The 55,445-nt window shown below is 72.7% G+C and carries 52 protein-coding genes (1 of these 52 running past the window's edge); 26 read left to right on the plus strand and 26 right to left on the minus strand.

Going from position 1 to position 55,445, the window contains the following annotated elements:
• Positions 1-193, plus strand: partial view of an SsgA family sporulation/cell division regulator gene (locus ACIPSE_RS30980; protein WP_401668912.1) — the end only. 221 nt of this gene lie to the left of the window's left edge; 193 of the gene's 414 nt are visible here — the last part of the coding sequence; its start codon lies beyond the left edge, outside the window; it ends in the stop codon at positions 191-193.
• Between the two features lie 25 nt (positions 194-218).
• On the opposite strand, the gene ACIPSE_RS30985 is transcribed toward ACIPSE_RS30980, so the two are convergent.
• Complete coding sequence (locus tag ACIPSE_RS30985) at positions 219-1,319, minus strand: chemotaxis protein (protein WP_401668915.1); 1,101 nt, start codon at positions 1,317-1,319, stop codon at positions 219-221.
• A 169-nt stretch (positions 1,320-1,488) separates the two neighbouring features.
• Here ACIPSE_RS30985 and ACIPSE_RS30990 point away from each other — a divergent pair, with 169 nt between their 5' ends.
• Together ACIPSE_RS30990 and ACIPSE_RS30995 are read left to right on the plus strand one after the other, a co-directional pair.
• Positions 1,489-2,907 (plus strand): basic amino acid/polyamine antiporter, encoded by a 1,419-nt coding sequence (locus ACIPSE_RS30990; RefSeq protein ID WP_401668918.1) that lies wholly within the window; start codon positions 1,489-1,491, stop codon positions 2,905-2,907.
• Positions 2,908-2,925: 18 nt separating this feature from the next.
• The gene (locus tag ACIPSE_RS30995; RefSeq protein WP_401668921.1) at positions 2,926-4,185 is read left to right on the plus strand and encodes an arginine deiminase; all 1,260 of its coding nucleotides are present in this window, start codon (positions 2,926-2,928) and stop codon (positions 4,183-4,185) included.
• Positions 4,186-4,206: 21 nt separating this feature from the next.
• Here ACIPSE_RS30995 and ACIPSE_RS31000 read toward each other — a convergent pair whose 3' ends face one another.
• A complete protein-coding gene (locus tag ACIPSE_RS31000) occupies positions 4,207-4,692 on the minus strand; it encodes a DUF4232 domain-containing protein (RefSeq protein ID WP_401668923.1) in 486 nt (161 codons plus the stop codon).
• Positions 4,689-6,263 carry an alpha/beta hydrolase gene (locus tag ACIPSE_RS31005; RefSeq protein WP_401668925.1) on the minus strand — a complete coding sequence of 525 codons (1,575 nt, stop codon included), beginning with the start codon at positions 6,261-6,263 and terminating at the stop codon, positions 4,689-4,691. The genes ACIPSE_RS31000 and ACIPSE_RS31005 overlap by 4 nt, the downstream gene beginning before the upstream one ends.
• Before the next feature lie 306 nt (positions 6,264-6,569).
• Here ACIPSE_RS31005 and ACIPSE_RS31010 point away from each other — a divergent pair, with 306 nt between their 5' ends.
• Positions 6,570-7,223, plus strand: coding sequence for a chaplin (locus tag ACIPSE_RS31010; protein ID WP_401668927.1), 654 nt, complete (start codon positions 6,570-6,572; stop codon positions 7,221-7,223).
• 884 nt (positions 7,224-8,107) lie between these two features.
• Here the strand turns inward: ACIPSE_RS31010 and ACIPSE_RS31015 are convergent.
• The 3 genes from ACIPSE_RS31015 to ACIPSE_RS31025 form a co-directional block, all read right to left on the minus strand.
• Complete coding sequence (locus ACIPSE_RS31015; protein ID WP_401668929.1) at positions 8,108-8,845, minus strand: class I SAM-dependent methyltransferase; 738 nt, start codon at positions 8,843-8,845, stop codon at positions 8,108-8,110.
• 5 nt (positions 8,846-8,850) lie between these two features.
• Positions 8,851-13,158, minus strand: coding sequence for an aminotransferase class I/II-fold pyridoxal phosphate-dependent enzyme (locus ACIPSE_RS31020; protein WP_401669262.1), 4,308 nt, complete (start codon positions 13,156-13,158; stop codon positions 8,851-8,853).
• Positions 13,159-13,266: 108 nt separating this feature from the next.
• Entirely contained in the window at positions 13,267-13,746 is a 480-nt protein-coding gene (locus ACIPSE_RS31025; RefSeq protein ID WP_401668931.1) for a nucleoside deaminase, read from the minus strand.
• Positions 13,747-13,928: 182 nt separating this feature from the next.
• Here ACIPSE_RS31025 and ACIPSE_RS31030 point away from each other — a divergent pair, with 182 nt between their 5' ends.
• Positions 13,929-14,705 (plus strand): GNAT family N-acetyltransferase, encoded by a 777-nt coding sequence (locus tag ACIPSE_RS31030; RefSeq protein WP_401668934.1) that lies wholly within the window; start codon positions 13,929-13,931, stop codon positions 14,703-14,705.
• 69 nt (positions 14,706-14,774) lie between these two features.
• Here ACIPSE_RS31030 and ACIPSE_RS31035 read toward each other — a convergent pair whose 3' ends face one another.
• Positions 14,775-15,038 carry a GlsB/YeaQ/YmgE family stress response membrane protein gene (locus tag ACIPSE_RS31035; protein WP_401668936.1) on the minus strand — a complete coding sequence of 88 codons (264 nt, stop codon included), beginning with the start codon at positions 15,036-15,038 and terminating at the stop codon, positions 14,775-14,777.
• 282 nt (positions 15,039-15,320) lie between these two features.
• On the opposite strand from ACIPSE_RS31035, the gene ACIPSE_RS31040 reads away from it, so the two are divergent.
• Both ACIPSE_RS31040 and ACIPSE_RS31045 read left to right on the plus strand, forming a co-directional pair.
• The gene (locus tag ACIPSE_RS31040) at positions 15,321-16,760 is read left to right on the plus strand and encodes a hydrolase (RefSeq protein WP_401668939.1); all 1,440 of its coding nucleotides are present in this window, start codon (positions 15,321-15,323) and stop codon (positions 16,758-16,760) included.
• 50 nt (positions 16,761-16,810) lie between these two features.
• Positions 16,811-17,545, plus strand: coding sequence for a phosphotransferase (locus ACIPSE_RS31045; protein ID WP_401668942.1), 735 nt, complete (start codon positions 16,811-16,813; stop codon positions 17,543-17,545).
• A 96-nt stretch (positions 17,546-17,641) separates the two neighbouring features.
• On the opposite strand, the gene ACIPSE_RS31050 is transcribed toward ACIPSE_RS31045, so the two are convergent.
• The 3 genes from ACIPSE_RS31050 to ACIPSE_RS31060 form a co-directional block, all read right to left on the minus strand.
• Positions 17,642-18,082, minus strand: coding sequence for an SPW repeat protein (locus ACIPSE_RS31050; protein WP_401668944.1), 441 nt, complete (start codon positions 18,080-18,082; stop codon positions 17,642-17,644).
• A 90-nt stretch (positions 18,083-18,172) separates the two neighbouring features.
• Positions 18,173-18,607, minus strand: a complete 435-nt coding sequence (locus tag ACIPSE_RS31055) for a hypothetical protein (protein ID WP_401668946.1) — start codon at positions 18,605-18,607, stop codon at positions 18,173-18,175.
• Positions 18,608-18,833: 226 nt separating this feature from the next.
• The gene (locus ACIPSE_RS31060; protein WP_401668948.1) at positions 18,834-19,445 is read right to left on the minus strand and encodes a sigma-70 family RNA polymerase sigma factor; all 612 of its coding nucleotides are present in this window, start codon (positions 19,443-19,445) and stop codon (positions 18,834-18,836) included.
• A 127-nt stretch (positions 19,446-19,572) separates the two neighbouring features.
• Here ACIPSE_RS31060 and ACIPSE_RS31065 point away from each other — a divergent pair, with 127 nt between their 5' ends.
• Positions 19,573-20,544 (plus strand): MerR family transcriptional regulator, encoded by a 972-nt coding sequence (locus ACIPSE_RS31065; protein WP_401668949.1) that lies wholly within the window; start codon positions 19,573-19,575, stop codon positions 20,542-20,544.
• 464 nt (positions 20,545-21,008) lie between these two features.
• On the plus strand, positions 21,009-22,250 hold the full coding sequence (locus tag ACIPSE_RS31070) for an NAD(P)/FAD-dependent oxidoreductase (RefSeq protein ID WP_401668951.1): 1,242 nt from the start codon (positions 21,009-21,011) through the stop codon (positions 22,248-22,250).
• A gap of 69 nt (positions 22,251-22,319) precedes the next feature.
• Here the strand turns inward: ACIPSE_RS31070 and ACIPSE_RS31075 are convergent, their stop codons facing one another.
• Genes ACIPSE_RS31075 through ACIPSE_RS31085 form a run of 3 tightly spaced genes read right to left on the minus strand, consistent with a single transcriptional unit; the run spans position 22,320 to position 26,786 of the window.
• The gene (locus tag ACIPSE_RS31075) at positions 22,320-23,825 is read right to left on the minus strand and encodes a cryptochrome/photolyase family protein (protein WP_401668953.1); all 1,506 of its coding nucleotides are present in this window, start codon (positions 23,823-23,825) and stop codon (positions 22,320-22,322) included.
• 13 nt (positions 23,826-23,838) lie between these two features.
• A complete protein-coding gene (locus ACIPSE_RS31080) occupies positions 23,839-25,212 on the minus strand; it encodes a cryptochrome/photolyase family protein (RefSeq protein ID WP_401668954.1) in 1,374 nt (457 codons plus the stop codon).
• A 44-nt stretch (positions 25,213-25,256) separates the two neighbouring features.
• Positions 25,257-26,786 carry an SDR family oxidoreductase gene (locus ACIPSE_RS31085; RefSeq protein ID WP_401668956.1) on the minus strand — a complete coding sequence of 510 codons (1,530 nt, stop codon included), beginning with the start codon at positions 26,784-26,786 and terminating at the stop codon, positions 25,257-25,259.
• A gap of 122 nt (positions 26,787-26,908) precedes the next feature.
• On the opposite strand from ACIPSE_RS31085, the gene ACIPSE_RS31090 reads away from it, so the two are divergent.
• The 3 genes from ACIPSE_RS31090 (at position 26,909) to ACIPSE_RS31100 (ending at position 29,920) form a co-directional block, all read left to right on the plus strand.
• A complete protein-coding gene (locus ACIPSE_RS31090; RefSeq protein WP_401668958.1) occupies positions 26,909-27,409 on the plus strand; it encodes a MarR family winged helix-turn-helix transcriptional regulator in 501 nt (166 codons plus the stop codon).
• 173 nt (positions 27,410-27,582) lie between these two features.
• Positions 27,583-29,724, plus strand: coding sequence for an MMPL family transporter (locus ACIPSE_RS31095; RefSeq protein WP_401668960.1), 2,142 nt, complete (start codon positions 27,583-27,585; stop codon positions 29,722-29,724).
• Positions 29,725-29,755: 31 nt separating this feature from the next.
• Entirely contained in the window at positions 29,756-29,920 is a 165-nt protein-coding gene (locus ACIPSE_RS31100) for a hypothetical protein (RefSeq protein ID WP_401668963.1), read from the plus strand.
• A 74-nt stretch (positions 29,921-29,994) separates the two neighbouring features.
• Here the strand turns inward: ACIPSE_RS31100 and ACIPSE_RS31105 are convergent, their stop codons facing one another.
• Together ACIPSE_RS31105 and ACIPSE_RS31110 are read right to left on the minus strand one after the other, a co-directional pair.
• Positions 29,995-31,971 (minus strand): hypothetical protein, encoded by a 1,977-nt coding sequence (locus ACIPSE_RS31105; protein WP_401668966.1) that lies wholly within the window; start codon positions 31,969-31,971, stop codon positions 29,995-29,997.
• A 90-nt stretch (positions 31,972-32,061) separates the two neighbouring features.
• Positions 32,062-33,078, minus strand: coding sequence for a LysR family transcriptional regulator (locus ACIPSE_RS31110; RefSeq protein ID WP_401668968.1), 1,017 nt, complete (start codon positions 33,076-33,078; stop codon positions 32,062-32,064).
• 144 nt (positions 33,079-33,222) lie between these two features.
• Here ACIPSE_RS31110 and ACIPSE_RS31115 point away from each other — a divergent pair, with 144 nt between their 5' ends.
• The 6 genes from ACIPSE_RS31115 (at position 33,223) to ACIPSE_RS31140 (ending at position 38,814) form a co-directional block, all read left to right on the plus strand.
• A complete protein-coding gene (locus ACIPSE_RS31115; RefSeq protein ID WP_353962852.1) occupies positions 33,223-33,300 on the plus strand; it encodes a putative leader peptide in 78 nt (25 codons plus the stop codon).
• 155 nt (positions 33,301-33,455) lie between these two features.
• Positions 33,456-34,577 (plus strand): dimethylsulfone monooxygenase SfnG, encoded by a 1,122-nt coding sequence (sfnG, locus tag ACIPSE_RS31120; RefSeq protein ID WP_401668970.1) that lies wholly within the window; start codon positions 33,456-33,458, stop codon positions 34,575-34,577.
• A gap of 13 nt (positions 34,578-34,590) precedes the next feature.
• Complete coding sequence (locus ACIPSE_RS31125) at positions 34,591-35,808, plus strand: acyl-CoA dehydrogenase family protein (protein ID WP_401668973.1); 1,218 nt, start codon at positions 34,591-34,593, stop codon at positions 35,806-35,808.
• Between the two features lie 64 nt (positions 35,809-35,872).
• A complete protein-coding gene (gene ssuE, locus ACIPSE_RS31130) occupies positions 35,873-36,427 on the plus strand; it encodes an NADPH-dependent FMN reductase (protein ID WP_401668976.1) in 555 nt (184 codons plus the stop codon).
• Between the two features lie 5 nt (positions 36,428-36,432).
• Positions 36,433-37,617, plus strand: coding sequence for an SfnB family sulfur acquisition oxidoreductase (locus tag ACIPSE_RS31135; protein ID WP_401668978.1), 1,185 nt, complete (start codon positions 36,433-36,435; stop codon positions 37,615-37,617).
• A 51-nt stretch (positions 37,618-37,668) separates the two neighbouring features.
• On the plus strand, positions 37,669-38,814 hold the full coding sequence (locus tag ACIPSE_RS31140) for an LLM class flavin-dependent oxidoreductase (protein WP_401668981.1): 1,146 nt from the start codon (positions 37,669-37,671) through the stop codon (positions 38,812-38,814).
• A gap of 35 nt (positions 38,815-38,849) precedes the next feature.
• Here ACIPSE_RS31140 and ACIPSE_RS31145 read toward each other — a convergent pair whose 3' ends face one another.
• Positions 38,850-39,896: an acyl-CoA dehydrogenase family protein gene (locus tag ACIPSE_RS31145; RefSeq protein ID WP_401668983.1), complete on the minus strand. Its 1,047-nt coding sequence runs from the start codon at positions 39,894-39,896 to the stop codon at positions 38,850-38,852.
• 116 nt (positions 39,897-40,012) lie between these two features.
• On the opposite strand from ACIPSE_RS31145, the gene ACIPSE_RS31150 reads away from it, so the two are divergent.
• Both ACIPSE_RS31150 and ACIPSE_RS31155 read left to right on the plus strand, forming a co-directional pair.
• The gene (locus ACIPSE_RS31150; protein ID WP_401668986.1) at positions 40,013-40,369 is read left to right on the plus strand and encodes a YciI family protein; all 357 of its coding nucleotides are present in this window, start codon (positions 40,013-40,015) and stop codon (positions 40,367-40,369) included.
• Positions 40,366-41,556 carry an RNA polymerase sigma factor gene (locus ACIPSE_RS31155; protein WP_401668988.1) on the plus strand — a complete coding sequence of 397 codons (1,191 nt, stop codon included), beginning with the start codon at positions 40,366-40,368 and terminating at the stop codon, positions 41,554-41,556. Before ACIPSE_RS31150 ends, ACIPSE_RS31155 begins: the two co-directional genes overlap by 4 nt.
• A 23-nt stretch (positions 41,557-41,579) precedes the next feature.
• Here the strand turns inward: ACIPSE_RS31155 and urtE are convergent, their stop codons facing one another.
• From urtE to ACIPSE_RS31185, 6 genes are all read right to left on the minus strand, one after another.
• The gene (urtE, locus tag ACIPSE_RS31160; protein WP_401668991.1) at positions 41,580-42,272 is read right to left on the minus strand and encodes an urea ABC transporter ATP-binding subunit UrtE; all 693 of its coding nucleotides are present in this window, start codon (positions 42,270-42,272) and stop codon (positions 41,580-41,582) included.
• The gene (urtD, locus tag ACIPSE_RS31165) at positions 42,272-43,027 is read right to left on the minus strand and encodes an urea ABC transporter ATP-binding protein UrtD (protein ID WP_401668994.1); all 756 of its coding nucleotides are present in this window, start codon (positions 43,025-43,027) and stop codon (positions 42,272-42,274) included. The genes urtE and urtD overlap by 1 nt, the downstream gene beginning before the upstream one ends.
• The gene (gene urtC / locus ACIPSE_RS31170) at positions 43,024-44,127 is read right to left on the minus strand and encodes an urea ABC transporter permease subunit UrtC (protein ID WP_401668996.1); all 1,104 of its coding nucleotides are present in this window, start codon (positions 44,125-44,127) and stop codon (positions 43,024-43,026) included. The genes urtD and urtC overlap by 4 nt, the downstream gene beginning before the upstream one ends.
• Positions 44,124-45,020, minus strand: coding sequence for an urea ABC transporter permease subunit UrtB (gene urtB / locus ACIPSE_RS31175; protein ID WP_401668999.1), 897 nt, complete (start codon positions 45,018-45,020; stop codon positions 44,124-44,126). Before urtB ends, urtC begins: the two co-directional genes overlap by 4 nt.
• Before the next feature lie 63 nt (positions 45,021-45,083).
• Positions 45,084-46,352, minus strand: a complete 1,269-nt coding sequence (gene urtA, locus ACIPSE_RS31180; protein WP_401669002.1) for an urea ABC transporter substrate-binding protein — start codon at positions 46,350-46,352, stop codon at positions 45,084-45,086.
• A gap of 205 nt (positions 46,353-46,557) precedes the next feature.
• Positions 46,558-47,670 carry a substrate-binding domain-containing protein gene (locus ACIPSE_RS31185; RefSeq protein WP_401669005.1) on the minus strand — a complete coding sequence of 371 codons (1,113 nt, stop codon included), beginning with the start codon at positions 47,668-47,670 and terminating at the stop codon, positions 46,558-46,560.
• 126 nt (positions 47,671-47,796) lie between these two features.
• Here ACIPSE_RS31185 and ACIPSE_RS31190 point away from each other — a divergent pair, with 126 nt between their 5' ends.
• From ACIPSE_RS31190 to ACIPSE_RS31200, 3 genes are all read left to right on the plus strand, one after another.
• Positions 47,797-48,237 (plus strand): MarR family winged helix-turn-helix transcriptional regulator, encoded by a 441-nt coding sequence (locus ACIPSE_RS31190; protein ID WP_401669007.1) that lies wholly within the window; start codon positions 47,797-47,799, stop codon positions 48,235-48,237.
• A 143-nt stretch (positions 48,238-48,380) separates the two neighbouring features.
• Entirely contained in the window at positions 48,381-49,703 is a 1,323-nt protein-coding gene (locus tag ACIPSE_RS31195) for an aldehyde dehydrogenase family protein (RefSeq protein WP_401669010.1), read from the plus strand.
• Between the two features lie 132 nt (positions 49,704-49,835).
• Positions 49,836-50,276 carry a pyridoxamine 5'-phosphate oxidase family protein gene (locus tag ACIPSE_RS31200; protein ID WP_401669013.1) on the plus strand — a complete coding sequence of 147 codons (441 nt, stop codon included), beginning with the start codon at positions 49,836-49,838 and terminating at the stop codon, positions 50,274-50,276.
• Between the two features lie 60 nt (positions 50,277-50,336).
• On the opposite strand, the gene ACIPSE_RS31205 is transcribed toward ACIPSE_RS31200, so the two are convergent.
• Positions 50,337-50,807 carry a pyridoxamine 5'-phosphate oxidase family protein gene (locus ACIPSE_RS31205; RefSeq protein ID WP_401669015.1) on the minus strand — a complete coding sequence of 157 codons (471 nt, stop codon included), beginning with the start codon at positions 50,805-50,807 and terminating at the stop codon, positions 50,337-50,339.
• Between the two features lie 233 nt (positions 50,808-51,040).
• On the opposite strand from ACIPSE_RS31205, the gene ACIPSE_RS31210 reads away from it, so the two are divergent.
• A complete protein-coding gene (locus ACIPSE_RS31210; protein ID WP_401669017.1) occupies positions 51,041-51,433 on the plus strand; it encodes a VOC family protein in 393 nt (130 codons plus the stop codon).
• A gap of 50 nt (positions 51,434-51,483) precedes the next feature.
• Complete coding sequence (locus ACIPSE_RS31215; protein WP_401669020.1) at positions 51,484-52,554, plus strand: adenosine deaminase; 1,071 nt, start codon at positions 51,484-51,486, stop codon at positions 52,552-52,554.
• Here ACIPSE_RS31215 and ACIPSE_RS31220 read toward each other — a convergent pair.
• Positions 52,536-53,051 carry a DinB family protein gene (locus tag ACIPSE_RS31220; RefSeq protein ID WP_401669022.1) on the minus strand — a complete coding sequence of 172 codons (516 nt, stop codon included), beginning with the start codon at positions 53,049-53,051 and terminating at the stop codon, positions 52,536-52,538. The two genes, ACIPSE_RS31215 and ACIPSE_RS31220, sit on opposite strands and share 19 nt — an antisense overlap.
• A 28-nt stretch (positions 53,052-53,079) precedes the next feature.
• A complete protein-coding gene (locus ACIPSE_RS31225) occupies positions 53,080-53,967 on the minus strand; it encodes a LysR substrate-binding domain-containing protein (RefSeq protein ID WP_401669025.1) in 888 nt (295 codons plus the stop codon).
• Positions 53,968-54,151: 184 nt separating this feature from the next.
• Here ACIPSE_RS31225 and mgrA point away from each other — a divergent pair, with 184 nt between their 5' ends.
• Positions 54,152-55,147, plus strand: coding sequence for an L-glyceraldehyde 3-phosphate reductase (gene mgrA, locus ACIPSE_RS31230; RefSeq protein ID WP_401669028.1), 996 nt, complete (start codon positions 54,152-54,154; stop codon positions 55,145-55,147).
• Here the strand turns inward: mgrA and ACIPSE_RS31235 are convergent.
• Positions 55,137-55,418, minus strand: a complete 282-nt coding sequence (locus tag ACIPSE_RS31235; protein WP_401669030.1) for a DUF1905 domain-containing protein — start codon at positions 55,416-55,418, stop codon at positions 55,137-55,139. The two genes, mgrA and ACIPSE_RS31235, sit on opposite strands and share 11 nt — an antisense overlap.
• Positions 55,419-55,445: the final 27 nt, after the last annotated feature.

The raw sequence follows: 55,445 nt of genomic DNA on the forward strand, positions 1-55,445 counted from the left end.
GCACCTGTGGCCCTGCGGACAGGCCCGCACGGTCGTGGAACTCCACTCGCCGTACGGGCTCGCCCTCCTCCAGTTCGACACCGACGCGCTGGGGCGCTTCCTGCTGCGCAGCTACGCGGTCGTGGCCGCCGGCGAGGAGGACCTCGGCGACGCCGTCGACCAGGGGCTCAGCGCGCTGTTCGGCACCGTCTGACCAGGGCCGCGGGCGGCTCGGGCCGTCAGTACCGCAGCACTCCGGCGATGCCCGCCGCGTCGCCGAGCGCGCCGTCCGGTACGAAACGGACGTCCGCGCCGGTCTCCAGGCACTGTTCGACGATCTCGTCCACGATGTCCTCGCGTGCGTCGAGATCGCCGCTCAGGGCCGGGACCAGATGGTCGCCGCCGTCGTCGCGGACGGTCACCCGGTAGTTCTCCTCGACCGCCAGCAGCCGGACCCGACCGTCGCGAGCGTTCTGCCACAGCTCGTCGACGCCCGCCGCGTAGGCTCGCCGGCCGCGCGCCGCCTCCAGCTCCCGGGCCACGGTCGCGGCGTCCTTGCGGGTCTCCGCCTCCAGCAGGGGCCGCACCGCCTGCCAGACCGCGTCCGGGGTGCCGTGCGCGAGGCCGCCGTGCGGGACGTGGACCGCGTCCCCGGTCACGCCGCCGATCTCCTCCAGCAGGGACAGGGCCGCCTGTTCGCCGGTGACGTACAGCGGCCGGGGCGCCTCGCGCAGCAGCCGGGCCATCGCGGCGTCGGCGTCGCGCAGGAAGTGCCGGGTGCCCTCGTCGCGGAAGGTGCTCGGGACGTCGCCGATGCGCTCCTGGCGCTCCGCGTCGAAGTTCTCGCGGTGGTCCCGGGTGAAGGGGAACCCGGCGAGCCGCTCCTCGGCGACCCGGTCCACGCCGCCGTTCCAGAGCGTGGCGCGGTCGGGGGAGACCGACAGGACCCAGAAGGGCCGCTCGGCGGCCTGCGCGGAGACCAGGTTGCGGGTGAGGAAGGTGTCCGACAGGACGACACGTTCGGGCACCGCGCGGGCCAGCGACCACACCTGGTGCTCGCCGGGGGCGGCGAAGATGACCAGGCCGTCCTCGGCGTGCGCCAGGTCGACCTCGGTGAGTGCCTCGTCGAGCTGTCTGGCGACGTCGGCGCGCCGCTCACGGGGGACGGCCGGATCGGCCTCCAGCTGCTTCTTCGCCTCGGCCACGACATTGCGCAGCCGGACCGGGTCCTGTGCGTTGTCCGGCTCCCGGCGGTGTGTCGGAGTCAGCACGGACACGGCCGGATAGGGGCGCGGGCGGCGCAGCTCGGCAAGGGTCGAGGGACTGAGTGCGTGCTCCATACGAGCACGATAGGACCGTTTCGCCGAGAGGGCATTAGGGGCAATCGGCGCATCTCGACAGGCTCACCAGATCGGGCATTCGGGGCAATTCGCTGTTAGCGTCGCAGCAGTCTCCGGACGACGCTCCCCCTGTCGCGGGACCCCGACGTCCCCTCGCCCTAGGACGCCCATGACCCAGGCCGACCCGCAGACCGCGACGCCCGCCGCCGCGAAACTCACCCTGCCGACGCTCACCACCATGGTTGTCGGCTCGATGGTCGGCGCGGGTGTCTTCTCGCTGCCCCGCAGGTTCGCCCAGGAGACCGGGGTCGCCGGGGCCCTGATCGCGTGGGCCGTGGCGGGCACCGGCATGCTGATGCTGGCGTTCGTCTTCCAGCGCCTCGCCGTGCGCCGCCCCGACCTGGACGCGGGCGTGTACGCGTACGCCAAGGCCGGGTTCGGCGAGTACCTCGGCTTCTTCTCGGCGTTCGGCTACTGGGCCAGCGCCTGCGTCGGCAACGTCACGTACTGGGTGCTGATCATGTCGACGATCGGGGCGATCGCCCCCGCGCTCGGCGACGGCGACACGGTCCTCGCGGTGGTGCTCTCCTCGGTCGGGCTGTGGCTGTTCTTCGCGCTCATCAGCCGGGGCGTCAAGGAGGCGGCGGCGATCAACCGGATCGTCACGGTCGCCAAGGTCGTGCCGATCATCGTCTTCGTGATCCTCGCGCTCTTCTACCTCAAGCCGGCCGTCTTCGCCGACAACTTCGGCGGCGCCGACTACGCGGGCTCACTGTTCAACCAGGTCAGGGGCACCATGCTGGCCACGGTGTTCGTGTTCCTCGGCGTCGAGGGCGCCAGCGTCTACTCCCGGCACGCCAAGCGGCGCGAGGACGTGGGCCGCGCGACCCTCCTCGGCTTCGTGAGCGTCTTCGCGATCTTCGCGTCGGTGACGATCGTGTCGTACGGCCTGATGCCGATGGAGGAGATCGCCGAGCTGCGCCAGCCCTCCATGGCCGGGGTGCTGGAGCACGCGGTCGGCACCTGGGGCCAGGTCTTCGTCAGCGTCGGACTGATCGTCTCCGTCCTCGGCGCCTATCTCGCCTGGACGCTGATGGCGGCCGAGGTGCTCTACGTGGCCGCCAAGGACGACGACATGCCGCGCTTCCTCAAGCGGGCCACGGCAGCCGACGTGCCCGTGCCCGCGCTGGTGATGTCCACGGTGCTCAGCCAGATCGTCCTCGTCGTCACCCTGTTCTCCGACGACGCCTTCAACTTCGCCCTCGACCTGACCAGTTCACTGACCCTGATCCCCTTCCTGCTCGCCGCGGCCTTCGCCGTGAAGTCCGGACGGGGCGGCCCGCGCGGCCAGTTGCTGATCGCCCTGGTCGCCACGCTCTACACGGCGTTCCTCATCTACGCGGCCGGACTGAAGTTCGTCCTCGTCTCCTTCATCATCTACGCCCCCGCCACCGTGCTGTTCGTGATGGCGCGCAGGGAGCAGGGCCGACGGCTCTTCTCGGCGCGCGAACTCGTCATCCTCGCCGTGTCGGTCGCCGGCGCGGTCCTCGGCATCGTGGCCCTGGCCCTCGGCTGGATCAGCCTGTGACGTCCCGGAAGGTGCACCGTGACCAGTAGCCAAGACCCCCGCCCCGCGTACGGCGTCCACTCCGAGGTCGGCAGACTGCGCAAGGTCCTCGTCTGCGCCCCCGGGCTCGCCCACCGCAGGCTCACCCCGACCAACTCCGACGACCTGCTCTTCGACGACGTCATGTGGGTGGAGAACGCCCAGCGCGACCACGCCGACTTCGTCAACAAGCTCCGTGAACGGGACGTCGACGTCGTCGAGTTGCACGACCTGCTCGCGCAGACGATGGCGGTGCCGGGCGCCCGGGACTGGCTCCTCGACCGGAAGATCGTCGCCAACGAGGTCGGGCTCGGCCTCGTCGACTCCACGCGCGCCTACCTGGAGTCCCTGGAGACGGACCGCCTCGCCAAGTACCTGATCGGCGGACTGGCCACCACCGACCTGCCCGAGGACCACCGCACCGGCTACCTCTCGCTCGCCCGCGAGTCGACCGGGGTGCGCGAGTACCTGATGCCGCCGCTGCCCAACACCCTCTACACCCGGGACACCACCTGCTGGCTGTACGGCGGCGTCACCCTCAACCCGCTGTACTGGCCCGCCCGGCACGACGAGACCCTGCTGATGAAGGCCGTCTACCGCTTCCACCCCGACTTCGCGGGCTCCACGGTGTGGTGGGGCGACCCCGAACTCGACTGGGGCCAGGCCACGTTCGAGGGCGGCGACATCATGCCCGTCGGCAACGGCGTCGTCCTCATGGGCATGAGCGAACGCACCTCACGGCAGGCGATCACCCAGGTGGCCGAGGCGCTGTTCCGCAACGGGGCCGCCGAGCACGTCGTCGTCGCCGGCATGCCCAGGCTGCGCTCCGCGATGCACCTCGACACGGTGTTCACCTTCGCCGACCGCGACCTCGTCACCCTCTACCCGACCATCATGGACGGCGTCCACACCTTCTCCCTGCGCCCCAGCGACAAGGCGCCCGGCGTCGAACTCACCGACGAGGGCTCGACCCCCTTCGTGGACGTCGTCGCCAAGGCGCTGGGGCTGCCGGAGCTGCGGGTCGTGGAGACCGGCGGCGACGTCTACGCCTCCGAACGCCAGCAGTGGGACAGCGGGAACAACGCGGTCGCCCTGGAACCGGGCGTGGTGTTCACCTACGACCGCAACACCCAGACCAACACACTGCTCCGCAAGGCGGGCGTCGAGGTCGTCACCATCGTCGGCGCGGAACTGGGCCGCGGGCGGGGCGGCGGCCACTGCATGACGTGCCCGATCGTCCGGGACCCGGTCGACTTCTGAACGCCCCCGGACCGGCCGGGCTCACCGCTCGACGTCCTGCGAGGGCCGCCACCGGCTCGTCACCGGCTCCCAGACCCGGATCGTGTCCCCGCCGCCCAACCGCGCCGCCGTGAAGGCCCGCCCCCGGTGGGCGGGGTCGGCGGCGACCGCCAGGGCGCCCGTCCGGCGGGCCTCGGGATCGGCCGGGTCGGCGATCGTCCGCACCGTCGCGCGGGCGGTGGCGCCCGGGGCCAGCCGGTAGCGCCCGGCGGGTTGCGCGGGCACCGGCTGGGCGGAACCGTCGAGATCCTGGAAGGTGACCGTGGGGAAGGGCGCCACCGAGCAGGCGCGCCCGCCCCGGTTGGTCACCTCGACCCGTACCACGGAGGGCGACGAGGGGACGCGGGAGGCGTGGAGGACCAGGGCGTGTTCCGGGCAGGGAGCCGTCTCCGCCGGGTCGGGGGCCGTCACGGGGAGCAGCGTCGCCGTCAGCGCGGCGAAGGCCGGGAGGAGGGCACCCGGGCTCACCGGTCGTCCTCCTCCGAGCCGCAGGAACTCCCGCTCGGTGGCAGAGAGCCGTACAGCAGGAACGAGTCCACCTTGCGCTGCACGCACGTCGAGGACAGATATCCGGTGTGCCCTTCGCCCCGGTTGTCGAGGACGACGGCCGCGTCACCGAGCCGCTTCGCGGTCTCCACGGTCCAGCGGTACGGCGTCGCCGGGTCGCCCCGGGTGCCGACGAGGAGCATCCTCGGTCCGTCGACGTCGCGGACCTCCTCGCGGATGTAGTCGGTGCCCTTGGGGCGGCCGTAGCACATCAGTACCTCGGTGAGGCGGTAGCGGCCGAACACGGGGGAGGCCTTCTCGTACTCGGCGCGCAGCCGGCCGAGGTCGTGGGTGATCCGGTCGGCGGTGGGGCGGTCCGGGTCGTCCGCGCAGTTGATCGCCATCAGCGCCGCGGGCAGGTTGTCCGGCGGGACGTCCTCCTCGTCGGTGAGCCCGCCGCCGCTCGCGCGCAGGGGGAGCGTGGCGCCGCCGGTGAAGCCCATCAGGCCCTGGGTGTCGCCGCTCTCGACGAGCTGCGCGATGGCCCGTTCCAGGGTGGGCCACAGCTCCCGGCTGTAGAGGGCCTGCGCGACGGCGCCCACGAGATCCTGGCCGGAGAAGCTGTCGCCCCAGACCGTCGGCACCGGGTCCTCGTCGAGGGACTCGACGAGCTGGACGACCTGTTCCCGTCCCGACCGGGGGTCCTGGCCGAACGGGCAGCCGATGTCCTCGGCGCACCAGTCGATGAAGTCGTCCAGCGCGGTCTGCTGTCCCTGGGCGCCCACGAGCGCCTGCTCGGTCATGGGTTCGGTGAGCGTGTCGACGCCGTCGAGTGCCAGCCGGCCGACCTTCTTCGGGAACTGGGCGGCGTACACCGCGCCGAGGCGCGTCCCGTAGGAGAAGCCCAGGTAGTTGAGCTTCTTGTCGCCGAGGGCCTCGCGCATGACGTCGAGGTCGCGCGAGGCGTCGACCGTGCCGATGTGGGGGAGGACGGGTCCGGAGTGCTCGGCGCAGGACGCGGCGGCCTCCTTCAACTGCCGCAGCACCGCCCGGGGATCGTCGCTCGCGTCCGAGTCGTCGGACGTCGCCTCCAGTGCCTCGTCGGTGCCGTCGCCGCAACTGACCGGTGAGGAGCGGCCGACGCCGCGGGGATCGAAGGTCACTACGTCGTAGCCCTTGGCCAGACCCATGAACGCGTCGCCCGCGAGCGCGAGTTGGCTCACACCGGGGCCACCGGGGCCGCCGAAGTTCAGCAGCACCGAGCCACGGGAGGTGCCGGTGGCGCGGTAGCGGGCCAGGGCCAGTTCGAGGGAGCCCTCGGCGGGGTGGGCGTAGTCGACCGGGACGGTGACCTTCCCGCACTGGAGCTCCCGGGGCATGTCCATGCCCTCGCAGCGGGACCAGGTGATCTTCTGGTCGTAGAAGCGGGACAGGTCGGGCCCGTCGTCCCGCGCCGCCGCCACGGGAAGCCCCGCTCCCAGCAGGGTGAGCCCGAGCGCTCCGGTGATCGCGCAGCGCCGCACTCCGGGCCGCGTGGACGGTCTAGCCGGCATGGATGCCTCCCGGGGCGCCCACCGCGGACCGGGGAGAACGGCGCCCACGCCCACGATAGGCGGCCCCCGGAACCCCCGCCTCCGGACGGACGGGGCCCCGGGTCCCGTCCGTGCCTGCCCGCACCCGCCCGTGGCCGGCCCGTGCCCGGCCCGTGCCTGTCCATGCCTATTCGACGGTTTTACAGCTAGTTCGACGACAGTGTCGCTCGATGGCGTGAAAGGCCGATAAGCCATAACTCGCACGCTTCACCGGCGTTTTATCCGGTGCGGGTGAGTGCCCGCGACCATGTCTGGAAGGCGGAACCTATGAGAAGGGTTACCCGAAACGGTGTGATCGTTGTCGCCGCGGTGTCCGGCGCGATGGCTGTGACGGCTCCCGTGTATGCCGATTCCGTCGCGGACGGCGGCTCGGCCGGCTCGCCGGGGCTGATCTCCGGCAACACGATCCAGCTCCCGGTGCACGTCCCCGTGAACGCGTGCGGGAACACCGTGAACGTGGTGGGGCTCCTCAACCCCGCCATGGGCAACACCTGCGTGAACGAGGGCGGCGGGGCGGGTCCCGCGGCGGGCGGCGCGAACGCCGAGGGTGGAGGAAAGGATTCACCCGGAGTGCTCTCCGGCAACGGCGTCGAGCTCCCGGTGCACCTCCCTGTGAACGTCAGCGGGAACAGTGTCAATGTCGTCGGGATCGGCAACCCGGCGGTCGGCAACGAGTCCGTGAACACGTCCGGCGACGAGCCCCCGGCCCCGGCGACCCCGCCCGAGACGGTGCCGAAGCCCGTACCGCCCGTGCAGGTCGACCCCGGACCGAGGTCGACCGTGCCGGAGCCCGGCCCGCCCGGGACCGCCCTCGCCCACACCGGCACGGACCTGACACTCCCCGCCGCCGCGGGCAGCGCCGCCCTGATCCTGGCCGGAGCGGTCCTCTACCGCCGCTCCCGCTCCCGCCCGACGGGCTGACAGGGCGAAGGCCCCACCGGCACGGAGAGGGCTGGTGGGGCCTCGGGGCCGCCGAGCAGGCTCTCAGGCATTCCCCGACAGGGGTGAGACCTGATCGCCATGAGGGCTCGGCGCATGGCCACGCCCGGGTGACGAGCATCGCCGGTCGGCGGCCTCCAGAGCCGGGCGCGTACAGCCCCGGACAGCCTCCGGCCGCGCCCCTTCTCCGGGCCCCGCTGACGGGCGGCCCCGCTCGGCTGTCAGGCCAGGGTCACGCTCGGGCCCGGACAGAGGCCGAAGCCCGACCGTGCTCGGGCGTGGACTTCGCTGAGCCGCGGACCGGTGGTGGGGTTGCACGGGGGCAGGGGAGGTCCGGCGGCCTCCAGAGCCGGGCGGGTGCAGGACCGGGTGGCGTCCAGCGCTGTTCCGTCGTCGGGCGTCGGTGGCGGGCGGCGGTCCCGCTCGGTCGGCGGGGCTGGATCGGGCTCGGGCCCGACAGGGGCCGACGTCTGATCGTGCTCGGGCGCGGATCTCGCTGAGCCGCGGACCGGCGGTGAGGCTTGCGCCGGGGGCATGGGGGGAGGGCTGGCGGCCTCCAGAGCCGGGCGCGCGTAGGTATGGACTGCATCCAGAGCCGCCCCTTCGCCGGGTCCCGGTAACGGGCGGTCCCGCTCGGTCGGCAGGGCTGGATCGCGCTCGGGCCCGACAGGGGCCGGACTCTGGCCCCGCTCGGCCCCGGGCCGGCGGCGCACGCCTGGGTAGGGCTGGGGCAGAGGTCAGGGGCGGCGGCTGGATCCGCCTGTGGTGAGGTTTGCGCCGTGTCTGCCGTCTGCCCGGGTCCGTCTCAGGCCGTGTCCGGCTCGGGTCGTGCCCCCGCTCGGGCCGTGTCCCCGGTCCGGCCGTGTTCAGGAGCGGACCGCCGTCAGCAGGACCATCCCTGAGTCGCCGTAGTCCGGGAGTGTCGGGTCCGAGTCGATTCTGCTGAGGGTCAGTTCCCTGGTCAGAGGGGCGAACACGTTCTCGACCATCGCCGGGTCCACCGGGCATCCCGGCCACCGCGACACCGGGCCGATCCGGTACGTCGGCATGTTCTCCATGAACGCCGCCACCAGATGCCCGCCCGGCGCCACGCACCGGGCGAAGGCCCTGCAGAACGCGCCGAACTCCTCCCGGTCCTCGGTGGCGCCCTCCGCGACGAAGTGCATGGACGCGAGGTCGTACCCGCCCGGCTCCAGCTCCCGCACATCACCGTGCACGACCCGCACCCGCGCCAGCGAGGCGGCGAGCGTCGCGGGAACCCCGGGGTTCAGCCGCCGGCACAGCGCGTGGAAGGGGAGCCAGCTCGCGTCGGGCCCGCACACGATCTGCCGTTCGAGGTAGGCGACGTTCCCGGCGCCCGCCTCGACGGCCTCGATGCGGCGGCTCGCCGCGGACGCCAGGATCAGCGGGTACAGGTTGGGTCCCGCGCCGAACTCCACCGAGCGGCCGATCCCGCCCGGCCCCAGCCGTCGGTAGAACGCCGAGTGGTGGGCGATGACCGCCGCGTCCGAGGGGTGCAGATCGCGGTAGTTCTCCGCGAGGTAGTCGGCGATCGGCCAGCGGTCCCAGTCCACGTCGTCATTGCGCGTCGGCAGGTCCGGCATGGGTCTCAGCTCCTCGTCCGCAGCGGGAACCGCGCGGCGAGCCGGCTCAGGGTCGCGGTCAGCCGCTCGATGTCCTCGTCCGAGTTGAGCGCGGTGATCTGCACCCGGAACCCGACCCGGTCGCGCGGGACCAGGGGGTAGGCGGCGAGCGTCACGTAGATGCCCTCCTCCCACAGGAACGCGGCCACCCCGTCGAGGTCGGCCGGGTCCGCCAGCGGGATCTCCAGGATGGGCAGCTCGTCCGTGTTCAGGGTGTGCACGTCCAAGTCGTGCAGATGATCCAGCACTTGGCGCGTCTTGCGGTGCAGGTCCGCCCGGATGCCGTCCCCGCGCCGGTCGTTGACCTCCAGCCCGGCCAGCGCGGTGGCCAGGGACGCGGTCGGGGAGGGGCCCGAGTACAGATAGGGCGCGGCGGCCGTCTTGAGCCGGTTCTTCAGCTCCGTCGGCAGCGCCAGGAACGCCAGCAGCGACGAGTACGCCTTGGAGAAACCGGCCGCCAGCACGATCCCGTCGTACGACTCGCCCGCGTACCGCACCACACCGTTGCCGCGCGCGCCGTACAGGCAGGACTCGTCGGCGCGGCGCTCCCCGATGACCCCGAAGCCGTGCGCGTCGTCCACGTACAGCGTCGCGCCCCGGGCGCGGCACACGGCGGCCAGCGCGGCGATGTCGGTGATGTTGCCGCTCATGCTGTTCACGCCGTCGACGCACACCAGCCGGGGCCCGGTGCCGGGCGCCGCGGCGAGCAACGCGTCGAGTTCCTCGGGGCGTTCGGCGTGGAAGCGGCGCAGGGTGGCGCCCTGGCCGCGGGCGACGGCGCACCCGTCGTACACGGTCCGGTGCGCGGTCGCCTCGACGAAGACATGGCCCGACTCGGCGAGGACGGGGATCACCGAGGAGTGGATGAGCGTCAGCGTCGGCAGCAGCAACGTGTCCGGGGCGTCGAGGAGTTCGGTGAGCCGCTCCTCGATCTGCGGATAGATACGGGGACTTCCGATCAGCCGCGACCAACTGGGGTGCGTGCCCCAGCGCCGCACGGCGGGCTCGATACCGGCCGCTATCTCCGGATCCCAGTCGAAACCGAGGTAGTTGCAGGAGGCGAAGTCGATCAGCCAGTGGCCCCGGCTGCGGATGTGCCGGCCCCGCACCTCGTCCAGGACCGCGTCGCTCATGAGGGTGGTGCGCCGCAGATGCTCCAGATCGGCCCAGCGCACGGCCCGTTCGCGGCGTGTCGAGGGGGCCGGCCCGGTCGGTTCGGGCTCGCCGTCCGTCGCCGTAGAGAACCTCACCCCGGCCCGCTTCCGTAGCACCCGCTCGCTCTGCCGCACCGTCATCGGCCGCGCGAACAGGAAGCCCTGCCCGAACCGGCAGCCCATCCCAGCCAGCAGGTCCCGCTGCGCCGGTTCCTCGATGCCCTCGGCGATGACCTGCATCCCGAGGGTGTCGGCGATGCGCACGATACCTTCGACGAGCGCCACCTGCCGAGGGTCCTGCGTGATGTCGTCGATGAACGACTTGTCGATCTTCAGCACGTCGATGGGGAAGTCCCGCAGATAGCGCAGGGACGAGAAACCGGTCCCGAAGTCGTCCACCGCGATGTGCACCCCCAGGTCCTTGAGCGCCTGGAGCACCCCGTGGATCTGCACGTCGTGGCGGAGCAGCAGCGTCTCCGTGAGCTCCAGTTGCAGCGACCCCGGCGCCAGCCCCGGCGTGCGCAGCGCCTCGCCGACCTGGTCCACGAACCCCGCGTCCCGGAACTGCCGGGCCGAGACGTTCACGCTGATGTACGGCGGCTCGCCCGTCCCGGACAGCTGCTGGAGCCCCGCGATGTCCTGGACCGCGTTCTCCAGCACCCACGAGCCCAGCACCGCGATGTGCCCGGTCTCCTCGGCCAGCGAGATGAACTGCTCCGGGGAGACGGGCCGGCGCGGGGACGGCCAGCGCACCAGCGCCTCGAACCCCACGACCTCGCCCACCGAGATGTCCACGACGGGCTGGTACCGCAGCGCGAACTCCTTGCCGGCGACCGCCCGCGCGAGCCTGCTCTGGAGGTCGTGCCGCTCCACCATCCGCGTGTGCAGGAGCGGCTGGAAGCGCCGCCACTGCCGTTTGCCCGCAGCCTTCGCCGCGTACAGCGCGAGATCGGCGTGCCCCAGCAGCTCCTCCGCGTCGGTGCTGTCGCGGGCCGTGGCCACGCCCACGCTGGCGGAGACGGTCACCGACTCCTCGCCCAGCGTGAAGGGCCGGGTCAGCGTCTGGATGACCTGCGCGGCCAGCAGCTCGGCGTCCAGCGGCTCGCGCGCGTCCTCCATCAGCACGGCGAACTCGTCGCCGCCGAGCCGGGCCGCGGTGTCCGTGCGGCGCAGCGCCTTGGACAGCCGGTTGCCGACGGCGACCAGCAGATGGTCCCCGGCGGAGTGCCCGAGCGTGTCGTTGACCTGCTTGAAGTCGTCCAGGTCGATGAAGAGCAGACAGGTCAGCGAGGCCTCCCGGCGCCCGCGCAGCAGCGCCCGCTCGATCCGCTCCAGCAGCAGCGTGCGGTTGGGCAGCCCGGTCAGCGAGTCGTGGAAGGCGCGCTGGGTCAGCTCGTGCTCCAGGCGCCGCTGCTCGGTCACGTCCCGCAGGGTGACCACCAGACCGGCCACGGTCCGCTCGTCCCGGAAGTCGCTGCACCGCACCTCGACCTCGACCCGGCCCGCCCGGTGCCGCACCCACCAGTGGTCGTGCGCCGCCCGCGGGCCGTTGTCCCGCACCGCCGTCAGCTCCCGCGCCGCCCGGTTCCGGTCCCGCGCGTCCAGGAGCTCCGGCAGCGCCGCCCCGACCAGGTCCGCGGTGCCGAACACGGACGCGGCGGACGGGCTGGCGTACCGGATGGTGTCGTCGTCCTCCAGGATCAGGATCACGTCGGAGGTGTTGCGCACCAGGGTGCGGAAGTACGCCTCGCTCTCCCGGCGGATGATCTCCTGGCGCAGCGCGACCCGCTCGACGGCGAGACCGGCGTGCGAGGCGAGGATCTCCAGCGAGGCGCGGGTCTCGGTGAGCTGCTCGCGGGGCCCGGCGACCAGCAGCAGGCCCGGGACCGCCGCGGTGGGACGGTCCGGCGGGGTCATCGGACAGGCCAGCACGGCGCTCGGCCCGTCCAGCTCCGCCGCCAGGCCGGGGTCCAGCTCCGCGCCCGGCACCATCCGGGTGCCGTCCGGGGCCAGCTCCGCCGCCCGCTCGGCCGACAGCAGCAGCGTGCGATGGGGCACGGCCGGGCCCAGGAGCGTGTCGACGGCCGTCTCGCACGAGCGGGCGACCTCCTCCTGGCGGACCGCCGAGACCAGCGAGGCCGCCGCCCGCCGCAGCGCCAGCTCCCGGGCGACCGCCCTGCGGTGCGCCACGACCATGCCCGCCAGCCGCAGGATCACCAGCAGGAACAGCACGCCGGAGAACGCGGCGATCACCGAGGCGTGGTGCGCGGTGCCCGCGAGCCCTTCGTAGAGCAGGATGCCCGGCGCGATGAGCGTCGCGACGGCCAGCACGACCAGCCGTCTGGGCCGGGGCAGCAGCGACTCCTTCTGCGACACGGTCGTCGTCAGCTCGACCATCGAGGGGTGCAGGGCGGCCAGCGCCCAGGCCGTGTAGAAGACGATCCAGCCCGTGTCCAGGAGCGTGCCCGTCTCCCACATGTCGTTGAGCTGGAGGATGCCGTAGGCGATGTCGAAGCCGAGCAGGGTCGTCGTGCCGACCACCAGCAGCTGGACCGAGCGGTTGTGTCCGTCCACGGGGCTCGGGGTCACCAGCCGTGCCAGCAGGGCCAGCACCAGGACGTCGCCCAGCGGGTAGGCGATGCTGATCGCCCGCTGCTGCCAGGTCAGTCCGTCGACCTCGGCCAGCGGCTGCACCAGGTACACCCACACCGGCAGCGCCAGACCGCACGTGATGATCAGCGCGTCGAGCAGACTGGGCAGGTCGGGGCCGGCGTACCGGTAGCGGATCAGCCCGGACAGGCCGATCGCCAGCAGCGGATAGGTGGCGAGGTAACAGGCGTCGGCGGGGGAGGGGAACGGGTTGGAGGCGTGGAAGTAGCCCTCCATCACGTTGTAGTACGTGTCGCCCGCGATGAACGTCAGCAGCCCCGCCGCCAGCACCCACCACGGCCAGTGGTGCGCGGGCCGGTGCAGTCGAGTGCCGACGAGTACGGCGACGACGCCGGAGAGACCGATGGCGGCCCACAGCGGGGTGCGGGTCACGGGGACCGTCAGATAGACGACGGTGGCGACCGCGACGGAGGTGACGTACGCGGTCATCAGCCGATGTGCCGGCAGCATGGGCATGCGCCTCCCCCCGCTGCGGGAGACCGGGCCGTACCTGGTCCGGAAAGCTTCTCGATCCTAGGCACCGGGTACGGCCACCTGCATCCCGAGCCGCCCGGTGCGTCACCGCGCGTGGAGACGCCGGTGCAGCGCGTGCACCTCCTCGGTCAGTTCCGGCACCGGGCCCTCGACGGTCACTCCGGGCGCCACCTCACGCACCGGCAGGGACCGCACCGGCGCCTCGGGCACCCCCAACTCCTTGAGCCATCCGCCCAGTTGCTCCGAGGACGCCACGTACACGATCCGGCCGAGCCCCACCCAGGCGTGCGCCGCCGCGCACATCGGGCAGTGCTCGCCGGAGGTGTACACCGTCGCGGCCTCCCGTGCCGCGGGCGTCATGTGCCCGGCGGCCCAGCGTGCCAGCTCGAACTCGGGGTGGCGGGTGCTGTCCCCGCCGGCGATCCGGTTGCGGTCCTCGGCGAGGACCGTGCCGTCCCCGCCCACCAGCACCGAACCGAACGGTTCGTCGCCCGCCTCCAGGGCTTCGGCGGCCAGCTCCACACAGCGGCGCAGATACGGCAGCTCGGTGTCCTTCACGGCCATGACGTACGGTCCTCCTCGCGTAGTGATCTTCGGTTGTCGCTCCATGGTCGCCCGGGACGACCCGGAGTCCCTCCGGGAAGACCCTGGAACGTGTCCGGGAAGACCCGGAATTCGTCCGAGAAGGCCCCGGAACGACCCGTAAAAGTGTTGCCCGGCGTGCGTCTTGGTGCTGGAGTGAGCCCATGGATCATGCCGCGGTGCTCGCCCTGTACGACCGGGACATGCGCGAGGGCGCACAGCCGGACAGCCCCGAGTCCCGGATCGAGCGGGTCGGCGGCGTCGTCCGCCAGGTCTCCGCCGAGCACGGCTGGAACGGCGTGGTGTGGTCGGATCTGGACGACCAGAGCGCGGACGCGGCGATCGCGGCGCAGGTCGCGTACTACGCGGATCTCGGCCGCGAGTTCGAGTGGAAGCTCTACGGGCACGACCTGCCGGTCGATCTCGGCAAGCGGCTCAGGGCCGCCGGGTTCGTGCCGCAGCCCGAGGAGACGCTGATGATCGGTGAGGTCGCCGACCTCACCCTGGACGCCGAGCCGCCCGAGGGCATCCGCGTCCTGCCGGTCACCGACCGCGCGGGCGTCGGTCTCGTCGCGGACGTCCACGAGGCCGCCTTCGGCACCGACGGCACCCGGCTGCGCCGCCAGCTCCTCGCCCAGCTGGAGGCCGATCCCGACAGCGTGGTCGCGGTCGTCGCCCTGGACGGCGACACACCGGTCAGCGCCGCTCGGATGGAACTGGTGCCCGGCACCCGCTTCGCGGGCCTGTGGGGCGGGGGTACGGTCGCGGCCTGGCGGGGCCGGGGCATCTACCGCGCCCTGGTCGCCGTACGCGCCCGGGAGGCCCAGGAGCGCGGCTACCGCTATCTCCAGGTCGACGCGATGAGCACCAGCCGCCCCATCCTGGAGCGCCTCGGTTTCGAGCCGCTCACCACGACCACGCCGTATCTGCGCACCCCGTGACCTGACCGGCGCGTGCGAAGGGCCCGGCCGCCGCAGGCCGGGCCCTTCGCGGATGCTGTAGGCGGGCCGTCAGCGACGGGCCCGTGTCCGGTCCAGGGCGGCCACGCCGAACGCCGCCAGAACGATCTGGATCAGCCACTCGACCCAGTCCACGCCCTTGGTGTCGGCCACGCCGAAGCCGGCCGCGATCGCCGAACCGAGCAGCGCGGCCACGATCCCGACGACGATGGTCAGCAGGATTCCGATGCGCTGCCTGCCCGGCACCACGAGCCGGCCCAGCACGCCGATGACGATACCGATCACGATCGCGCTGATGATCCCCGAGATCTCCATCTCAGCCCCTCTCCTCAAGACCCCCGCAGTAGTCCGGATGCCCGCTGCGGGCGGGGACAGTCCGCTCGTGCGTCAAGCGGCGGTCAACGTCGGTCCAAGCGTTGGCCGGGTGTCCGAAGTGACGCCTGTTCAGACCCTGATTGGGCATGTACCTTTCAAGTCGACCGGTCGTGAGCACGCGTGCGACCGGTTGTCTACGCGCGCAGATCCGCCCTGCTTCTACGCGCGTAGGCGAGGGCCCCGCACCCGCTTCTGCCCCAACCCCACACGGAGGTAAGCCGGATGCCCCGACTGCCCAGATCCCGCCACAGACTCGTCACGGCCCTCGCGGTGTTCGGCCTGCTCAGCGCCGGCGCCGTCCTGGAGGCCCCCGAGGCCGCCGCGGCCACCCCCTACCGGGTCCTGTTCGACAACGCGCACGCCGAGACGGCCGGCAACGCCGACTGGATCATCTCCACCAGCCAGCCCGACCCGCTGGGCGAGGACTCCTCGCCGTCGTCCGAGAGCGACTGGACCGGCGCGATCTCGTCCTGGGGCGTCGCGCTCCAGAAGACCGGCGACTACAGCCTGAAGACCCTCCCGTCCGGGTCGAGTCTCACCTACGGCGGCTCCGCGGCCACCGACCTGGCGAACTTCGACACGCTGGTCCTGCCGGAGCCCAACACGCTGTTCACGACGGCCGAGAAGACGGCCATCATGACCTTCGTGAAGAACGGCGGCGGTCTGTTCATGGTCTCCGACCACACCGGCGCCGACCGCAACAACGACGGTGAGGACGCCGTCGAGATCCTCAACGACCTGATGAGCAACAACTCGGTCGACTCCACCGACCCGTTCGGCTTCTCGGTCGACTCCCTCAGCATCGGGTCGGACTACCCGTCGGCGATCAGCGACAGCTCCGACCCGGTGCTCCACGGCTCGTTCGGCACCGTCACCAAGAGCCTCATCGCCAGCGGTACGACGGCCACGCTCAAGCCCGCCGACAACTCCGCGGTCAAGGGCCTCCTCTACCGCACCGGTTACTCCGGCACCACCGGAGCCTTCTTCGCCACCAGCGCCTTCGGCAGCGGCCGGGTCGCGTTCTGGGGCGACAGCTCACCGATCGACGACGACACCGGTCAGTCCGGCAACACCCTCTACGACGGCTGGAACGACTCCGGCGCCACCAACGCCGCCCTCGCCCTCAACGCCACCGAATGGCTCTCCGGCGGCAGCGGTGACGACGGCGGAGGCGGCGGGGGCGACACGTCCTGCACCGACACCCAGCTCCTGGCCAACCAGGGCTTCGAGTCCGGCAGTTCGTCCTGGACCGCGACCAGCGGCGTCATCACCAACTCCTCCGGCCAGTCGGCCCGCACCGGCTCCTACTACGCCTGGCTCGACGGCTACGGCAGCAGCCACACCGACACCCTGTCCCAGTCGGTGACCATCGGCTCCGGCTGCTCGGCGACCTTCAGCTTCTACCTGCACATCGACACGGCCGAGACGACGACCAGCACGGCCTACGACACCCTGTCCGTGCAGGTCCTGAACAGCTCCGGCACCGTTCTCGGCACCCTCGCCACCTACTCCAACCTCAACGCGGCCTCCGGCTACACCCAGCGCAGCTTCGATCTGAGCGGGTACGCGGGCCAGACCGTGACCCTCAAGTTCACCGGCACGGAGGGCTCCGTGCTCCAGACGTCGTTCGTCGTCGACGACACCGCCCTCAGCATCACCTGACGAGAACCCGGCCCCGCCCTCCGCCCGGCGGGGCCGCATACTCGTCTCCCGTGAAGGAGACACCACTGGGCGGCGGTGCCGTCAGCGGGGCCGTGCGCGTCGGACCGACCGTGCGGCGTGCCCCCTCGCGGCGGTCCGCGTACGTACGGGAGCTGCTCGACCTGTTCGAGCGGCGCGGCTGGCCGGGCGCGCCGAGGTACCTGGGCCGGGACGAACGGGGCCGCGAGAGCCTCGGCTTCCTGCCCGGCCGCGCCGCCCTCACGCCCGGGGAGCGCGCCGCCGCCCGCACCGACGAGACCCTCGCCCAGGTGGCGCGCCTGGTGCGGGAGTTCCACGACCTGACCGAGGGCACCGGGCCGGCCCGCGGGCACGAGGTGGTCTGCCACAACGACCTCGCCCCCAAGAACACCGTGTACGCCGTCGACGGTGCCGCCTGGCGGCCCGTGGCCTTCATCGACTGGGACCTCGCGGCCCCCGGCGAACGGGTGTGGGACCTCGCCCACGTGTGCTGGCAGTACCTGGACCTGGGGCCGGGCGTGACGGACGTCGAGGAGGCCGCGCACCGCGTCCGGGTCCTGCGGGACGCGTACGGGGCGATCGACGGGGACCGGCTGCTGGACGCCGTGCCGGAGTGGCAGGACCGCTGCCGGCGCGGCATCGAGGCCGGGGCGGAACGCGGGGAACCGGCCATGGTCGGGCTGCGGGAGCGCGGGGTCGTGGAGGAGCTCCGGGCGGCGCGCGCCTGGGTCGCCGCCCACCGGGAGGCCCTGGGCCGGTTCCTGTGACGTCGGGCGGCGAGCGGGTCGGGTGACGGCGGCGGCCGGTCTGCGGGGTGCGGGCCGGCCGCCGGGCCGTCCTTCCAGGCGACGAGAGGGGGCGGGTCACGCCCGGGGAGCGCTCCTGGCCGCCGTCGCGGTGCACATCAGCCCGAGGACCACGGCGAGGCCGCCGATGATGACGTTGTTCAGCACGACTCCGGCGTCGGGGCTCTCGCCCACGATCCAGGGCGCGACGATCATCCAGACGCCGACCGCGCAGAACGCCCAGCTCAGGCCGTACATCCGCTCCGGGCTCTGGGTGAATCCGAGGGCCAGCAGAGCGATCGCGACGCCGATGACGAGGTTGTGGGTGACGAGCGCGGGCTGGCTCGTCGTGTAGTGGAGGATCCACGGGGACACGGCGCAGTACAGACCGAGCAGGAACACCGGTCCGTCCACGAGCGCCACATCGCGACCGCCGAGCATGCGGGCGTACCGGGCCCGCATCTCGGAGACATCCGGGTGGGTGGTCATGTCACCCCTGGTGGGCGAGACGTTGGCCATGACTCGTCTCCTTCTGGATCACGGGCCCGACCGCGTCCGGGGCGGAACGCGGAGTGCGCCACGTATGCCCAGTTTGCTCTTATTTCCGCCTTATGTGTAGAGGTGGGAGGTGTCCGAAGCGGTCCTCGGGCCCGGGATCGCGGGCTGCGCTCTGCGGCGCCGGTGCCACAGCGCCAGGAGGGAGAGCGCCGCCAGCGTCCAGAGCAGCGGTTTCGCCGTCCCCGGGGGCAGGGCGGTGGGGCGCGGGGCGGGTAAGGGGCGGGGGGAGTCCCCCTGCCGTGCCTCGCGCACGATCGCCGCCCAGACCCGCTCGGAGGGGGAGACCGGGAAGTCGTACGGGTCAGGGGTGCGGCCCGCCGTCACGGCGCGGCCGAGCGCGGCGAGCGCCTCGCGGCACCGGGGACACAGGGCCATGTGCCGCCAGATCCGGTCCAGTTCGTCCGGAGGCCCCGCCCGCTCGCCGTCGAGCGCGATGGCCACGAGGACGTCCGGAGGTACGTGATCGTTGTCGTGCGTCGCGGTCATCCGCCACCTCCGCCTGCCACGCCGGTGCGAGTTGCGCCCGCCCGGGACGACCGGCGCCGCTCCCGGACGGGGGTGATCGCAATCGACTTCGGGTGGAGAGGCCCCTACGGATGCGCCTGTGCGCAGGGGTTTTTCCTACGCCGGGCGAAGCGTCGACGGTTTCGTTCGTGATCGAGATTGCAACGTTCCTGCGTCGAATGAACACTTAGTGATCATTCCGTGGCGCTCAGGCGGTCGCCTGCTCCTCCAGGCAGCGGCGCAGCTGGTGCAGTCCGCGCCGGGCGTGACTCTTCACGGTGCCCAGCGGCCAGCCGGTGTGCTCCGCGATCTGCGTCTGGGTGAGATCGGCGTAGAAGGCGAGCCGCAGCACCCGCTGCTGGGCGACCGGCAGCCGTGTCAGCTCGTGCTGGACGAGCACCCGGTCCACGGCGGCCTCCGGACACTCGCCCGAGGGATCGGCGATCGCCAGCGAGGCGCCCGCGGCGGCCACGAGATCCGTGCGGCGCGTGCGCGCGGAGAGCGCGTCGGCGATCCTGCGCCGGGTGATGCCCACGATCCAGCTGCTCAGCGTGCCCCGCTCCGGACGGAAGCCCCCGCGCCCCCGCCACACCGCGAGGAACACCTGCTGGGTCACGTCCTCCGCCTCCCTGAGATCTCCCAGGGAACGCCAGGCGAGCGTGTGCACCAGCGTGGACCAGCGCCGGTAGGCCTCCGCCAGGCACCGCTCCTCGCCCGCCACCAGCCGCCGGGCCAGCTCCTCGTCCTCGTACGACACCTCCGCCGGCGCCCACAGGGGCTCCGCGGGGGACGGCACCGTGACGTCCTGCTGCTGGTTCATGGCGACGGCTCCTCACCTGTCGGGCGCCGGCCGGGATGCGCCCGATCCGGGCGTCCCGGTGTGTCCATCCTTGGAGCCGTGGAGCCTGCCCTCAACTTGCGTCGTTTCTGCGTCGTATAGTCGACGCATGACCGAGTCGCCCGCCGACGTCCCGCTCACCACCGGGGGCCTCGCCCGCCGGCTGGGCGTGTCTCCCACCACGCTGCGCTCCTGGGACCGCCGCTACGGCATCGGACCGGCCGTGCGCGCCGACGGACGCCACCGGCGCTGGTCCGTCCAGGACGTCGCCGTGCTGGAGACGATGTGCCGGCTGACCTCCTCCGGGGTGCCGCCCGCCGAGGCGGCCCGCGTCGCCAAGGAGGGCGGGCAGACGCCCGGTCCGCCGGCCGAGGCCGCGCTGCCGTCCAACGCGGCCGGCACCCTGCCCCTCGGGGATGTGCGCCAGGAGTGCCGCGGCCTCGCACGGGCCGCCGTCCGGCTCGACGCGCCCGCCGTCGACGACCTGCTCGCGAGCGCGGTGAGCCAGTACGGCGTCATCACGGCCTGGCACGACGTGATGATGCCGACGCTGCACGCGGTGGGCCGCAAATGGGCGTCCTCCGGGGACCGGTACGTCGAGGTCGAGCACCTGCTGTCCTGGCACGTCTCCACCGCCCTGCGCCGCCGCACCCCCGTGTCGGGCCCGCGCGAGACCCCCACGGCGAACGGGCCCGTCGTCCTGGCGTGCGTGCCCGGGGAGCAGCACACCCTGCCCGTCGAGGCGCTCAACGCCGCGCTGGGCGAACTCGGCGTGCCCACGCGGATGTTCGGCGCCGCGGTGCCCGGCGAGGCGCTCGCCGCGGCGGTGCAGCGGCTCGGCCCCTCGGCCGTGTTCCTGTGGGCGCAGTCGCGGTCCATCGCGAGCCTGCCGCTGGCCCGCTACGTCGCCGCGACCCGCTGGGGCGTCAAGGGCGCCCGGCGGCAGCCCCGGGTGATCCTCGGCGGCCCCGGCTGGTCGGGTCCCGCGGCGCGCGAGATGCCCCGGCCCGGGGCCCTGAAGGACGCCGTCGCGCTCTTGGCGGACGCCTACACCGGCGCGGCGGCCACCGCCGCACACTGACCGGCGGACCCGGCCGTGCGCTGACAGGCGACCGCAGCCGCACGCTGGCCGGTGGCCACGGCCGTGGGATGACGGGTGGACGCCGGCGCGCGCTGACCGGTGGCCACACTCGTGCGCTGGCTGGCAGACGCCACGGCGCATTGGCTTGCGGCCATAGCTGTGCGTTGCCCGGTGGACGCGATCGTGCGCCGGCTGGTGGCCACGGTCGTGCGTGGACCGGTGGTCACAGCCGCCCACCGGCCGGCGGACGCCACCGCGTGCTCACCGGCGGACGCCGCCGTGCGCTCACCAGTGGACGCCACCGCGTGTTCACCGGTCGTCCGGATCGCCTGGGCCGACCCGGTCACCGCATCCGATCGGGCCCCGCGACCGGAACACCTCCATGCACCCGTGCAACTCGCGGACGCCGACCGCCGGCTCCGGGCGGCCGACGCAGGGCCGCCGGGTGCGCGAAGGAGGATCACGTGCCCGCGTTCCCCGACACCCCCGACGTCCTCGTGGTCGGAGCGGGCCTCGCCGGGCTCGCCTGCGCCGCGGACCTGCTCGCCGCCGGGCTCACCGTACGCGTCCTCGAAGCCTCCGACGGCGTGGGCGGCCGGATGCGCAGCGACCTCGTCGACGGCCATGTCGTCGACCGGGGCTTCCAGGTCCTCAACACTTCCTACCCCCAGATTCGCCGCCGCCTCGTACTGCGCGAGCTGGGCCTTCGGCCGTTCACGCCGGGCGTCCTCGTGCACACCGGCCACGGAAGGCTGCGGTTCAGCGACCCCAGCCGCCGCCCGCACTCCCTGGGGGAGCTCCGGCCGGGACGCCTCGCGGGACCGCGCGACCTCGCGGCGCTCGGCGTGCTGTCGGCCCGTGACGCGCTCGCCCCGGTGAGCCTGGTGAAACGCTCCAGGGACCGCACCACCGGGACCGCGCTCGCCGCCGCCGGTTTCAGCGAGGAGTTCGTCGAGCGCTTCTTCCGGCCGTTCCTGTCCGGGGTGTTCCTGGAGGACGGACTGGAGACCTCCAGCCGCTTCTTCCACCTGGTCTGGCGCAGCATGCTCCGCGGCACCCTGTGCCTGCCCCGCACCGGGATCTGCGCCGTGCCCGAGGCGCTCGCCGCCGCGCTGCCCGCCGGGACGGTACGGCTGGAGACACCGGTGAGCGGGCTCACCGACGACGGGGTCCGCACCGAGGACGGCTCCGAACGGGCCGCGCCCATCGTGGTGGTGGCCACCGGACCCGGGCCCGCGAGCACGCTGCTTCCCGGTCTGCCGGTCCCCGGGTACCGGGTGGTCACCACGTACTTCCACGTCGCCCCGCGTTCCCCGCTCGGCGAGCCGACCCTCCTGGTCGACGAGCGGCGCCGGTTCCTCAACACCTGCGTCCTCAGCGACGTGGTGCCCGAGTACGCCCCCGGCGGCGGCGCCCTCGTCGCCACCTCCGTCCTGGGCGCGGAGGACGAGGGGCGCGAGACCGCCCTGCGGACGGCGCTGGCGGAGGCGTACGGCACGGACACCGCGGGCTGGGACCTGCTGACGGTCCGGACGATCCCCGACGCGCTGCCCGTGATGACGCCGCCGCAGCCGCTCAGCTCCACCACCCGGTTCGCCCCGGGGCGGTACGTGTGCGGCGACCACCGCGCGACCGGCTCGGTGCAGGGCGCGCTGGCGTCCGGGGCGCGCGCCGCCCGTGAGGTGCTGCGGGACCTCGGCCGCTGAGGACCGGGTGTCGCCGCCGAGGACCGGGTGTCAGGGCCCGGTGGCAGAGCCTGGTGCCAAGGCCCGGTGTCAGGGCGGTCCGTCGCCGCGGTCCGCCTCCTGCCGGAGCAGCTCGTCGAGATCGGCGAGCCGGTCCAGGCCCCGGACGGCCCGGGTCATGCGCTGATTGCCCTCCAGCCGGGCCCGGTGGCGGTGCAGGAACGCCCAGTACCCGGCGGTGAACGGACAGGCCCGCTCGCCGACCCGTTCGGTGGGCCGGTAGGGGCACGGACCGCACAGATCGCTCATCCGGTTCACGTAGGCCCCGCCGGAGGTGTACGGCTTGGTCGTCATCCGGCCCCCGTCGGCGTACTGGGACATGCCGACCACGTTCGGCAGCATCACCCAGTCGTATCCGTCGACGAAGCAGCGGTGGAACCAGTCCGTCACCGCCGCCGGGTCCCAGCCGCGCTGGAGGGCGTGACTGCCGAGCAGCATCAGCCGGGGGATGTGGTGGGTCCAGCCGGTGTCGCGGACCTGCGCCAGCACCGTGGACAGACAGCGCGCGCCGACCGCGTCGGCGTCCAGCTCCAGGAACCACTCCGGCAGCGGCGCGTGATGGCGCAGCGCGTTGCGATGGCGGTAGTCCTCGCCGAAGTACCAGTACAGCTGCCACACGTACTCGCGCCAGCCGGCGATCTGCCGGACGAACCCCTCCGCGCTGTTGACGGGCACCTCCCCCGACCGCCAGGCCCGCTCGGCGCGTTCGACGCACTCCAGCGGGTCCAGCAGGCCGAGGTTGAGCGACGAGGACAGCAGGCTGTGGCTGAGCACCGGGTCACCGGCGAGCATCGCGTCCTCGTGCGGCCCGAACCCGGCCAGCCGGCGCTCCACGAAACGGTCGAGCGCGGCGAGCGCCTCCCGGCGGGTGGCGGGGAAGAGCCGGGGCCCGTCGCGGCCGACGAAGCGGATCCCGTCCTCGCGCTCCCAGCGGTCCAGGTCCTCGCGCACCTCGTCGTCCACGGCGTCCTCGCGCGGCCGGTAGGGGGCGGGCGCGCCGAGGGTGCCGGCCCCCTTGGGCGGGGGCTCCCGGTTGTCGTGGTCGTGGTTCCAGCGCCCGCCCGCCGGGGCGTCCGCGTCCATCAGGAGCCCGTGGCCGCGGCGTACCCAGCGGTAGAAGTCCTCCTGGAGCAGCCGCTGCCCGCCGTGCCCGTCGGCCCAGGCACGGAAGTCCTCCTGCGGGACGAGGAACCCGCGCGGCGGCAGCACGGTCACCCCGGACAGCGACCGCACCAGCCCCAGCGCGGCCCGTGACGTGGGGTGACGCACTGTCAGGGGCGGTCGGCCGACGGCCTCGCGCAGCCCCTCGCGGTAGGTCTCCGCCCGCACGTAGCGCACCCGGTCGCCGAGTTCGGCGGCGCGGTGCCGCATCGCGGACAGCACGAGATGCGCCTTGGCGCGGTGGAAGCGGCGCCGCCGGAAGACCGAGCGGGCCTCGATCATCACTACGGGCGCGTCACGGGCCGGGCCGCCCTCGCCCGGGGAGAGGAAGGCGGGGCCGAGCTGGTCGCCGAAGAGCCAGTGGGGGACGGTCATCGGGCCGCGCTCCTCAGTCCAGTCCGCGGGCCTGCTTGAAGCGGGCCAGCCCCTCGGAGAGTTCGACGACCGGGTCCGGGTAGTCGTCGATCGCGGCCCGGTCCAGGCCGCGCAGCTTCCACGGCTCGTGCACCTGGGGCGCCTGGAGAGAGGCCAGTTCGGGCACCCAGCGCCGCACGTACGCGCCGTCGGGGTCGTAGCGCTTGGCCTGGGTGACCGGGTTCAGGACGCGGTTGGGCCGGGAGTCGGTGCCGGTGCCCGCCATCCACTGCCAGTTGAGCTGGTTGTTGGCCACGTCCCCGTCGACCAGGAGATCCAGGAAATAGCGGGCGCCCACGCGCCAGTCGACGTAGAGCGTCTTGGTCAGGAAGCTCGCCGTCAGGAGCCGGCCGCGGTTGTGCATCCAGCCCTCGTGGTGGAGCTGGCGCATCGCCGCGTCGACGACGGGGTAGCCGGTGCGGCCCTCCTTCCAGGCGGCGATGTCCTCGCCCGCGTCCCGCTCGTCGCGCCACACGTCACGCTTGGTGCGGTAGTCGACGGTGGCCGTGTCGGGGTCGGAGGCGAGGACCTGGCGGTGGAAGTCGCGCCAGCAGAGCTGCCGTACGAACGCCTCGGCGCCGGGGCCGCCCGCCTTGCGCGCCCGGTGCACCAGTTCCACGGGGGAGAGGGTGCCGAAGTGCAGATGGGGCGAGAAGCGGGAGGTGGCGTCCCCGGCGAGGTCGTCGTGGCGGTCCTCGTAGGCGCCGATGCCGGTGCGCAGCCAGCTGGTGAGGAGCCCGCGGCCCCGCTCCTCGCCGCCCTCGGCGAGGTCCGGCGACAGCCCGGTGAGCGCGGACCGGGCCGGGACCGGGTCCGAGCCGACCCCGTCGGGCACCCGGACCACGCGCGGCGCGCCCAGCGCGGGCCGCAGCTGTACGTCGGACCAGTGCCGGAAGTACGGCGTGAACACGGCGAAGTGGTCGTTGGCGGCCGGGGTGACCGCTCCGGGCGCGACCGCCGTGGTCACCGTGTCGTGGACGTGCAGCCGACGCCCCTCGGCCTCCAGCGCCCGGCGCAGCCGGACCTCGCGGGCGTGGGCGTACGCGCTGACGTCGGCGGCCATGTGCACCTCGTCGGCGTCCGTCTCGGCGGCGACCTTGCACACCTCCTCGACGACCGGGCCGGAGCGGACCACGAGACGGCCGCCGCGCTCGCGCAGTCCTGCGTCCAGGTCGCGCAGACAGTCGGCGAGGAAGGCCAGCCGGTTGGGCGCGGCGAATCCGGCGCCGTCCACCCCCGGGTCCCGCACGAAGAGCGGGACGACCTGGTCGGCCTCCGTCGCGGCGCGCAGCGGCGGGTGGTCGTGCAGGCGCAGGTCGGAGGTGAACAGGACGATCGAGACGGTCATGAGGCGGTGCTCCAGGGAACGAGGGCGAGCGAGGGCGGGGCGGGTCAGCGGGCCGGTGAGCGTTCGGTCGCCGGGCGGGCGGGTTCGTGCGCCGCGGCGTGGGAGATGTTGCGGGCCATGCCGCCGAAGACGACGGCGTGGAAGGGCGAGACGCTCCACCAGTAGGCGTGGCCGAGCAGTCCGCGCGGATGGAACAGGGCGCGCTGGCGGTAGCGGGTGCGGCCCTCGTCGTCCGTGCTCGCGGACATCTCCAGCCAGGCCAGGCCCGGCAGCCGCATCTCGGCGCGCAGCCGCAGCAGATGGCCCGGCTCGATCTCCTCGACCCGCCAGAAGTCGAGGGAGTCACCGGCCCGCAGCCGGGTCGCGTCACGGCGTCCGCGGCGCAGACCGACGCCGCCCACCAGCCGGTCCAGCCGGCCGCGTACCGCCCAGGCCAGCGGGAAGGAGTACCAGCCGTTCTCACCGCCGATGCCCTCGATGACCCGCCACAGCGCGGCGGGCGGGGCGTCGACGGTCAGCTCCCGCACGTCGGTGTAGAGGCTGCCGCCCGCCCAGTCGGGGTCGGTGGGCAGCGGGTCGCTGGGGGCGCCGGGCACGGACGCCGAGGACCAGCGGGTGGTGACCTTCGCCTCCCGGACCCGGCGCAGCGCCAGCCGGACCGCCTGGTCGAAGCCGAAGGGATGGCCGGGCGGGTCGGGCACGTACCGGGCGATGTCGTGCTCGTGGCAGACGACCTCGTGGCGCAGCGACTCGGTGAGCGGCCGGGCGATGGAGGCCGGGACGGGGGTGACCAGGCCGACCCAGTGGCTGGACAGGCCGGGGGAGAGCATCGGGACGGACAGGATGAGACGGTGCCGCAGCCCGGCCACGGACGCGTACCGGATCATCATCTCCCGGTAGGTGAGGATGTCTGGCCCGCCGATGTCGAAGGCGCGGCTGACGTCGGACGGCATCCGGGCGCTGCCCACCAGCGCCCGGAGCACGTCACGGACCGCCACGGGCTGGATCCGGGTGTGCACCCAGCTCGGGGTGACCATCACCGGCAGCCGTTCGGTGAGATAGCGCAGCATCTCGAAGGAGGCCGAGCCCGAGCCGATGACGACGGCGGCCCGCAGCACGGTGGTGGGCACCCCGGACGCCAGCAGGATCCGGCCCACCTCGGCGCGGGAGCGCAGGTGCGGCGACAGCTCCTCCTCGGGCACGTCGGCGGGGGTCAGCCCGCCCAGGTAGACGATCCGCCGCACGCCCGCGGCACGGGCCTGTTCGGCGAAGACCCGGGCGGCCCGGCGGTCGGTCTCCTCGAAGGTGTCGCCGCTGCCCAGGGCGTGCACCAGGTAGTAGGCGACGTCCGTGCCGCGCAGGGCCTCGGCGACCGAGCCGGCGTCGAGGACGTCCCCGCGCACCACCTCCGCCTCGCCCGCCCAGGGGTGGTCCCTGAGCTTCTCCGGCGACCTCGCCAGGCAGCGCACCTGGTGCCCGGCGGCCAGGAGTTCGGGCACGAGGCGCCCGCCGATGTAGCCCGTCGCGCCGGTCACCAGGCAGCGTGCGCCCGTTCCGGTGTGCTCGTCGTTCATCAGCGGTCGGTCCTCCGTGTCGACGTCCCCCTCCGTGCGGAACCCCTGTGATCACTTCCCGGCGCGGGCCGGTGGCGGATGCACCCGCCTCCGCGGGTCCTCGGTGTCTATAGGCTTCTCGTGTGGCCACAGCAGACGACCCTCAGCAGCACCCGCAGGCGCCCGGATCTCCCCGGAACCCGCTGGGGACGGATCTCCACTCCCTCGCCGTCGGGCTGCGCCGGATGAACGGGGAGATCAACCGTCTGGTCCATGGTTTCGCGGGTGGCCAGGGTCTGCACGCCACGGACGTCCAGGCGCTCGCGGCGATCCTGGACGCCGAGGAGCCGATGACGCCGGGACGGCTGCGCGAGCACCTCGGGCTGACCTCGGGCGCGGTGACCGCCTGTCTCGACCGGCTGGAGAGCGCCGGGCACATCCGCCGGGTCCGGGAGAGCAGCGACCGCAGGGTCGTGCACCTGTACTACGCGGCCGACGCCCGGGACGCGGCGCGCACCTACTTCCGGCCGCTCGCCGCGGCGACGGAGCAGGCCCGTGCCCGGTTCACGGACGACGAACTGGCCGTGGTGAGCCGGTTCCTCCTGGCGATGAACGAGGAGATGTCGCTGCTCAGGTCCCCCTGACGCGGGACCGCGGGGCGCGGCGCGAGGACGCCTCGAAAATGATCGGATCCGCTGCATCCGGGGACCCGGTGTCAGGAGAAGACTCAATCATTGAGATTCTTTGTTCTTGAGAGTCTCTGCTCTTGAGCTATCCGTCCGCTCTCGAGCCATCTGTTCGCGACGCCTGGAGAACCATGTCCCTCACCCCGCGCCGAGGCCGCTTCCTCGTGCCGCTCCTGCTGCTCGTCGTCTGGCTGGGAGTCGGCGGCGTCCTAGGGCCCTTCGCCGGCCGGCTGGGCGAGGTCGCCACCAACGACCAGGCCGCCTTCCTGCCCCGCAGCGCGGAGTCGACCGAGGTCGTCACCGCACAGGAGGCCTTCGACCAGGACGAGACCCTCCCGGTGATCGTCCTGTGGACCGCCGCCGAGGACGGAGGCGACGTCGCCGGCCGGCGGACCGCCGCCACCGGCGTCCTGTCCTCCCTCACCGGCACCGAGGGCGTGACCGGCGAGGTGTCGCCCGCGCTGCTGTCCGAGGACGGCCAGGCCCTGGAGGGCGTCGTCCAGCTCCGCCCCGACCTCGGCGACCGGCTCGCCGACACCCTGGACCGGATCCGCACGGCGGCCGAACGCGTTCCCGGCAGCACCGTCCAGCTCGCCGGACCCGCGGCGACCCAGGCCGACCTGTCCGACGCCTTCGCCGGCATCGACGGACTGCTGCTCGCCGTCGCGCTGGTCACCGTCCTGGTGATCCTGCTGCTCGTCTACCGCAGCGTGCTCCTGCCGCTCGTCATCATCCTCGGCGCCGTCTTCGCGCTCGGTCTGGCCTGCGCGATCGTCTACGTCCTCGCCGACCACGACGTCGTCCGCGTCGACGGCCAGGTCCAGGGCATCCTCTCCATCCTCGTCATCGGCGCCGCCACCGACTACGCCCTGCTCCTCACCGCACGCTTCCGCGAGGAACTCGCCGGGCACGCCGACCGGTACACCGCCGTCCGGGCCGCGCTGCGCCAGTCCTGGGGCGCCATCGTGGCCAGCGCCGCGACCGTCGCGCTCGGCCTGCTCGCCCTGCTGATCAGCGACCTCACCAACAACCGGGCGCTCGGACCCGTCGGCGCCATCGGCATCGTCTGCGCCGTCCTGAGCACCCTGACCTTCCTGCCCGCCGTCCTCGTCCTGCTCGGCCGCGCCGCCTACTGGCCCGCCAAGCCGCGCCCCAGCGCCGGCCAGGGCATCTGGCGCCGCGTCGCCTCCCTGGTGGACCGGGCCCCGCGCAAGGTCTGGGCGGGCTCCCTCGTCGCCCTCCTGGTGTGCGCCGCCTTCGCGCCCGCCCTCAGCTCCAGCGGCGTCGCCCTGGACGAGACCTTCGTCGACGACGCCCCCTCCGTCAGCGCCCAGCAGACCCTCGTACGCCACTTCCCCGGCGGCTCCGGCAACCCCACCGTCGTGATCGCCGACGCCGACCGGCTCGACCAGGTCGTCGACAAGGCCCTCGCCACCCAGGGCGTCGCCGACGCCGCCGGGGTCACCGAGTCCGGCCGGCCCGGCGCCGAACCGCTCGTCGTGGACGGCCGGGTCCGGGTCGACGTCACCCTCAAGGACGCCGCCGACAGCGACGCCGCCAAGGACACCGTCGCCCGGCTGCGCACCTCCCTGCACGCCGTGCCCGGCGCGGACGCCCTCGTCGGCGGCTACACGGCCCAGCAGTACGACACCCTGCGCACCGCCGAACGCGACCGGACGCTCATCGTCCCCGTCGTCCTCGCGATCATCTTCGTGATCCTCACCGTGCTGCTGCGCTCGCTGCTGCTGCCCGCGCTGCTGGTCGCGACCGTTGCGCTGAACTTCCTGGCGACGCTCGGCGTCTCCTCCCTCGTCTTCGAGCACGTCTTCGGGTTCAGCGGCACCGACCCGTCCGTGCCGCTGTACGGATTCGTGTTCCTCGTCGCCCTCGGCGTGGACTACAACATCTTCCTCATGTCCCGGGTGCGGGAGGAGTCCCTCACCCACGGAGTGCGCCAGGGCGTGCTGCGCGGCCTGGTCGGCACCGGCGGCGTGATCACCTCGGCGGGCGTGGTGCTCGCCGCGACCTTCGCCGCCCTCGGGGTCATCCCGCTGGCCTTCCTCGTGCAGATCGCGTTCATCGTCGCCTTCGGCGTGCTCCTCGACACCCTCGTCGTGCGCTCGCTGCTGGTGCCCGCCCTCGTCCGCGACCTGGGGCCTGTCGCCTGGTGGCCCGGCGCCAAGGCGTTCGAGCGCCCCTCGGCACCGGAGAGCGGGCATGCGCCGGAGATTCGCGGGCAGGCGCACAGTACGGCGACGGGTCGCCGTGGCTGACCAAGGGCCGAACCCGGAGGTGACCGCGGACATGGGCGCGAAGATGTTGGAGCGATTCCCGGCGGGTGCCCCGCGAGGTTCCTGGCCCGCGGAGGAGTACGCGGCACAGCGCCGCGCCCTCGGCGAAGCCGCGACGGTCGTCATGGACCTGAAATCGGACGCGTTCCTCGTGGTGGTCCACGGGGACGAGGACTGAGCCGACGACGGACCGGCCCCCGCGCCTGCGGGGGCCGGTCCGTCGTCGGTCGGCCGGAGCCGAGCGAGTCCCGGTCAGCCGGAGCCCACCGTGTCCAGGTCCTCGCCGGTGACCAGCCGTGCGCGCACCTCGACCTCGGCGTCCCGCGGCGCGGGCACCGCGAGCGTCCGCCCGTCCCGGGTCACCGACACGTCCCCGCTCACCGAGAGCCGGGTCACGGCCCGGCTGCCGGCCGCCAGTACGTACCAGCGGTCCTTCGGCGAGCGCCAGCCGCTCTCCGCGACGATGTGCTGGCCGAAGCGGCTGCACGACGCCGTCGACCGGACCCGGGTGACCGTGTGGGCCGGGGCGTCGGCCGCGTACCTGCTCGTCCGGAAGGACACCGTCACGTCGCCCGAGCCGCGCCAGCTGTCGGCGCGGGCGCACGTCCACACGGCGTGGCCGCCCCCGTCGGGCAGATCCTGCTCGGCGAAGTCCCAGGCGTTGACCGCCCGCACCCCGCTGCCCTCCAGCGAGTCCAGGGAACAGGCCTGGTGGGCCCAGGCCACCAGGGCCTGCGGTCCCGTGGCCTCACGGGGCTGACGCGCGGGCGGGGTCCCGTGCCCCGGCAGCGGGGTGTAGGTGAGATGGACCGGCGACAGGCCCGTCATCGGGGCCAGCAGGAAGGCGTGCCGCTCGGCGATGCGCTCCGAGGACCGCAGTTGCAGCACCGGACGGCTGTCGCAGCCCTTCGCGGCCGACACGAGCGGCACCGGGTCCGTGACACCGTCCTTCCCCACCCGCAGCGGGCTGCCCAGCTTGTCGGGGCGGAGCAGATCGCGGGTCTGCGCCTCGGCGACCCACGGCGCCAGCACATAGCGGGCCTCGCCGTCCCGTGACCCGACGGCGACCGCCGCGGCCGTGGTGACGTCCGCGTCGTCGGCCCGCGAGAGGTCGAGCCGCGGGTCCCGCGCCGAGGAACCGGACTCGGTGTAGCGGGCGAGGCGCTGACCGTCGTACAGCAGCACCACGGCGCGGTCGTCGACGTCGCCCGCGAAGAGGAGCTGCGGGGTCGACACCGGTGCCGTGGCGGTGGTGGCGGAGGCGACGACGACGCGGGTCCCGGCGGACGGGAGGCTCCAGGAATCCAGGGCGCGGCTCAGCAGCTTCTCGTCGTCGACCCGGGAGCCCCGGGCCGGCCAGGCCGTGAAGTCGACGCGGGACGTCTCGTCCCACAGTCCGGCCGGGGTGCGCACCAGATCGGCGACGGCCGGTGCCCCGCGGCCCGCCGGAGCGGGGGCGGACACCGGGGGCGCGGCGCCGCCGGAGGCGGTCACCACGAGCACCAGGGCCGTCACCCCCGCCAGCGCGGACACCCCGACGCCGAGGCGGAGCCGACGGCGGCGGCGCAGCAGGTCCGTGGGGCCGGCCTGGAGGGCGCAGGCGTCGAACTCCTGCGCCATCAGCAGCGCGGCGGCCGACGCCCCCAGGTCGCGCTCGGGCGCCGACGCGGTCCGCAGGGCGCCGACCGGGTCGGCGGCACCGGCGTCCTTCAGGACGGACAGCACGGCGTCGTCGGACAGCCCGTGCGCCGTGCGCAGCACGAAGGCGGCCCGGCCGGCGGCCGACACCCCCGACAGCCGTTGCGACAGGGCGAGTTCCGCGGCACCGCCCGAGCGCGGGAAGAGCCGCAGCCCCACCACCAGCGGCAGCCGGGGCAGCAGCGCCCCGGGGGCGGCGCAGCGCGCGGGCCACAGCCGCGGCCGGCGGCCGTGGGCGAGGGCGCCCCGCAACACCGCGACCAGGAGCGCCCGTTCGACGGGATCGCCCTCCTGGCCCTCGGAGCGGGGCGGGGGAACCCTGTGCCCCGGAGGGCCGGCGCGGTGGCCCGGCAGGGCGCGCTGCACCAGGGAGTGCGCGAGGAGCACTCGGCGATGCCGGCCGAGTGACACGGGAAGGACGAGATGGGCCAGACGTACCAGGTCCCCGTACTGCTCCAGGAGGACCGACTCGGCGTCCTGTACCCGGGGCCTGGCGTCTCCGGCGTGCTGCCGGAGCGAGCGAAGGTGCATGAACGGGATGCTTTCCGGGAGGGTGCGTGACGTGCCATTGCGTCAAACGAGTGAATGGCGAACCGGTCACACACCCTGTTCCCGGCCAGGTCAGAGGGCCTGCCCCGGATGATCGTCCGCCGGGCCGGAGGGCGCGGACCCGGGCGGGAGGGGCGCGGGAGCCGCCGGGACGGGCGCGGGCGCCTCGGAAAAGGGCGCGGGCGCCGTCCCGCCGAGCTCGCGTGCCCGGCGCACGAACAGCTCGTGCAGATCCTGCGCCGCCCTCGGCACGGACTCCGCCCTGCGGCGCTGGAGCATCAGCAGCACCTGGGTCGTGTCCCCGGCGAGCGGCCGGTGCGTGATCGTGCCCTGCCGTTCCAGCGGGTCGCCGATGACGCTGAAGTCGGGCAGGACCGTCGCCCCGAGCCCTTCGGCGACCATCAGCTTCCCCATCTCCGCGCCGTCGGTGGAGTACGAGAACGCCGGGTCCCGCCCGTCCAGCAGCCGGTGCACGAAGCGGTGCATCACGTACCCGGCGCGCATCGCGATCAAGGGCTGCGCCAGGAGGTCGTCCACGGTCACCGCGGACAGCGCGGCCAGCGGGCTGTCGGGGCGCACGCACACCACCGGGCGCCCGCGCAGCAGCCGGGTCGCCTCGAACCCCGCGGGCACGTCGTCGCCGTCCAGGTGGTTCACCAGCCCCAGGTCGAACCCGCCCTCCACCAGGGCGCGTTGGATCTCCGTCTGCTGGGCGGCGACCACCTCGACCTGGGTGACCGGATGGGCGGCGCGGAAGTCCCGCACCACCGGCACCACCAGCGGCACGGTCGCCGCGTTCACCGTGCCCAACCGGACCATGCGGCTGATCCGGTGCTGCTCGCCCGCCGCCGCCCGCAGCCGGTCCACCGCGTCCAGCACGTTGATGATGTGCGGGAGCAGTTCCCGCCCCTCCGCGCTCATCGTCGCGCCCGAGCGTTTGCGCTCCAGGAGATCGACCCCCAGTTCGCGTTCCAGATTCCGCACGGTCTCGCTCAACGCGGGCTGCGAGAGCCGCAGTTCCTCCGCGGCCCGGCGCAGGGAACCGAGCCGGGTGACCGTGGCGATGTATTCGAGTTGTTCGGTCCGCATGGCCGTCAGAATGGGCTCGATTTCGGGGCGCGTTCAAGGGTTTCCCTGTCACACCTTCGTGAAATTCAATGGTCCGCGATACGAGACCGGTCGGGTTTACCTTGACGGCCCGGACGGGCGGCTGTCACGATCGACGGCATGAAGATGCGACTGGACCTCACGCGGCGACGGCACGTCGACCTCGCGCGCGTTTCCAGCGCCTCCTGTTGTCCCGCGGCCTGATCACCCGTCCCTGATCCGCCGCTCTCTCTCCTTCGCCCGCCTGAATTCCGCGCACACGCGTGCCCTGTGCACCCGCCCGCGCGCAAACCTGTGCACCCGCTTTTGTGCCCGGTGAATTCGGCGTGCTCCGAGACATTCCGCAACAGGAGTTCCGCATGCCCGCCGAGCCCGTGAAATTCGCCTACTGGGTCCCCAATGTGAGTGGGGGACTCGTCACCAGCAAGATCGAGCAACGCACCGACTGGGGCTACGACTACAACCGCGAACTCGCGGTCCTCGCCGAGAACAACGGCTTCGAGTACGCGCTCAGCCAGGTCCGCTACATGGCCAGCTACGGCGCCGAGTTCCAGCACGAGTCGACCAGCTTCAGCCTCGCCCTGCTCCTCGCCACCGAACGCCTCAAGGTCATCGCCGCCGTCCACCCCGGACTGTGGCACCCCGGCGTCCTCGCCAAGCTCGGCGCCACCGCCGACCATCTCTCGAACGGACGCTTCGCCGTCAACGTCGTCTCGGGCTGGTTCAAGGGCGAGTTCACCGCGCTCGGCGAGCCCTGGCTGGAGCACGACGAGCGCTACCGCCGCTCCGAGGAGTTCATCACCGCCCTGCGCCGCATCTGGACCGAGGACCACGCCGAACTCGCCGGGGACTTCTACCGGTTGCGTGACTTCTCCCTCAAGCCCAAGCCCCTCAACACCCCCGAGCGACCGCACCCGGAGATCTTCCAGGGCGGCAACTCCACCGCCGCCCGCGCGATGGCCGGCCGGGTCTCCGACTGGTACTTCTCCAACGGCAAGGACTTCGACGGCGTCGTCGAGCAGATCGGCGACGTCCGCAAGTCCGCCGCCGAAGTCGGCCGCACCGCACCGAAGTTCGGGCTCAACGGGTTCCTCATCGCCCGCGACACCGAGGCCGAGGCCCGCGACACCCTCCGGGAGATCGTCGCCCGCGCCGACACCGAGGCGGTCGAGGGATTCGGCGCCGCCGTGAAGCAGGCGGGCCAGTCCACCGCCGACAAGAAGGGCATGTGGCAGGACTCCTCCTTCGAGGACCTGATCCAGTACAACGACGGCTTCCGCACCGGCCTCATCGGCACCCCCGAGCAGATCGCCGAGCGGATCGTCGCCTACAAGAGGCTCGGCGTGGACCTCTTCCTCCTCGGCTTCCTGCACTACCACGAGGAGGTCGAGTACTTCGGCCGCCGCGTGCTGCCCCTCGTGCGCGAACTGGAAGCCCGACTGCCCGACACCGCCGACGAGTCCGTCCCCGCCCAGGTCTGAGGAGGTCCACCCCATGAGCACCGTCACGCCCGCCGACTGGCAGACCCGCCCCGCCCCCGAGACCGCCCAGGGCTGGATCGCCCGCGCCGGCGAGGTCGCCGCCGTCCTCGCCACCGACGCCGCCGCCCGCGACCGGGCCGGCGCCACCCCGTACGCCGAGGTCCAGTTACTCAAGGACTCCGGACTCGTCACCCTGCTGGGCCCCACCGAGCACGGGGGCGCGGGCCAGGACTGGCCCACCGCCTACCGGGTCGTCCGCGAGATCGCCAAGGCCGACGGCTCCATCGGCCAGCTCCTCGGCTACCACTACCTGTGGAACTGGGCCGCCCGCCTGGTCGGCACCCGCGAGCAGTGGGAGCACGTCGAGGCCGAGGCCGCCCGCCACCGCTGGTTCTTCGGCGGGGCCGTCAACCCCCGCGACCACGACGTCGTCGTCACCGAGGACGGCGACGACCTCGTCTTCACCGGCCGCAAGACCTTCTCCACCGGCAGCAAGGTCTCCGACGTCACCGTCCTGGAAGGCGTCCTCGACGGCACCGACCAGCACGTCTTCGCGATCGTCCCCTCCGACAGCGAGGGCCTGACCTTCCACGACGACTGGGACAACATCGGCCAGCGCCTCACCGAGAGCGGCGGCGTCACCCTCGACGGCGTCCGCACCCCCTGGTCGTCGGCGGCCGGCTACGTCGACAAGGAGTTCCGGCCCCGCGTCTACAACACCCTCAACGTCCCCACCATCCAGCTCGTGTTCGTCAACTTCTACCTCGGCATCGCGGGCGGCGCCCTGGAGAGCGCCGCCACCTACACCCGCGAGAAGTCCCGCTCCTGGCTGCACGGCGGCCACGAACGCGCCGTCGACGAGCCGTACGTCATCGACATCTACGGCGACCTCACCGCGAAGCTCTGGGCCGTCGAGGCGCTCGCCGACACCGTCGCCGCCGAAGGCCGGCAGCTGCACGACGACCCCGACGCCGTCACCGAGAAGACCCGCGGCGACTTCGAGGTACGGGTCGCCGCGGTCAAGGCCCGCGCCACCGACGTCGCCCTGGAGATCGCGAACCGGGTCTTCGAGGTGACCGGCGCCCGCTCCACCACCACCGCCGAGGGCCTCGACCGGTTCTGGCGCAACGTCCGCACCCACACCCTGCACGACCCCGTCGCCTACAAGCGGCGCGAGGTCGGCCGCTGGGTCCTCGAAGGCGAACTGCCCGAACCCACCTGGTACTCCTGACCGCCTCCCCGGGGCGCCCGCGCGACAGCGGGCGCCCCGCTCCACGCCTCGCGAAAGAGGACTCATGGCCACCGTCCTGTCCGTCTCCGGCAGCCCCTCCGCCTCGTCCCGCACCAACCGTCTGCTGCGCCACCTCGACCAGCGGCTCACCGCGCAGGGACACCGGGTGATCCCGCTCGACATCCGCACCGTCCCCGCCGAGGCCCTGCTCGGCGCGGACTTCCGGCACCCCGCGATCGTCGAGGCCACCGAACTGTTCGCCCGTGCCGACGGCGTCGTCGTCGGCACGCCCGTCTACAAGGCGTCCTACTCCGGAGTCCTCAAGGCGCTCCTCGACCTGCTCCCGCAGTACGCGCTGGCCGGCAAGACCGTGCTCCCGCTGGCCACCGGCGGCTCCACCGCGCACGTCCTGGCCATCGACTACGCCCTGCGCCCGGTCCTCAACTCCATGGGCGCCGACCACATCGTCCAGGGCTGGTTCACCCTCGACAAGGACATCAGCGTCCACGACGACGGCACCGTGAGTGTCGCCCCGGCCGCCCGCGAGCAACTCGCCCAGGTCGTCGACCAGTTCTCGGCCGCCCTCGGGCGCACCCCGGTCCTGGCGGCGGCGAGCTGACCCCGATGACCGCCCATGTGATCGCCGACGACACGGAGGCCCTCGCCGTCGCGGCGGCCCTGGCCGACGAGTTCCGCGCGGACGCCTCCGCCCGGGACGCCGAACGCAGGCTGCCGCGCGCCGAACTGGACCGGCTCTCCGCGTCCGGCCTGCTCGCCGTCACCGTCCCCGCCGAGCACGGCGGGGCCGACGTGGGCGCGGTGACCCTCGCGGAGATCTTCCGCCTGCTCGCCACCGCCGACGCCAGCCTCGCCCAGATCCCGCAGAGCCACTTCGCCTACGTCAACGTGATCCACCGCCAGGGCGACGACCGGCAGCGGAAGTTCTTCTACGGCGAACTCCTCGCCGGACGCCGCTTCGGCAACGCCCAGTCGGAGGCGGGCACCAAGCACGTCCAGGACATCCGCACCCGCCTGGAGGCGCGACCGGACGGCTCGTACCTCCTGAACGGGGTCAAGCACTACTCCACCGGCGCCCTCTTCGCCCACTGGATCCCCGTCCTCGCCCGCGCCGAGGACGACGACCTGCATGTCGCCTACGTCCCGAGCGGCACCCCAGGCGTCACCGTCGTCGACGACTGGGACGGCCTCGGCCAGCGCACGACCGCCAGCGGCACCGTGCGGCTGGAGAACGTACCGGTCCCCGCCGACCGTGTCCTGCCCCACCATCTCACCTTCCGGGGCCCGCAACTTCACGGCGCGGTGGCCCAGTTGCTGCACGCGGCGATCGACGTGGGCATCGCCGGGGGAGCGCTCGCCGAGGCGGCGGAGTTCGTCCGCGCGAAGAGCCGCCCCTGGTTCGAGGCGGGAGTGGAGAGCGCGGTCGAGGACCCGCTGCTGATCCAGCGGTTCGGCGAACTCGCCGTCCAGGCAAGGGCGTCCGAGGCGCTGCTGCGGGAGGCCGCCCGCACGGTGGACGCGGCGCGCGCCGACCTCACCGACGACACGGCCGCCGAGGCGTCCATCGCCGTCGCCGCCGCGAAGGTGCAGGCCGCGCACGCCGCCGTCGAGGTGGCGAGCGCCCTGTTCGAGGTCTCCGGCACCCGCTCGGCCCTCGACTCCCTGAACCTGCACCGGCACTGGCGCGACGCCCGCACCCACACCCTGCACGACCCGACCCGCTGGAAGATCCAGCACATCGGCCGGTACGTCCTGACGGGCACGCGCCCGCCCCGCCACGGCCTGCTGTAGGGCACGTCCCCACCGCCCTCACCGCATGGACACTCGCGATCGGAGACCCCCGTGTCCCTCACCTTCCACTGGTTCCTCCCGACCAACGGCGACAGCCGCCATGTCGTCGGCGGCGGCCACGGCACCCCGGCCACCGCCTCCGGACGGGACCGGCCGCCCACGGTCGCCTATCTGAGCCAGATCGCCCGGGCCGCGGAGGACCTCGGGTTCGTCGGGGCGCTCACACCGACCGGCGCCTGGTGCGAGGACGCGTGGCTGACGACCGCGATGGTCAGCCAGAACACCGAGCGGCTGAAGTTCCTGGTCGCCTTCCGGCCCGGTTTCGTCTCCCCGACCCTCGCCGCGCAGATGGCCTCCACCTTCCAGCGCCAGTCCGGCGGACGCCTCCTGCTCAACGTCGTCACCGGCGGCGAGAGTCACGAGCAGCGCGCCTACGGGGACTTCCTCGACAAGGACGCCCGCTACCGCCGCACCGACGAGTTCCTGGAAGTCGTCCGGGGGTTGTGGGCCGGCGGGACCGTCGACCTCAAGGGCGAGCACCTCCGGGTCGAGGACGCCCGGCTGGCCCGGGTGCCCGACCCGGTCCCCGAGGTGTACTTCGGCGGCTCCTCACCCGCCGCGGGCGAGGTCGCCGCCAAGCACGTCGACGTGTACCTCACCTGGGGCGAACCGCCCGCGCAGGTCGCCGAGAAGATCGCCTGGATCCGGGGTCTCGCGGCCGAGCGGGGCCGCACCCTGCGGTTCGGCATCCGGCTGCACGTCATCACCCGCGACACCGCCGAGCAGGCGTGGGCCGAGGCGGACCGGCTCCTCGCCGGCTTCGACCCGGAGACCGTCGCGTCCGTCCAGGCCGGGCTCGCCCGCAGCGAGTCCGAGGGCCAGCAGCGCATGCTCGCCCTGCACGGCGGCGGCAACCGCGACGGCCTGGAGATCCACCCCAACCTCTGGGCGGGCATCGGCCTCGTCCGCGGCGGCGCGGGCACCGCTCTCGTCGGCAGCCACGACGAGGTCGCCGAACGCATCAAGAAGTACCACGCCCTCGGCATCGACGAGTTCGTCCTCTCCGGCTACCCCCACCTGGAGGAGGCCTACTGGTTCGGCGAGGGCGTCCTCCCCCGACTCGCCCGACAGGGCCTGTGGCGGCACCCGTTCGCGCCCACGGCGGCCCCGACGGCCCAAGTGCCGTTCGCGAGCTGAGTGCTCGACCGTGACGAGCCGGGCCGGCGCGGGCCCTACCCCCGCGCCAGCGCGTCCAGATACGCCCGCCGGACCGCCGACGTCTGACCCTGGATCACCAGGAACATCCCTTCACGGGCCAGGCGTTGGGCGGGGTGGCGCAGGTCCATGGCCCGGCCGCCGGACGCCGAGATCGCGGCCGTCGTGGCGGCGCGCATCAGGTCGTAGGCCCTGGTCCTGAGGGCCAGCCGCTCCTCGACGTGCTCGTGGGGGACGGGGTGGTCGGCGAGGGCGTAGGCCCGGCCGCGCACTTCGTCCAGGGCGGCGCGCAGAGCGGCGGCCGTGCCGGGTTCACCGGAGTCCGCCACCAGGCGCAGCGCGGCGTGCGCGATGCCGAAGACCGCAGGGGAGGTGTTGGTGCTGCGCGGGATGTCCAGGAGGGCGAACTTCTCCTGCGGGGTGCGCAGCACGACGGACGATCCGGGCAGCCACAGCCCGTCCAGGTCCAGGGAGACCGTCCGGGCGGCGGAGAGCGCCGCCAGCCGCATGGGCGCCGAAGGGCGCAGCCCCGGCTGCTCGCGGGCCTCCGCGAACGCGAACACGATCTCGTCGGACCCGGTCACCCCCGCGAGCAGCATCACGTCGTTCAGGCCCCAGCCCGTGTACCAGGGCACCGTCCCGTCGAACCGCCAGCCGTCGCGCTCGGCCGTGGCGCGCACGGGCACCCGCGGGAGGGCGCGGACATGCGCGTACGCGATGCCGGCGAGCAGCCCACCGGTCGCCAGTGGGCGCAACAGGCGCTCGCGAACGGGGAGTTCGGACTTCGCGAGCATCCGCACCGGGGTGTGGTGCTGGGTCTGCACGAACCAGGTCGAGCCGCAGGCCCCGGAGAGGATCTCCTGGACCTCCCGCGCGACCGGGTCGGGTGCCCCGGCCCCGCCGTACTCCACGGGCCCGCTCACGCCGAGCAGCCCCGCCTCCCGGATCGCCCCGACGTGGCTCGCCGGCACCTCGCTCGTGTCGACCCGGGCGGCCTCGGGGGCGAGGAGACGGTCGGCGAGGTCCTGGGCACGGACGGTGAGCGGATGCGTCGAGGTGGTCATGAGGAAGATTCTCCCGATCCGCTCGTGCGCGGTGTCGATCCGGGGGTCTGCCGTTCGTGTAGGAGGTGAGGGAACGACCTCGCACCCGACACCGACCCCACCGCACGGAGGACGTCATGCAGTACTACCTGCTGAGCGTGATCACACCCGCCGACGGGACACCGCCCGGCCCCGAGGCGATGGCCGACATCGTCCGCGACCTCGGCACCTTCCACGCCGAACTGCGCGAGGCCGGTGCCTGGGTCTTCGCCGGAGGGCTGCACGGCCCCGAGACGGCCACCGTGCTGCGCCCCGCGGACGGCGAGGTGCTGATCACCGACGGGCCCTACGCCGAGGGCAAGGAGTACCTGGGCGGGATCTGCCTGATCAAGGCGCCCGACCTGGACGCGGCCCTGCACTGGGGCCGGCGGGCGACCTGGGCCACCACCCTGCCCATCGAGGTGCGCCCCTTCATGCACCAGGCCGAGGAGTGACACCGGCGCCCGTCGACGTCGAGGCCGTCTTCCGCGCGGAGTACGGCCGTGCCGTCGCCGTCCTCGTCCGCTTCCTCGGCGACATCGACCTCGCCGAGGAGGCCGTCCAGGACGCCTTCACGACGGCCCTCGCGCGCTGGCCGGAGACCGGCGTCCCGCCGAGCCCGGCCGGCTGGATCATCACCACCGCCCGCAACCGCGCCGTCGACCGCCTGCGGCGCGAGGCGCGCCGCGACGACCGGCAGGCCCAGGCGCTGCTGCTGAACACCCCCGACGCACCGGCCGAGGAGGGCCCCGTGCGCGACGACCGGCTCCGGCTGATCTTCACCTGCTGCCATCCCGCCCTCGCGCCCCAGGCGCGGGTGGCCCTGACCCTGCGCCTGCTCGGCGGGCTCACCACGTCCCGGATCGCCCGCGCGTTCCTGGTGCCCGAACCGACGATGGCCCAGCGGATCGTCCGCGCCAAGGCCAAGATCCGCGACGCCCGCATCCCGTACCGGGTCCCGCGCGACGCCGACCTCCCCGACCGGCTGAACGCCGTCCTGGCCGTCGTCTACCTGATCTTCAACGAGGGGTACGGCGGGTCGCCCGAGCTGTGCGCCGAAGCCGTACGGCTGGGGCGGCTGCTCACCGAGCTGATGCCGGACGAGCCCGAGGCCACCGGGCTGCTCGCGCTGATGCTGCTCGTCGAGTCGCGCGAAGCGGCCCGGCAGGACGCGGAGGGGGGCCTCGTGCCGCTGCCCGAGCAGGAGCGGTCCCGCTGGGACCCCGCACTGGTCGCCGAGGGGCAGGACCTCGTACGCCGCTGTCTGCGCCGGAACCGTCCGGGTCCGTACCAGATCCAGGCCGCGATCCAGGCCGTGCACAGCGACGGTCCGGCGACGGACTGGGGGCAGGTCCTGCGGCTCTACGACCAGCTCATGGCCGTGGCGCCCAGTCCGGTCGTCGCGCTGAACCGGGCGGTGGCCGTCGCCGAGGCCGAGGGCCCGGAAACGGCCCTCGGCCTCGTGGACGACCTCGGCCTCGGCCTCGGCCTCGACGGGTACCACGTCCTGCACGCCGTCCGCGCCGACCTGCTGCACCGCCTCGGCCGCGACACGGAGGCCGCACAGGAGTACGAGGCCGCCCTGGCCCTGACCGAGAACCCCGCCGAGCGCGCCTACCTGCGCCGACGGCTCACACCCTGATCGTGGCCACCCGCGCCGGCGCCTCACACGCTGAGCGCCTCGCGCACCGCGCCCTCCGCCTCCTTGCCGCCCTCTCCGGAGGAGGTCACGCGGCCCGCCTCCAGGACGTAGTAGCGCTGGGCGGCCCGCATCGCGAAGCCGACGTGCTGCTCGACCAGCAGCACGGACAGGCCGCCCCGGGCGGCCAGCGCGAGGATCGTCTCCTCGATCTCGGCGACCACCGACGGCTGGATGCCCTCGGTCGGCTCGTCGAGCAGCAGGAGCCGGGGCTCGGTCACCAGGGCGCGGGCGATGGCCAGTTGCTGCCGCTGCCCGCCGGAGAGGAGACCGGCACGCCGGGCGGACAGTTCCCTGAGCGCGGGGAAGAGGTCCAGCGCCTCCGCCACCGCCTGCCGGCCGCGCCTGCGGCCGTCCGCGACGAGCTGGAGGTTCTCGGCCGTGGTCAGGTGCGGGAAGGACTGCTGGCCCTGCGGGACGTACGCCATCCCGCGCGCGACCCGCTCGTGCGGCCTGCGCCGGGTGATGTCCTCCCCGTCGAGCCGGATCGTCCCGGCGGCCGGGGTGAGCAGGCCCACGGCGGCGCGCAGCAGCGTGCTCTTCCCGGCGCCGTTGTGCCCGAGGACCGCGGTCACACCGTCCTTCGGGACCTCCACCGAGACGCCGTGCAGGACGGTGCTGCGGTGGTAGCCGACGCGGACGTCGTCGATCTGGAGCATCACGCTTCCTGCACCTCCAGGGTGTCGTCCTCGACGTGCCCGAGGTACACCTTCTGCACCTCGGGGTCCGCCTGCACCTGAGCGACCGTGCCCTCGCTGAGCACCTTGCCCGCGTGCAGGACGCTGACGCTGCGCGCGAAGGACCGCATGAAGTCCATGTCGTGCTCGATGACGACGACCGTGCGCTCCTCGCTGATCCGCTCCAGCAGCTCGCCGGTCGCCTGCCGTTCGTCATGGCTCATCCCGGCCACGGGCTCGTCGAGCAGCAGCAGCCGTACGTCCTGCACGAGCAGCATGCCGATCTCCAGCCACTGCTTCTGGCCGTGCGCGAGGGTCCCGGCGGGGGAGTCGGCGAGGTGGGCGAGCCCGACGGTCTCCAGGGCGCGGGCCACCGGTTCGGGCACGTCCTTGCGGCGCCGCAGCATGGTCCAGGCGCCGCGGCCCGAGCCCGCCGCGATGTCCAGGTTCTGCAGGACCGTCAGCTCCTCGAAGACGGTGGCCGTCTGGAACGTGCGCCCGATCCCGGAGCGCGCGATCCGGTGCACCGCCCGGCCCAGCAGTTCCTCGCCGCCGAACCGCACCGACCCCTGGGCCTTCACCAGTCCGGTGACGGCGTCGACGAGGGTCGTCTTGCCCGCGCCGTTCGGCCCGATCAGGAAGCGCAGGTCGCCGGGGGAGACGTCGAGGTCCACCCCGTCGACGGCGGTGAACCCGTCGAAGGACACGCGCAGTCCGCGGATCTCCAGCTCGCTCATGCCGCCTCTCCCACCGCTGTGTCGCTTACGGGAACCCTGGCCGACGCCTTGGCCGCCCCGGCCCTGCGGCGCCGCACGATCGCCGCCAGCGAGACCAGCCCGCCCGGCAGGAACGCCAGCGCCACGATGAACAGCAGCCCCTGGAAGTACGTCCAGGCCGCCGGGAACTCCTCCGACAGCGCCGTCTTCGCCCAGGCGACCGCGAGCGCGCCCAGCACCGCCCCGGCCAGGCTCGCCCGGCCGCCCACCGCCGCGCCGATCACGAACTCGATCGACGGGACGATCCCGATCAGCGCGGGCGAGATGATCCCGACCGCCGGGACGAACAGGGCGCCCGCGAGACCGGCCATGCCCGCGGCGACGACGTACGCGACGAGCTTGACGTTGGCCGGGTCGTAGCCGAGGAAGCGCACCCGCTCCTCCGAGTCCCGTACGGCGACGAGGAGTTCGCCGTAGCGGCTCTGGATGAGCTGGCGGGCGAGGGCGGTCAGGAGCAGCAGGGCCGCGGCGATGACGAAGTACACCATCCGCTGGTTGACGGGGTCGTCGAGGTCGTAGCCGAAGAAGCCCTGGATGTCGGTGAGTCCGTTGGTGCCGCCGGTCGTGGCCTGCTGGCCGATCAGCCAGATCGCCAGCGCGGCGGCGAGGGCCTGGCTGAGGATCGCGAAGTAGGCGCCCTTGACCCGGCGGCGGAAGATGAACAGTCCGAGCAGCGCGGCGACGGCCATCGGGAGCAGGACGGTCGCCGCGAGCGCGAACAGCGGGTTCCCGAACGGCCGCCACCACCAGGGGAGTTCGGTGGCGGTGCCGTAGAGCTGCATGAAGTCGGGCAGGTTGCCGGGGCCCGCGTCGGTGATCTTCAGGTGCATCGCCATGGCGTAGCCGCCGAGGCCGAAGAACACGCCCTGGCCGAGCGTGAGGAGACCGCCGCGGCCCCAGGCCAGGCAGATGCCGACGGCGACCATGGCGGTGCACAGGTACTTGGCGAGCAGCCCGAGGCGGAAGTCGGACAGGGCGAGCGGGGCGACGGCGAACAGGGCGACGGCCGCCGCGGCGAAGCCCGCCCAGGCCCTGGCCGAGCGGCCGTTGAGCAGGTTCATACGAGACTCCTCGTGCGCAGCGTGTACAGGCCCTGGGGCCGCCACTGGAGGAACGCGACGATCGCGACGAGCACCAGCACCTTGGCGACGCTGACGGTCGTGGAGTACTCCAGGACCGACTGGAGCACGCCCAGCACGAAGGCGACGATGACCGTGCCCTTCAACTGGCCGATCCCGCCGACCACGATGACCAGGAACGCGTCGATGATGACGTTGGTGCCCATCGTCGGCCCGATCGGCCCGACCAGGGTGAGCGCCACCCCGGCGACGCCCGCGAGCCCGGACCCGATGAAGAACGCCGTGCGGTCCACGGTCGACGTGGAGATGCCGGACACCTCGGCGAGGTCCCGGTTCTGCACCACGGCCCGGATCCGGCGGCCCAGCGGCGTCAGCCGCAGGGTCAGCGACAGGGCGACGACCGCGGCGACCGCCAGCCCCAGGATGAACAGCCGGCTGTTGGCGACGGTGAGCGGGTCGTCGCCGCCGATGAGCGTGATGTTCCCGGTGAGCACGTCCGGGGCACGTGTCTGCACGTTGGGGGCGCCGAAGATGTCACGGGCGAGCTGCTGGAGCATCAGCGAGACACCCCAGGTGACCAGAAGCGTGTCGAGGGGCCGCAGATACAGACGGCGTATCAGCAGCCATTCCAGCAGTGCGCCGAGAGCGCCCGACACGAGAAATGCGACGGGCAGCGCGACGAGAAGCGAGATTCCCGCGCTGGAAATGGACTTCTGCAGGACATAGGTCGTGTAGGCGCCCGCCATGATGAACTCACCGTGCGCCATGTTGATGACGTTCATCTGGCCGAAGGTGAGCGAGAGGCCGAGCGCGATGAGCAGCAGGACGGCACCGATGCTGATGCCGGTGAAGGTCTGACCGAGGATCACGGTCATACGGCGGCTCCGGGGGACGTGGGACGAGGGCCCCGGCGCGCGGGGCCCTCGTGTGACGGTCGGTCAGGACAGGCCGGAGGCCCAGGAGTAGCCCTTGAGGAACGGGTCCGGCTTGATGGGGCTGCCGGAGTTCCAGACCTCCTTGATCTGGCCGTCGGTGCCGATCTCGCCGATGCGGGCGGTCTTGTAGACGTGCTGCGAGGCGCCGTCGACGGTGACCTTGCCCTCGGGGGCCTCGAACGTGATGCCGTCGGAGGCGGCCTTCACCTTCTCCGGGTCGAAGGACTTCGCCTTCTCCACCATCGCCTTCCACAGGTAGACCGAGGTGTAGGCGGCTTCCATCGGGTCACTGGTCGGCTTGTCCTGGCCGTACTTGGCCTGGTACGCCTTCACGAACTTCGCGTTCGCCGCGCCCTCGGTGGTCTGGTAGTAGTTCCACGCCGTCAACTGGCCCGCCAGGTACTGCGTGCCGATCGACTTGACCTCCTCCTCGGCGATCGACACCGAGACCACCGGCATGCTCTTCGCGGTCAGCCCGGCCGACTTGTACTCCTTGAAGAAGGCCACGTTGGAGTCGCCGTTGAGGGTGTTGAAGACGGCGTCCGCCTTCGACGCCTTCACCTTGTTGGCGATGGTGGAGAACTCCGTGGAGCCCAGCGGCGCGTAGTCCTCACCGAGGATCGTCATGCCGTTGGCCTTCGCGTACGCCTTGATCTCCTTGTTGGCGGTCCGCGGGAACACGTAGTCGCTGCCGACCAGGTAGAGCTTCTTCAGCCCCTTCGACTTCAGGTAGTCGAGCCCGGGGACGATCTGCTGGTTGGTCGTCGCGCCCGTGTAGAAGATGTACGGGGACTCCTCCAGACCCTCGTACTGCACGGGGTAGAACAGCAGCGACCTGTTCTTCTCGAAGACCGGCTTGACGGCCTTGCGGCTGGCGGAGGTCCAGCAGCCGAAGGTGGCCGCGACCCCGTCCTCCTTGATGAGCTTCTGCGCCTTCTCGGCGAACGTCGGCCAGTCGGAGGCGCCGTCCTCGCTGATCGGCTCGATCTTCTTGCCGAGGACACCGCCCGAGGCGTTGATTTCCTCGATCGCCAGCTTCAGCGAGTCGCGCACGGTCACCTCGCTGATCGCCATCGTGCCCGACAGCGAGTTGAGCAGACCGACCTTGACCGTGTCGCCGCTGACGTCGATCTTCGCGGCCTTGTCGGAGGAGGAGCCGGCCGCGTCGGTCTTCGCCCCGCACGCGGACAGCAGTACGGCCGCGCTCAGGGCGGCGCCTGCGGCGAGGAGACCACGGCGGGGAACACGGGAACTGCGGGAACCGCTGGACAAACCAACCCCCTAGGGTGAACGGCCTGCTGAAGTGCGGTCCACAGACTCAAGTCCCGCTGTTTCCACGGTGTTTCGCAGGACTTTCCCGGAGGCAACAAAAAACGCCCCGACAGCGAAGTGAGGCGCATTCAGAAATGCAATCACAATTCGCCCGAGGCATTCTAATTACTTTCTGTGGGAAGTATCTTGACGCCCTGAGGGCCTGTCAAGGGCGGGGACCGCGGAGATCGAGCTCGGTCAGGACGTCGAAGTCCAGCCCGTCCGCCCGCGCCAGGTAGATCCGCTGCCGGACGTGCCGGTCCCGCAGCCGCATCAGCCCGCGCGGGCCCTCGTACGACACCGAACCCGCCGCGGCTCCGATCGCCGAGACGTCCAGCGTCCCGGCCCGCTTGAGCAGCGCGGCGAGCAACAGCACGCCCTCGTAACAGGATTCGCCGAGACTGCCGAGTGCCGGCGCCTCCACGCCGTACCGTCCGGCGTACTGGCCGTGGAAGTCGAGGGTGTCCTGGTTGGCGAGCGAGGCGAAGAAGCCGGCGGTGCTGTACAGCTCCTCGGTGGCCGAAGGGCCGCTCGCCATCAGCATGTTCTCGTCCATCAGCGTGCTCAGCCGCAGACAGCGCGCGGGCAGGCCGTACTCGGCGAACGCCCGGTTGAACCGCACCGCGTCGCTGCCCACCAGCAGCATCAGCACCCCGTCCGCCTCCGCGCGCTCGATGCGGCGCAGCACCGGCCCGAAGTCGTGGGTGCCCAGCGGGAGATAGACCTCGCCCTGGACGACGCCGCCCGACTCGCGCGCGTACCCGTGCGCCGCCCGGGCCGTGCGGCGCGGCCACACGTAGTCGTTGCCGACGACGAACCAGCGGCGCACCTTGCGCTCGTGCGCCAGCAGGCCCATCGCGGGACGCAGTTGGTCACGGGGCGTCTCGCTCGTCAGGAACACCCCGGCCGTGTGCTCGCCACCCTCGTACAGGGCGGTGTAGACGTACGGCACCCGATGGGCGATCCTCGGCGCCAGCGCCTGCCGCACCGAGGAGATGTGCCAGCCCGTGACGCCCTGCACCGCGCCCAGGTCCACCAACGTCTCGACGTGGTCGGCGACTTCGCGGGGCGGCGCGCCCCCGTCGACGGGCACCAGGCGCAGCTCCCGGCCGAGGACGCCGCCCGCGCGGTTCACCTCCTCGGCGGCCAGCCGGGCGCACAGTTCGCACGTGGGCCCGAAGATCCCGGCCGGACCCTGCAACGGGAAGACCAGGGCCACACCGAGCACGGAGGCGTCGGCCGTGAACCAGTCGTGGGCAAGGGGATCGGGCCGGAACATGGCGTCATGATTTCGGGTCCTCCCGGTGAACTCCAGCCTGTCTCCTACGATGTACGCACCCCGTGACCTACGCACCCCTCGGGCCGCACACCCCGTGACCTCCGCACCCCGTGACCTAGGAGCGCGATGCCCACCTCATCCCCGCGCCGGCCCCGCGACCTGGTGCACCTTCTGACCCGGGTCGAGCGGCTGACCGCGCGCCGCCTCCAGGCCGCGCTGGACGAGGAGGGGTGCTCGCTGGACGCGTGGCGGGTGCTCGCCCGGCTCTCCGACGGGCAGGGCCACCACATGACGGCCCTCGCGGAGGCCGCGTTCCTCCCGGCGCCCACGCTGACCAAGCTGGTGGACCAGCTCGTCGACCAGAACCTCGTCCACCGTCGCGTCGACCCCCTCGACCGGCGCCGCATCCTCGCCCACCTCACCCCGCGCGGCCTGGACTACTGGCGCCGCGTCGACCGGGCGGTCCGCGACGGCTGGCCCGCCGGGCTCGCCGAGGGGGACGAGGAGCTGCTGCGCGCGCTGCTGGACCGGCTGGCCGAGACCCTGGACGCCACCGCCCAGGTGTGACCGCCCAGTGACCGAAAGTAATGTGGGTGCATCCGGAATCTTTGCCGCCCCGGAGATGGTTGCTATATACACCTGATCGACCGGTACCGGTCGAGACCGTACGCCCGCGGGCCCCGCAGCCCGCGCCGGACCAGCGAGGCACCGTGAACCAGCCCACCCCCGAGCAGCCCGCCGACACCGTCGCCCGGCTCCGCGCCACCTTCCGCACCGGCCGCACCAAGCCCCTCGCCTGGCGCACCGGCCAGCTGCGACGGCTGCGCGACCTGCTCACCGAACGGGGCGACGACCTGGCCGCCGCCCTCCATGCCGACCTGGGCAAGAGCTCCACCGAGGCCTACCGCACCGAGATCGACTTCACGATCCGCGAGCTGGACCACACCCTCGACCACCTGGACGAGTGGCTGCGCCCCGAGCCCGCGCCGGTCCCCGCGCACCTCGGCGCCGACGCCACCGCCTGGACGCAGGTCGAGCCGCTCGGCGTCGTCCTCGTCATCGCCCCCTGGAACTACCCGGTCCAGCTGCTGCTCGCCCCCGTCGTCGGCGCCCTGGCCTCGGGCAACGCCGTCGTCGTCAAGCCCAGCGAGCTGGCCCCCGCCACCTCCGCCGTCCTCGCCCGGCTGCTGCCCGCGTACCTCGACACGGACGCCGTCGCGGTCGTCGAGGGCGGTGTCCCGGAGACCACCGCCCTGCTGGCCGAGCGCTTCGACCACATCTTCTACACCGGCAACGGCGTCGTCGGCCGGATCGTCATGCGCGCCGCCGCCGAGCACCTCACCCCGGTCAGCCTCGAACTCGGTGGCAAGTCGCCGGCGTTCGTCGGCCGTGACGCCGACCTGTCCGTCGTCGCCGACCGGCTGGTCCGCGGCAAGTTCCTCAACGCAGGCCAGACCTGTGTCGCCCCCGACTACGTGCTGACCGACCCCGAGACCGCGGCGGCGCTCGAACCCGAGTTCACCAAGGCCGTCGAGGCCCTGTTCGGCGCCGACCCGTCGACGTCCGGCGCCTACGGGCGGATCATCAACGAACGCCACTTCGACCGGCTCAGCGGCCTCCTCGGCTCGGGACGCACCGTCGTCGGCGGCGCCACCGACCGCGCCACGAAGTACATCGCGCCCACCGTCCTCGCCGACGTCGACCCCGCGTCCCCCGTCATGCGCGAGGAGATCTTCGGCCCGATCCTGCCCATCGTCACCGTGCCCGGCCTGGACGAGGCCATCGACTTCATCACCGATCGTGACAAGCCGCTCGCCCTGTACGTCTTCAGCGACGACCGTGGGACCCGCGAGCGCATCGCCGCCGAGACGTCCTCCGGCGCCCTCGGCTACGGCCTCCCGCTCGCCCACCTCACCGTGTCCGACCTGCCCTTCGGCGGCGTCGGCGAGAGCGGCATGGGCAGCTACCACGGCCGCTGGTCCATCGAGACGTTCAGCCACCGCAAGGCGGTGCTGGACAAGCCCCTCGGCTGACTTCCGCCCCGCTCCGCGGCGGGAACATGTGACCACCGGCCTTCGAACAAGGGCCGGTGGTCCCTCCTCGCCGGGACCCGTTCCGTGGACGATGGAAGCCTGACCGCGGCACCTGGCGAAAGACGGCGACGCATGTACTCCAACGACGGCTTCAGGGAACTCGACCGGGACGAGTGCCTGCGTCTGCTCGCGGGCGCCCCGATCGGCCGGATCGTGTACACCCGTCAGGCCCTGCCCGCCGTCCTCCCGGTCAACTTCGGCCTGGACCCGGACGGCGCCGTCCTGCTGCGCACCGCGGCCGACTCCGGGCTGACCCACGCCGTCGACGGCGCCGTGGTCGCCTTCGAGGCCGACGCGGTCGACACCGCCACACAGTCCGGCTGGAGCGTCATCGTCACCGGGCACGCCGCCGTCGTCACCGACCCGGACGAACACGACCGCCTCAGCCGCACCGGCCCCCGGTCCTGGGTGCCGGCCCCCAGCGAGGTGTTCGTCCGCATCGAACCCGAGCTGGTGACCGGGAGGGAACTGGTCGCGGGTCGGACGATGTACGGGGTGCGGATCGCTTCCTGAGACGCCGGGACGGGGACGCGCGACCCGGCCCTTCGCCCGGCGGCGGCCCCGGAACCGGGGTCAGCCCTCAGCACCCTCCACCCACGCCCCGTCCCGCATCAGAAACCGCCCCCGCATCTCGTGCTCCCCGTTCCGTGCCTGCACCGACCTCGGGCGCACCCGGACGTACACGTACGGCAAGGGGTCCGCCCGCGGATCCCACCCCGTTCTGGCCAGGAACCCCTCGGCCGCCGCCTCCGGCACCTCGTCGGCGTCGAAGAGCTCCGCGTCACCGTCCACGAGCACCACGTCCTGGGTGTCGCCGAGCGCCAGCCTGGCCCGTCCCGCGTCGCGCAGATTGCGTGCCGTGGGTGTCGTCGGCCGGGTCGCGAGCCACAGGGCCTCGCCGTCCCAGAGGAACCAGAGCGGGACCAGGCACGGCACCCCGTCGGCGTCCGCCGTGGCCACCCAGACGTCCGTCTCCCGGTCCAGGCGCGCCAGAAGCTCGCGCTTGCGCTGCCGGGGGCTGCGGGGCGGCTCGCCGATCTTCATGAACCATGACGCTAGCGGGGGCGGGCCGTACGCCGCATCGGGCGTCGGACCTAGGCCGGTCGGTTCCCGGGCCGACTGGCGCATCCCTACGTTTTACGTATAACCTCTCCCGTTAATCCGTCCCCGATCCGGTTTCCTCGCTCCCGTCCTCCCGCTCCCGTCCTCCCGTTCCTGTGCTCCCGCTCCATCCCCTCCCGGTTCACCGCTTCCCGTTCCCGAAAGGCCCGCCTCCGATGAGACGCATCGCCCTGGTCACCCTCGTCGTCGACGACTACGACGAGGCGATCCGCTTCTACACCGAGGCCCTCGGCTTCCGTCTCGTCGAGGACACGCCCCGGCCGGACGGCTCGCGGTGGGTCGTCGTGCGGCCCGGCGCGGAGCGGTCCGGTACCGATCTGCTGCTGGCCCGGGGCAAGGACGACGCCCAGCGGGCCCGGGTCGGGGACCAGACCGGCGGGCGGGTCGGGTTCTTCCTGTACACCGACGACTTCGCCCGCGACCACGCCCGCATGGCCGCCGCGGGGGTCACCTTCCTGGAGGAGCCGCGCCACGAGCCCTACGGCTCCGTCGCCGTCTTCCAGGACCTGTACGGAAACCGCTGGGACCTCCTCCAGCCCGCCGTCTGACCCCGCTCCGCCACCCTCGCCTCCCGCCCCAAGGAAAGACCTCGCCTGCCATGAGTACTACGCGCGTAGACATCGAAGCGATCCGCCGCCTCCCCAAGGCCGTCCTGCACGACCACCTCGACGGCGGCCTGCGTCCCGCCACCGTGATCGAGCTGGCCGCGACGGTCGGGCACACCCTGCCCACGACCGACCCGGACGAGCTGGCCGCCTGGTACTACGACGCCGCGAACTCCGGTGACCTGGTCCGCTACATCGCCACCTTCGAGCACACCCTCGCCGTGATGCAGAACCGCGAGGGCCTGCTGCGCACCGCCGAGGAGTACGTCCTGGACCTGGCCGCCGACGGCGTCGTCTACGGCGAGGTGCGCTACGCCCCCGAGCTGAACACGCGGGGCGGGCTCACCATGGGCGAGGTCGTGGAGACCGTCCAGGAGGGCCTGGCCTCCGGTATGGCGAAGGCCGCCGCCGCGGGGACCCCCGTGCGCGTGGGCACCCTGCTCTGCGGGATGCGGATGTTCGACCGGGTGCGCGAGGCGGCCGACCTGGCCGTCGCCTTCCGGGACGCCGGCGTCGTCGGCTTCGACATCGCGGGCGCCGAGGACGGCTTCCCGGCCGTCAGCCACCTGGGGGCCTTCGAGCACCTGCGCGCCGAGAACGTGCCGTTCACCATCCACGCCGGCGAGGCGTTCGGCCTGCCCAGCATCCACCAGGCCGTCCAGGCGTGCGGCGCCCAGCGCCTCGGGCACGGCGTGCGGATCACCGAGGACATCGTCGACGGCAAGCTCGGCCGTCTCGCGGGCTGGGTGCGGGACCGCCGTATCGCCCTGGAGATGTGCCCCACCTCCAACCTCCAGACCGGCGCGGCCACCTCGATCGCCGAGCACCCGATCACCGCACTGAAGGACCTCGGGTTCCGGGTCACGCTCAACACCGACAACCGGCTGGTGTCCGGCACGACGATGACCCGCGAGATGTCCCTGCTCGTCGAGCAGGCGGGCTGGACCGTCGAGGACCTGCGCACGGTCACGGTGAACGCCCTCAAGAGCGCGTTCATCCCGTTCGACGAGCGCAAGGCCCTCATCGAGGACGTCGTCCTGCCGGGCTACGAGACCGCGCTCTGACCCAGCCCCCGCAGATAGGCGGCCTGTCCGACGTGCTGGAGGTCGTCGGACAGGACGCTGACCAGCCGCACGCCCAGCGTGACCGGCGGGTCCCAGCGGGTGTCCACGATCCGCTCCAGGTCCGCCGCCGTCAGCCCGCGCAGCGCCTCCAGGCTCTGCGCGTGGACGGCGTCGTGGTAGCCGGTCAGCAGCTCCGGGTCGTCGACCCGCACCCGGGCGACCTGCGCCGAGGTGTGGCCGAAGCCGTGGTCGCCCGGCGGGAGGCCGAGGCCGAACCGCTTCTCCCAGCCCTCGGTGAGCCACACCTGGTCGAGCCCGAAGGCGTCGGCGACATGGTCGTCCTGGACACGGGTGAGGTGCCAGACCAGCCAGGTCACCGAGTTGGCGTCGGGGGCGGGACGGTGGTTGAGGGCGTCGGGGGTCAGACCCTCGACGGCGGCGTGGACCTCTTCCCGGATGCGGGAGAACCCGTCGATGAGGATGTCCTTTGCATGCATGACGTCCACCCTCCCGCATCCGCGGCGCTCACGCCCGCTCCGTCTCCAGAAGTTCCATCAGCGCCCGTGCCGCGGGGCTCGTGGCCTGCGAGGGCGGCAGCAGGACGACCGTCTCGTACACGGTCTCGCCGGTGCCCTTCACCGGCAGCGCGGTGAGCGAGTCCCGTTTGTGCCGGAAGTGACGCGGCACGACGGCGATCCCCAGGTCCTCGTCCACCAGGTCGAGCAGACTGTGCACGTCGTTGACCTCGAGGGCCACCGTCCGGCGGACCCCGGCCGCGGCGAACGCGGCGTCGGTGGTCCGGCGCGGGCCCCAGTCCGGGTGGAAGTCGACGAACACCTCGCCGCCCAGGTCCTCCGGTGTCACCGCCGCCCCGGTGCGCGCGAGCCGGTGGCTGGGGTGGCACAGCACGGTCATCGGCTCGCTGCTCAGCGGTACGACCCGCAGCTGCTCGACGTCCTCCTGCGCCCCGCGGACCGCGAACGCCAGATCCAGGCGCCCGGCCGCGACCTCCTCGGCGAGGGCGCCCAGGCCCGCCTGGCGCAGACAGATCTCCACGTCCGGATGGCTGCGCCGGAACGCCGCGAGCAGCCCCGCCACATGCACCCCGGCGATGCACTGCTCCGAGCCGAGGGCGAGCATCCCGCGCAGCACCCCCTGCACCGCGGCCACGGCCTCGTGGGCGGTGCGCACCTGGGCGAGGATCCGCTCGGCCTCGGTCAGCAGCGCCCGGCCCGCCGGGGTGAGCGTCACCCGCCTGGTCGTCCGCACGAACAGCGGCGTCTGCAGCTCGCGCTCCAGCGCCCTGATGGACGCCGACAGGCCCGACTGGGAGACCAGGAGGCGTTCGGCGGCCCGGGTGAAGTGCTGGTCCTCGGCGACCGCGACGAAGTGCTGGAGATGGCGCAGTTCCATGCCCGGAAGCTTACTCAGAAGCCGACGCGCTGAATTCCATCGGATTCTTCTGTTGGACCGATGCCCCCAGGTCACGACAGAGTGGACCCAGGTTCTCTGGAACCCCCGTTTCCCGGGAACCCCGGGAACGTCCGGGAATCCCGGGAGCCCTTCGGGAAACCGTGCCAACCCCTCTGGAGTCGCGTTGTACACCGCACACCCCGACCGCTACGCGGAGATGCCCTACCGGCGCACCGGACGCAGCGGCCTGAAGCTTCCCGCGATCTCGCTCGGCCTGTGGCACAACTTCGGCCCGGCGGACCGCACCGTCGAGACCCAGCGGGCCATCCTGCGCCGCGCCTTCGACCTCGGGGTCACCCACTTCGACCTCGCCAACAACTACGGCCCGCCCCCCGGCTCCGCCGAGCTCGCCTTCGGTGAGGCCCTCAAGGGCGACCTCGCGCCGTACCGCGACGAGCTGGTGATCTCCACCAAGGCCGGCTACCTGATGTGGCCCGGCCCGTACGGCGAGTGGGGCTCCCGCAAGTACCTGCTGTCCTCCCTCGACCAGAGCCTGACCCGCATGGGCCTGGACTACGTGGACGTCTTCTACTCGCACCGCCCCGACCCGGACACTCCGCTGGAGGAGACGATGGGCGCCCTGCACTCCGCCGTGCAGCAGGGCAAGGCGCTCTACGTCGGCGTCTCCAACTACTCCGCCGAGCAGACCCGCGAGGCCGCCCGCATCCTCGGTGAGCTGGGCACCCCGCTGCTGATCCACCAGCCGCGCTACTCGATGCTGGACCGGCGCCCCGAGACCGAGGGCGTGCTGGACGCCCTGGACGAGCTCCAGGTCGGCTCGATCGTCTTCTCCCCGCTGGAGCAGGGCCTGCTCACCGGCCGCTACCTCGACGGCATCCCGGAGGACTCGCGGGCCGCGAGCGACAGCCCGTTCCTGAACTCCGACGCGCTCACCGAGGACCTGGTCGCCCAGCTCCGCGAGCTGAACGACATCGCGAAGTCCCGCGGCCAGACCCTCGCCCAGCTCGCCCTGGCCTGGGTGCTGCGCGGCGGCCGGGTCACCTCCGCGCTCGTCGGCGCGAGCAGCCCGCAGCAGATCGAGGACAGCGTCGGCACCATCGCCAACCTCGACTTCGACGACGACGAGCTGGCCCGGATCGACGCCGTGATCAAGCGGTAACGCGTTCCAGGAGGTGGACGGTGACCGTGTCGCCCGCCTCCTTCCCGATGGCCCTGCGGACCTCGGCCTTCACCGGCAGCTTGTGCCGGCCGTCGCCCAGGGCCATGAAGGAACTCCGGAACGGATGTCCGTCGATCGTGCCGCTCACCTTCACGAGCCCGCGCGTGCCGAAGAACGCGGCGGACTCCGGCCAGACCAGATAGGTCCAGCCGCCCTCGTTCGGGCTCCTGACCAGCTCTGCGGTGAACCGACGGTCCAGTTTCACGGTCATGGCGTGCGCCTCTCCCTCGCGGTGCTC

The organism is Streptomyces sp. NPDC090106, from assembly GCF_044747265.1.
In the GTDB taxonomy this organism is placed as follows: Bacteria; Actinomycetota; Actinomycetes; order Streptomycetales; family Streptomycetaceae; genus Streptomyces.

Bases quoted from the DNA above. Each gene is read 5' to 3' on its own strand.
- ACIPSE_RS30985 (WP_401668915.1), bottom strand. From the start codon at position 1,319: ATGGAGCACGCACTCAGTCCCTCGACCCTTGCCGAGCTGCGCCGCCCG.
- ACIPSE_RS30990 (WP_401668918.1), top strand. From the start codon at position 1,489: ATGACCCAGGCCGACCCGCAGACCGCGACGCCCGCCGCCGCGAAACTC.
- ACIPSE_RS31005 (WP_401668925.1), bottom strand. From the start codon at position 6,263: ATGCCGGCTAGACCGTCCACGCGGCCCGGAGTGCGGCGCTGCGCGATC.
- ACIPSE_RS31010 (WP_401668927.1), top strand. From the start codon at position 6,570: ATGAGAAGGGTTACCCGAAACGGTGTGATCGTTGTCGCCGCGGTGTCC.
- ACIPSE_RS31015 (WP_401668929.1), bottom strand. From the start codon at position 8,845: ATGCCGGACCTGCCGACGCGCAATGACGACGTGGACTGGGACCGCTGG.
- ACIPSE_RS31020 (WP_401669262.1), bottom strand. From the start codon at position 13,158: ATGCTGCCGGCACATCGGCTGATGACCGCGTACGTCACCTCCGTCGCG.
- ACIPSE_RS31025 (WP_401668931.1), bottom strand. From the start codon at position 13,746: ATGGCCGTGAAGGACACCGAGCTGCCGTATCTGCGCCGCTGTGTGGAG.
- ACIPSE_RS31030 (WP_401668934.1), top strand. From the start codon at position 13,929: ATGGATCATGCCGCGGTGCTCGCCCTGTACGACCGGGACATGCGCGAG.
- ACIPSE_RS31035 (WP_401668936.1), bottom strand. From the start codon at position 15,038: ATGGAGATCTCGGGGATCATCAGCGCGATCGTGATCGGTATCGTCATC.
- ACIPSE_RS31040 (WP_401668939.1), top strand. From the start codon at position 15,321: ATGCCCCGACTGCCCAGATCCCGCCACAGACTCGTCACGGCCCTCGCG.
- ACIPSE_RS31050 (WP_401668944.1), bottom strand. From the start codon at position 18,082: ATGGCCAACGTCTCGCCCACCAGGGGTGACATGACCACCCACCCGGAT.
- ACIPSE_RS31055 (WP_401668946.1), bottom strand. From the start codon at position 18,607: ATGACCGCGACGCACGACAACGATCACGTACCTCCGGACGTCCTCGTG.
- ACIPSE_RS31060 (WP_401668948.1), bottom strand. From the start codon at position 19,445: ATGAACCAGCAGCAGGACGTCACGGTGCCGTCCCCCGCGGAGCCCCTG.
- ACIPSE_RS31065 (WP_401668949.1), top strand. From the start codon at position 19,573: ATGACCGAGTCGCCCGCCGACGTCCCGCTCACCACCGGGGGCCTCGCC.
- ACIPSE_RS31075 (WP_401668953.1), bottom strand. From the start codon at position 23,825: ATGACCGTCCCCCACTGGCTCTTCGGCGACCAGCTCGGCCCCGCCTTC.
- ACIPSE_RS31080 (WP_401668954.1), bottom strand. From the start codon at position 25,212: ATGACCGTCTCGATCGTCCTGTTCACCTCCGACCTGCGCCTGCACGAC.
- ACIPSE_RS31085 (WP_401668956.1), bottom strand. From the start codon at position 26,786: ATGAACGACGAGCACACCGGAACGGGCGCACGCTGCCTGGTGACCGGC.
- ACIPSE_RS31095 (WP_401668960.1), top strand. From the start codon at position 27,583: ATGTCCCTCACCCCGCGCCGAGGCCGCTTCCTCGTGCCGCTCCTGCTG.
- ACIPSE_RS31100 (WP_401668963.1), top strand. From the start codon at position 29,756: ATGGGCGCGAAGATGTTGGAGCGATTCCCGGCGGGTGCCCCGCGAGGT.
- ACIPSE_RS31105 (WP_401668966.1), bottom strand. From the start codon at position 31,971: ATGCACCTTCGCTCGCTCCGGCAGCACGCCGGAGACGCCAGGCCCCGG.
- ACIPSE_RS31110 (WP_401668968.1), bottom strand. From the start codon at position 33,078: ATGCGGACCGAACAACTCGAATACATCGCCACGGTCACCCGGCTCGGT.
- ACIPSE_RS31115 (WP_353962852.1), top strand. From the start codon at position 33,223: ATGCGACTGGACCTCACGCGGCGACGGCACGTCGACCTCGCGCGCGTT.
- sfnG (WP_401668970.1), top strand. From the start codon at position 33,456: ATGCCCGCCGAGCCCGTGAAATTCGCCTACTGGGTCCCCAATGTGAGT.
- ACIPSE_RS31125 (WP_401668973.1), top strand. From the start codon at position 34,591: ATGAGCACCGTCACGCCCGCCGACTGGCAGACCCGCCCCGCCCCCGAG.
- ssuE (WP_401668976.1), top strand. From the start codon at position 35,873: ATGGCCACCGTCCTGTCCGTCTCCGGCAGCCCCTCCGCCTCGTCCCGC.
- ACIPSE_RS31135 (WP_401668978.1), top strand. From the start codon at position 36,433: ATGACCGCCCATGTGATCGCCGACGACACGGAGGCCCTCGCCGTCGCG.
- ACIPSE_RS31145 (WP_401668983.1), bottom strand. From the start codon at position 39,896: ATGACCACCTCGACGCATCCGCTCACCGTCCGTGCCCAGGACCTCGCC.
- ACIPSE_RS31150 (WP_401668986.1), top strand. From the start codon at position 40,013: ATGCAGTACTACCTGCTGAGCGTGATCACACCCGCCGACGGGACACCG.
- urtE (WP_401668991.1), bottom strand. From the start codon at position 42,272: ATGCTCCAGATCGACGACGTCCGCGTCGGCTACCACCGCAGCACCGTC.
- urtD (WP_401668994.1), bottom strand. From the start codon at position 43,027: ATGAGCGAGCTGGAGATCCGCGGACTGCGCGTGTCCTTCGACGGGTTC.
- urtC (WP_401668996.1), bottom strand. From the start codon at position 44,127: ATGAACCTGCTCAACGGCCGCTCGGCCAGGGCCTGGGCGGGCTTCGCC.
- urtB (WP_401668999.1), bottom strand. From the start codon at position 45,020: ATGACCGTGATCCTCGGTCAGACCTTCACCGGCATCAGCATCGGTGCC.
- ACIPSE_RS31185 (WP_401669005.1), bottom strand. From the start codon at position 47,670: ATGTTCCGGCCCGATCCCCTTGCCCACGACTGGTTCACGGCCGACGCC.
- ACIPSE_RS31190 (WP_401669007.1), top strand. From the start codon at position 47,797: ATGCCCACCTCATCCCCGCGCCGGCCCCGCGACCTGGTGCACCTTCTG.
- ACIPSE_RS31200 (WP_401669013.1), top strand. From the start codon at position 49,836: ATGTACTCCAACGACGGCTTCAGGGAACTCGACCGGGACGAGTGCCTG.
- ACIPSE_RS31205 (WP_401669015.1), bottom strand. From the start codon at position 50,807: ATGAAGATCGGCGAGCCGCCCCGCAGCCCCCGGCAGCGCAAGCGCGAG.
- ACIPSE_RS31210 (WP_401669017.1), top strand. From the start codon at position 51,041: ATGAGACGCATCGCCCTGGTCACCCTCGTCGTCGACGACTACGACGAG.
- ACIPSE_RS31215 (WP_401669020.1), top strand. From the start codon at position 51,484: ATGAGTACTACGCGCGTAGACATCGAAGCGATCCGCCGCCTCCCCAAG.
- ACIPSE_RS31220 (WP_401669022.1), bottom strand. From the start codon at position 53,051: ATGCATGCAAAGGACATCCTCATCGACGGGTTCTCCCGCATCCGGGAA.
- ACIPSE_RS31225 (WP_401669025.1), bottom strand. From the start codon at position 53,967: ATGGAACTGCGCCATCTCCAGCACTTCGTCGCGGTCGCCGAGGACCAG.
- ACIPSE_RS31235 (WP_401669030.1), bottom strand. From the start codon at position 55,418: ATGACCGTGAAACTGGACCGTCGGTTCACCGCAGAGCTGGTCAGGAGC.